Source organism: Streptomyces sp. (genome assembly GCF_035645055.1).
In the GTDB taxonomy this organism is placed as follows: Bacteria; Actinomycetota; Actinomycetes; order Streptomycetales; family Streptomycetaceae; genus Streptomyces.
This window is the reverse complement of record NZ_DASQNH010000035.1, coordinates 1-55,047: the sequence shown is the minus strand read 5'-3', so window position 1 is coordinate 55,047 and position 55,047 is coordinate 1. Positions and strand designations below refer to the sequence as shown.

Annotated in this window: 56 protein-coding genes and 3 pseudogenes (1 of these 59 only partly in view); 36 read left to right on the top strand and 23 right to left on the bottom strand. The window is 72.3% G+C overall.

The genetic code is table 11. From position 1 onward, the window contains the following. From VE614_RS11995 to VE614_RS11985, 3 genes are all read left to right on the top strand, one after another. On the top strand, positions 1–734 hold the final stretch of the coding sequence (locus tag VE614_RS11995) for a glutamate-cysteine ligase family protein (protein WP_324935598.1). The gene continues 745 nt to the left of window position 1, outside the view; only the last 734 of its 1,479 coding nucleotides appear in the window; the start codon falls outside the window, past its left edge; its stop codon occupies positions 732–734. Between the two features lie 336 nt (positions 735–1,070). Beyond that, on the top strand, positions 1,071–1,433 hold the full coding sequence (locus VE614_RS11990) for a hypothetical protein (protein WP_324935596.1): 363 nt from the start codon (positions 1,071–1,073) through the stop codon (positions 1,431–1,433). A gap of 121 nt (positions 1,434–1,554) precedes the next feature. After that, positions 1,555–2,124, top strand: coding sequence for a tellurite resistance TerB family protein (locus VE614_RS11985; RefSeq protein ID WP_324935594.1), 570 nt, complete (start codon positions 1,555–1,557; stop codon positions 2,122–2,124). Between the two features lie 33 nt (positions 2,125–2,157). Here VE614_RS11985 and VE614_RS11980 read toward each other — a convergent pair whose 3' ends face one another. Next, complete coding sequence (locus VE614_RS11980) at positions 2,158–3,183, bottom strand: GlxA family transcriptional regulator (RefSeq protein WP_324935592.1); 1,026 nt, start codon at positions 3,181–3,183, stop codon at positions 2,158–2,160. 126 nt (positions 3,184–3,309) lie between these two features. Here VE614_RS11980 and VE614_RS11975 point away from each other — a divergent pair, with 126 nt between their 5' ends. From VE614_RS11975 to VE614_RS11955, 5 genes are all read left to right on the top strand, one after another. Next, complete coding sequence (locus VE614_RS11975; RefSeq protein ID WP_324935590.1) at positions 3,310–4,233, top strand: NADP-dependent oxidoreductase; 924 nt, start codon at positions 3,310–3,312, stop codon at positions 4,231–4,233. Positions 4,234–4,717: 484 nt separating this feature from the next. After that, positions 4,718–5,230 (top strand): SRPBCC family protein, encoded by a 513-nt coding sequence (locus VE614_RS11970; RefSeq protein WP_324935588.1) that lies wholly within the window; start codon positions 4,718–4,720, stop codon positions 5,228–5,230. After that, positions 5,223–6,842 (top strand): NAD(P)/FAD-dependent oxidoreductase, encoded by a 1,620-nt coding sequence (locus tag VE614_RS11965; RefSeq protein ID WP_324935586.1) that lies wholly within the window; start codon positions 5,223–5,225, stop codon positions 6,840–6,842. The genes VE614_RS11970 and VE614_RS11965 overlap by 8 nt, the downstream gene beginning before the upstream one ends. A gap of 247 nt (positions 6,843–7,089) precedes the next feature. After that, positions 7,090–7,986, top strand: a complete 897-nt coding sequence (locus VE614_RS11960) for an SDR family oxidoreductase (RefSeq protein WP_324935584.1) — start codon at positions 7,090–7,092, stop codon at positions 7,984–7,986. A gap of 20 nt (positions 7,987–8,006) precedes the next feature. Continuing rightward, entirely contained in the window at positions 8,007–8,495 is a 489-nt protein-coding gene (locus VE614_RS11955; protein ID WP_324935582.1) for an MSMEG_6728 family protein, read from the top strand. 18 nt (positions 8,496–8,513) lie between these two features. Here the strand turns inward: VE614_RS11955 and VE614_RS11950 are convergent, their stop codons facing one another. Then, entirely contained in the window at positions 8,514–9,683 is a 1,170-nt protein-coding gene (locus tag VE614_RS11950; protein WP_324935580.1) for a spore photoproduct lyase family protein, read from the bottom strand. A 147-nt stretch (positions 9,684–9,830) separates the two neighbouring features. On the opposite strand from VE614_RS11950, the gene VE614_RS11945 reads away from it, so the two are divergent. Beyond that, the gene (locus VE614_RS11945) at positions 9,831–10,715 is read left to right on the top strand and encodes an oxygenase MpaB family protein (protein ID WP_324935578.1); all 885 of its coding nucleotides are present in this window, start codon (positions 9,831–9,833) and stop codon (positions 10,713–10,715) included. A gap of 19 nt (positions 10,716–10,734) precedes the next feature. Here VE614_RS11945 and VE614_RS11940 read toward each other — a convergent pair whose 3' ends face one another. Together VE614_RS11940 and VE614_RS11935 are read right to left on the bottom strand one after the other, a co-directional pair. Next, positions 10,735–11,295 (bottom strand): GNAT family protein, encoded by a 561-nt coding sequence (locus VE614_RS11940; protein ID WP_324935576.1) that lies wholly within the window; start codon positions 11,293–11,295, stop codon positions 10,735–10,737. Positions 11,296–11,372: 77 nt separating this feature from the next. Beyond that, on the bottom strand, positions 11,373–12,434 hold the full coding sequence (locus VE614_RS11935) for a saccharopine dehydrogenase family protein (RefSeq protein ID WP_324935574.1): 1,062 nt from the start codon (positions 12,432–12,434) through the stop codon (positions 11,373–11,375). Between the two features lie 117 nt (positions 12,435–12,551). Between VE614_RS11935 and VE614_RS11930 the strand changes: the two genes are divergently transcribed. From VE614_RS11930 to VE614_RS11910, 5 genes are all read left to right on the top strand, one after another. After that, positions 12,552–13,517, top strand: coding sequence for a helix-turn-helix domain-containing protein (locus VE614_RS11930; RefSeq protein WP_324935572.1), 966 nt, complete (start codon positions 12,552–12,554; stop codon positions 13,515–13,517). A gap of 495 nt (positions 13,518–14,012) precedes the next feature. Further along, complete coding sequence (locus tag VE614_RS11925) at positions 14,013–14,702, top strand: glycoside hydrolase family 11 protein (RefSeq protein ID WP_324935570.1); 690 nt, start codon at positions 14,013–14,015, stop codon at positions 14,700–14,702. Positions 14,703–14,791: 89 nt separating this feature from the next. Then, positions 14,792–15,475, top strand: a complete 684-nt coding sequence (locus VE614_RS11920) for a polysaccharide deacetylase family protein (RefSeq protein ID WP_324935568.1) — start codon at positions 14,792–14,794, stop codon at positions 15,473–15,475. A gap of 188 nt (positions 15,476–15,663) precedes the next feature. Further along, on the top strand, positions 15,664–16,125 hold the full coding sequence (locus VE614_RS11915; RefSeq protein ID WP_324935566.1) for an effector-associated constant component EACC1: 462 nt from the start codon (positions 15,664–15,666) through the stop codon (positions 16,123–16,125). A gap of 308 nt (positions 16,126–16,433) precedes the next feature. Then, positions 16,434–17,507, top strand: coding sequence for an alpha/beta hydrolase (locus VE614_RS11910; RefSeq protein WP_324935564.1), 1,074 nt, complete (start codon positions 16,434–16,436; stop codon positions 17,505–17,507). Here the strand turns inward: VE614_RS11910 and VE614_RS11905 are convergent. From VE614_RS11905 to VE614_RS11895, 3 genes are read right to left on the bottom strand one after another with little or no spacing between them, the layout of a single operon-like run. After that, a complete protein-coding gene (locus VE614_RS11905; protein ID WP_414719562.1) occupies positions 17,446–17,733 on the bottom strand; it encodes a hypothetical protein in 288 nt (95 codons plus the stop codon). The genes VE614_RS11910 and VE614_RS11905 overlap by 62 nt on opposite strands. A 51-nt stretch (positions 17,734–17,784) precedes the next feature. Beyond that, positions 17,785–18,276, bottom strand: a complete 492-nt coding sequence (locus tag VE614_RS11900; protein ID WP_324935560.1) for a hypothetical protein — start codon at positions 18,274–18,276, stop codon at positions 17,785–17,787. 7 nt (positions 18,277–18,283) lie between these two features. Then, positions 18,284–19,285, bottom strand: a complete 1,002-nt coding sequence (locus VE614_RS11895) for a GlxA family transcriptional regulator (RefSeq protein ID WP_324935558.1) — start codon at positions 19,283–19,285, stop codon at positions 18,284–18,286. Positions 19,286–19,406: 121 nt separating this feature from the next. Between VE614_RS11895 and VE614_RS11890 the strand changes: the two genes are divergently transcribed. Next, on the top strand, positions 19,407–20,060 hold the full coding sequence (locus tag VE614_RS11890; RefSeq protein ID WP_324935556.1) for an HD domain-containing protein: 654 nt from the start codon (positions 19,407–19,409) through the stop codon (positions 20,058–20,060). Between the two features lies 1 nt (position 20,061). Further along, positions 20,062–20,315, top strand: a pseudogene (locus VE614_RS11885) (DinB family protein); the annotation flags it as partial. 140 nt (positions 20,316–20,455) lie between these two features. Here the strand turns inward: VE614_RS11885 and VE614_RS11880 are convergent. The 4 genes from VE614_RS11880 to VE614_RS11865 all read right to left on the bottom strand — a co-directional run bounded on the left by VE614_RS11880 (position 20,456) and on the right by VE614_RS11865 (position 23,745). Continuing rightward, the gene (locus VE614_RS11880; RefSeq protein WP_324935554.1) at positions 20,456–21,220 is read right to left on the bottom strand and encodes a metallophosphoesterase family protein; all 765 of its coding nucleotides are present in this window, start codon (positions 21,218–21,220) and stop codon (positions 20,456–20,458) included. Then, a complete protein-coding gene (locus VE614_RS11875) occupies positions 21,217–21,462 on the bottom strand; it encodes a BON domain-containing protein (RefSeq protein WP_324935552.1) in 246 nt (81 codons plus the stop codon). The genes VE614_RS11880 and VE614_RS11875 overlap by 4 nt, the downstream gene beginning before the upstream one ends. Further along, the gene (locus tag VE614_RS11870; RefSeq protein ID WP_324935550.1) at positions 21,459–22,166 is read right to left on the bottom strand and encodes a hypothetical protein; all 708 of its coding nucleotides are present in this window, start codon (positions 22,164–22,166) and stop codon (positions 21,459–21,461) included. Before VE614_RS11870 ends, VE614_RS11875 begins: the two co-directional genes overlap by 4 nt. A 115-nt stretch (positions 22,167–22,281) precedes the next feature. Further along, positions 22,282–23,745, bottom strand: a complete 1,464-nt coding sequence (locus VE614_RS11865) for an ornithine decarboxylase (RefSeq protein ID WP_324935548.1) — start codon at positions 23,743–23,745, stop codon at positions 22,282–22,284. Between the two features lie 275 nt (positions 23,746–24,020). On the opposite strand from VE614_RS11865, the gene VE614_RS11860 reads away from it, so the two are divergent. From VE614_RS11860 to VE614_RS11850, 3 genes and pseudogenes are all read left to right on the top strand, one after another. Next, positions 24,021–25,205 carry an amidohydrolase gene (locus VE614_RS11860; protein ID WP_324935546.1) on the top strand — a complete coding sequence of 395 codons (1,185 nt, stop codon included), beginning with the start codon at positions 24,021–24,023 and terminating at the stop codon, positions 25,203–25,205. 156 nt (positions 25,206–25,361) lie between these two features. After that, entirely contained in the window at positions 25,362–26,012 is a 651-nt protein-coding gene (locus VE614_RS11855) for an MOSC domain-containing protein (RefSeq protein ID WP_324935544.1), read from the top strand. 58 nt (positions 26,013–26,070) lie between these two features. Next, positions 26,071–26,588 (top strand): annotated as a pseudogene (locus VE614_RS11850) (IS982 family transposase); the annotation flags it as partial. Between the two features lie 107 nt (positions 26,589–26,695). Here the strand turns inward: VE614_RS11850 and VE614_RS11845 are convergent. From VE614_RS11845 to VE614_RS11830, 4 genes are all read right to left on the bottom strand, one after another. Next, on the bottom strand, positions 26,696–28,216 hold the full coding sequence (locus VE614_RS11845) for a hypothetical protein (RefSeq protein WP_324935542.1): 1,521 nt from the start codon (positions 28,214–28,216) through the stop codon (positions 26,696–26,698). Positions 28,217–28,299: 83 nt separating this feature from the next. Continuing rightward, a complete protein-coding gene (locus VE614_RS11840) occupies positions 28,300–29,475 on the bottom strand; it encodes a serine hydrolase domain-containing protein (protein ID WP_324935540.1) in 1,176 nt (391 codons plus the stop codon). 121 nt (positions 29,476–29,596) lie between these two features. Next, positions 29,597–30,019, bottom strand: a complete 423-nt coding sequence (locus VE614_RS11835; RefSeq protein WP_324935538.1) for a DUF6003 family protein — start codon at positions 30,017–30,019, stop codon at positions 29,597–29,599. A 362-nt stretch (positions 30,020–30,381) separates the two neighbouring features. Beyond that, complete coding sequence (locus VE614_RS11830) at positions 30,382–30,942, bottom strand: snapalysin family zinc-dependent metalloprotease (RefSeq protein ID WP_414719561.1); 561 nt, start codon at positions 30,940–30,942, stop codon at positions 30,382–30,384. 189 nt (positions 30,943–31,131) lie between these two features. On the opposite strand from VE614_RS11830, the pseudogene VE614_RS11825 reads away from it, so the two are divergent. Beyond that, positions 31,132–31,272: pseudogene (locus VE614_RS11825) on the top strand (alpha/beta hydrolase); the annotation flags it as partial. A gap of 341 nt (positions 31,273–31,613) precedes the next feature. Here VE614_RS11825 and VE614_RS11820 read toward each other — a convergent pair. The 3 genes from VE614_RS11820 to VE614_RS11810 form a co-directional block, all read right to left on the bottom strand. Continuing rightward, the gene (locus tag VE614_RS11820) at positions 31,614–32,024 is read right to left on the bottom strand and encodes a hypothetical protein (RefSeq protein ID WP_324935536.1); all 411 of its coding nucleotides are present in this window, start codon (positions 32,022–32,024) and stop codon (positions 31,614–31,616) included. A gap of 97 nt (positions 32,025–32,121) precedes the next feature. Continuing rightward, on the bottom strand, positions 32,122–33,156 hold the full coding sequence (locus VE614_RS11815; RefSeq protein ID WP_324935534.1) for an MASE1 domain-containing protein: 1,035 nt from the start codon (positions 33,154–33,156) through the stop codon (positions 32,122–32,124). 60 nt (positions 33,157–33,216) lie between these two features. After that, a complete protein-coding gene (locus VE614_RS11810; RefSeq protein ID WP_324935532.1) occupies positions 33,217–34,050 on the bottom strand; it encodes a PP2C family protein-serine/threonine phosphatase in 834 nt (277 codons plus the stop codon). A 289-nt stretch (positions 34,051–34,339) separates the two neighbouring features. Between VE614_RS11810 and VE614_RS11805 the strand changes: the two genes are divergently transcribed. Continuing rightward, positions 34,340–36,238: a CASTOR/POLLUX-related putative ion channel gene (locus VE614_RS11805; protein WP_324935530.1), complete on the top strand. Its 1,899-nt coding sequence runs from the start codon at positions 34,340–34,342 to the stop codon at positions 36,236–36,238. Positions 36,239–36,386: 148 nt separating this feature from the next. After that, positions 36,387–37,349 (top strand): YihY/virulence factor BrkB family protein, encoded by a 963-nt coding sequence (locus VE614_RS11800; RefSeq protein ID WP_324935528.1) that lies wholly within the window; start codon positions 36,387–36,389, stop codon positions 37,347–37,349. An 85-nt stretch (positions 37,350–37,434) separates the two neighbouring features. Here VE614_RS11800 and proP read toward each other — a convergent pair whose 3' ends face one another. Further along, entirely contained in the window at positions 37,435–38,931 is a 1,497-nt protein-coding gene (gene proP / locus VE614_RS11795) for a glycine betaine/L-proline transporter ProP (RefSeq protein WP_324935526.1), read from the bottom strand. Positions 38,932–39,082: 151 nt separating this feature from the next. On the opposite strand from proP, the gene VE614_RS11790 reads away from it, so the two are divergent. From VE614_RS11790 to VE614_RS11770, 5 genes are all read left to right on the top strand, one after another. After that, positions 39,083–40,843, top strand: a complete 1,761-nt coding sequence (locus tag VE614_RS11790) for an NlpC/P60 family protein (protein WP_324935525.1) — start codon at positions 39,083–39,085, stop codon at positions 40,841–40,843. Between the two features lie 138 nt (positions 40,844–40,981). Continuing rightward, the gene (locus tag VE614_RS11785) at positions 40,982–41,785 is read left to right on the top strand and encodes an alpha/beta hydrolase (protein WP_324935523.1); all 804 of its coding nucleotides are present in this window, start codon (positions 40,982–40,984) and stop codon (positions 41,783–41,785) included. After that, entirely contained in the window at positions 41,785–43,059 is a 1,275-nt protein-coding gene (locus VE614_RS11780) for a PP2C family protein-serine/threonine phosphatase (RefSeq protein ID WP_324935521.1), read from the top strand. Before VE614_RS11785 ends, VE614_RS11780 begins: the two co-directional genes overlap by 1 nt. Further along, a complete protein-coding gene (locus VE614_RS11775) occupies positions 43,056–43,394 on the top strand; it encodes an STAS domain-containing protein (protein ID WP_324935519.1) in 339 nt (112 codons plus the stop codon). Before VE614_RS11780 ends, VE614_RS11775 begins: the two co-directional genes overlap by 4 nt. Before the next feature lie 228 nt (positions 43,395–43,622). Further along, positions 43,623–44,876, top strand: a complete 1,254-nt coding sequence (locus VE614_RS11770; protein WP_324935517.1) for a phosphodiester glycosidase family protein — start codon at positions 43,623–43,625, stop codon at positions 44,874–44,876. Positions 44,877–45,169: 293 nt separating this feature from the next. Here VE614_RS11770 and VE614_RS11760 read toward each other — a convergent pair whose 3' ends face one another. Then, a complete protein-coding gene (locus tag VE614_RS11760) occupies positions 45,170–46,183 on the bottom strand; it encodes a BtrH N-terminal domain-containing protein (protein WP_324935515.1) in 1,014 nt (337 codons plus the stop codon). Positions 46,184–46,505: 322 nt separating this feature from the next. Here VE614_RS11760 and VE614_RS11755 point away from each other — a divergent pair, with 322 nt between their 5' ends. After that, entirely contained in the window at positions 46,506–47,156 is a 651-nt protein-coding gene (locus VE614_RS11755) for a DUF4360 domain-containing protein (protein ID WP_324935513.1), read from the top strand. 102 nt (positions 47,157–47,258) lie between these two features. Beyond that, entirely contained in the window at positions 47,259–47,891 is a 633-nt protein-coding gene (locus VE614_RS11750) for a glyoxalase (protein WP_324935511.1), read from the top strand. A gap of 33 nt (positions 47,892–47,924) precedes the next feature. Here VE614_RS11750 and VE614_RS11745 read toward each other — a convergent pair whose 3' ends face one another. Beyond that, complete coding sequence (locus tag VE614_RS11745; RefSeq protein ID WP_324935509.1) at positions 47,925–48,680, bottom strand: SDR family NAD(P)-dependent oxidoreductase; 756 nt, start codon at positions 48,678–48,680, stop codon at positions 47,925–47,927. Positions 48,681–48,784: 104 nt separating this feature from the next. On the opposite strand from VE614_RS11745, the gene VE614_RS11740 reads away from it, so the two are divergent. Continuing rightward, entirely contained in the window at positions 48,785–49,225 is a 441-nt protein-coding gene (locus VE614_RS11740) for an OsmC family protein (RefSeq protein ID WP_324935507.1), read from the top strand. Here the strand turns inward: VE614_RS11740 and VE614_RS11735 are convergent. Beyond that, positions 49,212–50,492, bottom strand: coding sequence for an MFS transporter (locus VE614_RS11735; protein ID WP_324935505.1), 1,281 nt, complete (start codon positions 50,490–50,492; stop codon positions 49,212–49,214). The two genes, VE614_RS11740 and VE614_RS11735, sit on opposite strands and share 14 nt — an antisense overlap. Positions 50,493–50,608: 116 nt before the next feature. Between VE614_RS11735 and VE614_RS11730 the strand changes: the two genes are divergently transcribed. The 3 genes from VE614_RS11730 to VE614_RS11720 all read left to right on the top strand — a co-directional run bounded on the left by VE614_RS11730 (position 50,609) and on the right by VE614_RS11720 (position 51,935). Then, on the top strand, positions 50,609–51,070 hold the full coding sequence (locus VE614_RS11730) for a helix-turn-helix domain-containing protein (RefSeq protein WP_324935503.1): 462 nt from the start codon (positions 50,609–50,611) through the stop codon (positions 51,068–51,070). 173 nt (positions 51,071–51,243) lie between these two features. Next, positions 51,244–51,546, top strand: a complete 303-nt coding sequence (locus VE614_RS11725) for a metalloregulator ArsR/SmtB family transcription factor (RefSeq protein ID WP_324935501.1) — start codon at positions 51,244–51,246, stop codon at positions 51,544–51,546. Next, a complete protein-coding gene (locus VE614_RS11720) occupies positions 51,543–51,935 on the top strand; it encodes a VOC family protein (protein ID WP_324935499.1) in 393 nt (130 codons plus the stop codon). Before VE614_RS11725 ends, VE614_RS11720 begins: the two co-directional genes overlap by 4 nt. Positions 51,936–52,008: 73 nt before the next feature. Here VE614_RS11720 and VE614_RS11715 read toward each other — a convergent pair whose 3' ends face one another. Then, on the bottom strand, positions 52,009–52,431 hold the full coding sequence (locus VE614_RS11715; RefSeq protein WP_324935497.1) for an Hsp20/alpha crystallin family protein: 423 nt from the start codon (positions 52,429–52,431) through the stop codon (positions 52,009–52,011). A gap of 278 nt (positions 52,432–52,709) precedes the next feature. On the opposite strand from VE614_RS11715, the gene VE614_RS11710 reads away from it, so the two are divergent. The 3 genes from VE614_RS11710 to dnaK all read left to right on the top strand — a co-directional run. Next, positions 52,710–53,132: an Hsp20/alpha crystallin family protein gene (locus tag VE614_RS11710; RefSeq protein WP_324935495.1), complete on the top strand. Its 423-nt coding sequence runs from the start codon at positions 52,710–52,712 to the stop codon at positions 53,130–53,132. Positions 53,133–53,271: 139 nt separating this feature from the next. Next, positions 53,272–53,622 carry a J domain-containing protein gene (locus VE614_RS11705; protein ID WP_324935493.1) on the top strand — a complete coding sequence of 117 codons (351 nt, stop codon included), beginning with the start codon at positions 53,272–53,274 and terminating at the stop codon, positions 53,620–53,622. A gap of 21 nt (positions 53,623–53,643) precedes the next feature. Further along, positions 53,644–55,047 (top strand): molecular chaperone DnaK (dnaK, locus tag VE614_RS11700; protein WP_324935491.1); only part of this gene is annotated, 1,404 nt, incomplete at its 3' end.

The window sequence follows — 55,047 nt, the reverse complement described above, 5'->3', positions numbered from 1 at the left end:
AGATCAAGGTGCAGGGAGTGCGGCCCCGGGTGTGGTTCGGCGAGCGCTGGATCACCACCGTCTTCGACCTCTTCGAGGAGAACGTACGGTACTTCCCGGCGCTGCTCCCGCTGTGTGAGGACGAGGAACCGCAGGCGATGCTCGACCGCGGCGACATCCCCTCACTCGCCGAGCTGACCCTCCACAACGGCACGATCTACCGCTGGAACCGCCCGGTCTACGCCGTCGTCGACGGCGTGCCGCATCTACGGGTGGAGAACCGGGTGCTGCCCGCGGGCCCCACGGTGGCCGACATCCTGTCGAACGGCGCCTTCTACTACGGGCTCACCCGCGCCCTGGTCGACGAGGACCGGCCGGTGTGGTCGCGCATGTCCTTCTCGGTCGCGGAGCACAACCTGCACGCCGCGGCACGGCACGGGATCGACGCACAGCTGTACTGGCCGGGGATGGGCGAGGTCCCGGTGACGGAACTGGTGCTGCGACGCCTGCTGCCCCTGGCGCATCGCGGGCTGGAGCAGGCGGGCATGGACGCGGTCTGGCGGGAGCCGCTGCTGGGGGTCGTCGAACAGCGGTGTGTCAGCGGCCGCAACGGCGCGGTGTGGCAGGCGGAGATGTTCCACCACCTCCACGACCTGTCCCGTCTGAGCCGGCACGAGGCGCTGCGGCGGATGACCCAGCAGTACGTCGACTACATGCACCTGAACGCTCCCGCGCACACCTGGCCGGTCGAGTGACGGGAACCGGCCCGATGCCCGGCCGTGGTGCTTTCAAGACCTGACATGTCATTCCCCCTGCGCACGGCCGCCACCTGGGGTTACCCGCACATGTTCACTTGTCGAACCTGTAATGGTTGAGCGGTCACCTCCGTCGTCGAGCCGGGAGATTCGGTATCTGCGCTGGTGGTGGGCGGACCTGCATGGCGGGTGACGGCTGACCGGAAGCGTGATCACCATCTTGGGTGTGCGCGTCACGCCGTGCGATCGTGCGACCGCTGAACACGAAGCCGACCTCTGACGTCGCCTGTGTTCAAGAGTTGACCTACCTGATTCACGGCAGAAAGGCGATCAGCCATGCGGATGGGGACACGGATGCGAATGGGGGCACTCGTCGCGGTACGGGTGCGGACACGGGGACTTCGGCACTGGGCCGGCGCCGGCCTGGGTGCAGCGCTCGCCCTCTCACCCCTGACGACCGGCTCGGCGTCCGCCGCCTCGACGGCCGCGGAGCCCGCGCCCTCCTGCGTGAGCATGTACGAAAGCTGGCGCTACACCCAGGCGGCGAACGGCTGCGGGACGGCGCTCACCCTCAAGGTCGTCTACCAGGACGGAGCCGAGGGACTGTGCCACACCGTGTCCGACGGCAATGTCACCACGATCGGTGAGGGATATCTCGGCTCGCACGGGCACGCCCGGCACATCGCCCTGTGCGTCTGAGGGGGATGGCTGGAGGGCCGCCCCTCACGGGCGGGGAACCTCACGGCTCCCGGAAGCGTTCATCCGGCGTACGGCGTACCGACGACCGCGACGAACAGCGACAGAAGCCGAGGTAGCACCAGTGGCGATGTGGGACCGGATCAAGGACCAGGCCAAGAACCTGCAGCAGACGCAGGGCGCTCGCGGGACGAGCGGCGGGCAGGGGCCGCACGGCGGGCAGGGCCACGGGACGGGCTCCTCCTCCGGAGGCACGAAGGCCCAGCTGATCGGACTGTTCAAGACCCAGCTGGCCTCGGTGAAGACCGAGTTGAAGAGCGGTGCCTACCGGGACGCCAGCATGGCGATGTGCGCTCTGGTGGCCGTGGCCGACGGCCAGGTGGAACCGGCGGAGCGGCAGCGCGTCGAGGAGCTGATCGTCACCAACGAGGTGCTGCAGAACTTCCCGGCCGACCAGCTCCGCCAGCGGTTCAACCAGCACGTGGACCGGCTGCTCGGCAACTTCGAGGCGGGCAGGGCCGAGGCGCTCCAGGTCATCGCCAAGGCCGCGAAGAAGCCCGCGGAGGCCCGCGCGGTGATCCAGACCGGCATCGTGGTCGCCGGTGCGGACGGGCACTTCGACATGTCCGAGCAGTACGCGGTCCGCGAGGCCTGCGGCGCTCTTGGCCTCTCCCCGGCGGAGTTCGGTATCTGAGTGCCCGTGGCCGGGGAGGCCCCGGCGGTGTCGTCAGGCCTGGGCGCTGAAGGTGCGCCGGTAGGCGGCGGGGGAGATCCCGAGGGCCGTCCTCATGTGTGCGCGCAGGGAGTTGGCGGAGCCGAAGCCGGCCCGGTGCGCGACCAGGTCGACCGGCCAGTCCGTGGTCTCCAGCAACTGCTTGGCCAGCTCCAGGCGTTGCGCGGTGAGCCACTGCACCGGGGTCATCCCGACCTCGTCGCGGAAACGCCGGGTGAAGGAGCGCAGGCTCATCCGGGCGTGCTCGGCGAGTCGGGCGAGTGTCAGCGGCTCGCCGAGGTGTTCCAGCGCCCAGGCCCGGGTGGCGGTGGTGCTGGCGACGGTGGGTTCGGGCACGGGACGGTCGATGTACTGCGCCTGCCCGCCGTCCCGCCAGGGCGGTACCACACACATCCGGGCCGCCCGGTTGGCGGCGGCGGCGCCGTGGTCCCGCCGGATCATGTGCAGGCACAGATCGACGCCGGCGGCCACGCCCGCGGAGGTCAGCACGTCGCCGTCGTCGACGAACAGCACCTCCTCGTCGACCTTGACCAGGGGATAGGCGCTGCGGAACTCCGGGGCGAGGTTCCAGTGAGTGGTGGCCGGCCGACCGTCGAGCAGCCCGGCGGCGGCGAGCACATAGGAGCCGGAGCAGATGGACACCAGCCGGGTGCCGGGCCGGATACGGGCGATGGCCGCGGTGACCTCGCGCGGCAGCGGACCGCCGCGGCCCAGCTCGGGCATGGCATGCGTGGGCGGGATGATCACGGTGTCCGCGTCGGCCAGGGCCTCGGGGCCGGCCGCGGGCCGCAGGGTGAAACCGGCATCGCTGAGCACCGGCGCGCCGTCGGCGGTGCAGACGGTGACCTCGTACAGCGGGCGGCCGTCGGAGTCCTCGACACCGCCGAAGACGCGGGAGGGGATGCCCAGCTCGAAGGGCGGCACCCCGGGAAGGGCCAGCACCGCGATCCGGTGCCGGCGAGGCGGGTCCCCGGCTCGCTCCCGTGTCTCCTCCGGCGCCCGGCGCCGCACTGTGCTCATGGCCAGATCCTGTCACATGGTGACCGCACGGCCAACACCATGGCCGGCCGGGGTACCGCATCGTGGACCGTGTCGCCGGGAACCTCCCGGCGGCGAGCCGATCGAGACGGAAACGAGGCAGCCGGCATGCGTGCGGTGGTCGTGGAGCAGTGGGGCGGACCCGAGACCCTTGTCGAACGTGAGGTCGAACGGCCGGAGCCGGGACTGAACGAGATCCTGGTGCGGGTACACGCGGCCGGGGTCAACCCGGTCGACTGGAAGACGCGCGCCAGCGGCGCCCTCATCGAGTGGGGCGCGGTGCCGGTGGTCGGCTGGGACGTGTCCGGCACGGTCGAGTCCGTCGGGCCCGGCGTGGGAATCTTCCGTCCCGGTGACGAGGTCTTCGGGATGCCTCTCTTCCCGCGCCAGGCGGGCGGATACGCCGAGTACGTGGTGGCGCCCGCCCGGCACTTCGCGCCCAAGCCCGCGGGCCTGACGCACGTGGAGGCCGCGGCGCTCCCGCTGGCCGCCCTGACCGCCTGGCAGGCCCTGGTGGACGCGGCGGACGTGCGCCCGGGCGAGCGGGTGCTGGTGCACGCGGCGGCCGGCGGGGTCGGTCACTTCGCGGTGCAGATCGCCAAGGCTCGCGGCGCCCACGTCATCGGCACGGCCAGCGCCGCCAAGCACGACCTGGTGCGGGAGCTGGGCGCGGACGAGGTGATCGACTACCGCGCCGTGCGGTTCGAGGACGCCGTGTCCGACGTCGACGTGGTGCTGGACGGGCTCGGCGGGGAGACCGCCGAGCGCTCCCTGCGGGTACTGCGCTCCGGTGGCCGGCTGATCACCCTGCCCGGCCCGGACGACGTCCCCGCCGCCCGGGACGGGGTCCGGGCCGCGTGGGTGCTGGTCGAGCCGGACCACCTGGGCCTGCGCGAGATCGCCGCCCTGGTGGACCGGGGCGCCCTGAAGCCGGTGGTCGAGACGGTCCTGCCGCTGGAGGACGCCGCGAAGGCGCACAGGATCGGCGAGCTGGGCCGCACCACCGGCAAGATCGTCCTGACGGTCGCCTGACCTCCGCCGGCGGCGCTCCAGCCGGCCCGCACCGCCACCGGCCGTGCACATCGGAGTCGACGGTGTTCCGGTGACCGTGAACACGGACGACCCCGAGGTCGTCCGTTCCCTCATCGAGACACTCCGCGCCGCGGACCCGGATCCCGGCGCGGGACCGGACGACCACCACGGTGTCCACCGGCGGTTCGGCCGGGACGGGGGTGAAGAACTCCACGGTGCCGCCGACCACCGGGCGGCGTTCGCCGAGAGCGAGCAGGACGACCCGGCCGCCGGCCCGCGCCCGGCGTTCGCCGAGCAGGGAACGGTCGGCATCGCCGAGGATGACCCTCAGCCGCACCTCCGCCGGCTCCCGGCGGGCCGGAGCGTCCCGACTCCCGCGCGAGCACGGCGGAGGGGAGCCGAGCGACCGGCTCCCGTTTCACCTCGGCGGGGAGGGGCACTCCGCGATGTCGGACGCGCGTAACCGAGCCGGGGAGAGAACACCATGGCGGTGCGGCACTGTCTCATCAAGACCAGCCCGGGAACGGTATGGGCCGTTCTCGCCGACGGGACCCGCTACGCGGACTGGGTGGTGGGCACGGCGACCTCGCGGCCCATCAGAGGCCGATGGCCGCAGGTGGACGCGGCGATCGGCTACGAGGTGCGGATCGGGCCGGTCGGGCTGACCAACGAGACAGTGGTACGGCGCTGCGAGGAGGGGACCGTCCTGGAGCTGGAGGCGAAGGCCGGCTGGCTGGGCACCGCCAGAATCGCCATCGAGCTGCGGCCCTGGGGAGAGGACTGCCTCGTCATCGTGGACGAGCACCCGCTGCGCGGCGCGGGCGGCCTGCTGCACAACGTGGGCACGGAGACGCTGATCCAGCTGCGCCACCGCGCCATGCTGGCCCGTCTCGCCCGGCTCTGCGAGGCCGAGGGCCGCTCCGGGGCAGAGGAGACCGCACAAGGGCGGGAGGCGCGGACGGGGGTGGGCGCGCCGCCCGGAGACGATCATGCCTGACGCGGTGGTCGTCGGAGCCGGGCCGAACGGACTGGTCGCGGCGAATCTGCTGGCCGACGCGGGCTGGAGCGTGACGGTCCTGGAGGAGCAGGACGAGGCCGGTGGAGCCGTACGACACGACCGAGGTGTCGACCCCGAGTTCGTCAACGACCTGTTCAGCTCCTTCTACCCACTGGCCGCGGCCTCCCCGGTCCTGGCGGGCCTGCGCCTGCAGGACCACGGCCTGCGCTGGAGCCACGCGCCACACGTGCTGGCCCACCCGCTGAGCGACGGCCGCTGCGCCGTCCTGGACCGCGACCTCGGCGTCACGGCCGCCTCCCTGGACGCCTTCGCGCCCGGGGACGGTGCCGCCTGGCGCCGGCTGCACGACGTGTGGCAACGCGTCCGCGGGGAACTGCTGGACGCCCTGTTCACCCCTTTTCCCCCGGTGCGGGCCGGTGCCCGCCTCGCCGTGCGGCTGCGTGCCGCGGGCGGGCTGCGGCTCGCCCGGAGTCTGCTGCTGCCGGTGCGGCGCCTGGGCGAGGAGGAGTTCCGCGGGGCGGGCGGCCGGCTGCTGCTCGCGGGCAACGCCCTGCACGCCGACCTGGCACCCGAGGCGGCCGGCAGCGGCGGCTTCGGCTGGCTGCTGTCCATGCTCGGGCAGACGTACGGGTTCCCCGCCCCGGTGGGCGGCGCGGGTGCCCTCACCACCGCCCTGACCCGGCGGCTGCTCGCCCTGGGCGGCACCCTGCGCTGCGGGCACCGGGTCGAGGAGATCGTCGTCCGCGGCGGGCGGGCCGTCGGGGTGCGGACGGCCGGCGGGGAGGCGGTCCAAGCCCGGCGGGCGGTCCTCGCGGACGTGTCCGTGCCCGCCCTGTACGGCGCCCTGCTCCGCCCGGAGCACCTGCCCGGCCAGTTGCTGGAGGACCTGCGGCGCTTCCAGTGGGACTTCGCGACCTTCAAGGTGGACTGGGCACTCGACGGGCCGGTGCCCTGGCGGGCCGAGCAGGCGGCGCGGGCCGGCACCGTGCATCTCGCGGACGGCGTGGACGAGCTGACCAGGTTCGCCGCGCAGATCGCCATGCGGCAGGTCCCGGACCGCCCCTTCGCCCTGTTCGGCCAGATGACGACCGCCGATCCCGCACGGTCGCCGAAGGGCACCGAGTCGGCGTGGGCCTACACCCACGTGCCGCTCGACGCCGCCTCGGACGCGGGCGGCGAGGGACTGACCGGCGCCTGGGGCCCGGACGAGCAGGAGATCATGGCCGACCGGGTCGAACGGCAGGTGGAACGGTTCGCTCCAGGCTTCCGCTCCCTGATCCGCGCCCGCCGCGTCCTCGCCCCGCCGACGCTGGAGGCGCTCGACGCCAACCTGCACCACGGCGCCGTCAACGGCGGCACCACCTCCCTCCACCAGCAGCTGGTCTTCCGGCCGCTCCCCGGCACCGGGCGGCCCGAGACCCCCGTCGCCGGGCTGTACCTGGCGTCCGCGGGAGCCCATCCGGGCGGCGGCGTACACGGCGCTCCCGGCGCCAACGCCGCCCGCGCGGCCCTGCGCCGCCGCCTCCCGCCCGGCCGGGCACGCGCCCAGCGGATCCTGGCCCGCCGCGACCGCACGGGCCGCGGACGATGACCGGCCCGCGCCGCGCACCGACGGCCCGAGTGCGGGCCCCCACGCGGCCGTATCCGTGCCGCGGCGGCAGGTGTTCCGGAAAGCCCGGCCAGCCGGGACCGGACGCGTCGCCGGCGACGACCGGCCCGCGCCCGGCGTCGACGGTCCGATCCCGGGTCTGTACGCGGCGCCACTCGTGCCCCCGCGGCAGGTACTCCGGGAATCCCGGCCTCCCGCCGGGACACCACGACGAGGGGAGACGACCCCCATGACGTACGCCCCACTCGTGAACCGCACCGTCGTCGTCACCGGAGCCGCCCGTGGGCTGGGTGCGGCCCTGGCCCGGGACCTGGCCGGGCGCGGCGCCCGGCTCGCCCTGCTCGGGCACGAGCAGGACGCCCTGGAAGCGGTGGCCCGGTCGCTGCCGGTCCCGGCGGTGGTCCACGAGGTCGACATCACCGACGGCGCGGAACTGCGCCGCGCCGCCCGGCGGGTACGGGCCGGGCTGGGACCCGCCTCGGCCGTCGTCGCGAACGCGGGGATCGCGGAGGGCGGCCCCTTCGTCACCTCGGACCCGGACCGCTGGCGCCGCGTGGTCGACGTCAACCTCACCGGAAGCGCCCAGACGGCCCGGACGTTCCTGCCGGACCTGCGGGAGACCGCCGGGTACTACCTCCAGGTCGGCTCGCTGGCCTCCTTCGGCGCCGCCCCCATGATGAGTGCCTACTGCGCCTCCAAGGCGGGCGTGGAGGCCTTCGCCCACTCGCTGGGGGCCGAGGAGGCGCACCACGGGGTGGCCGTCGGCATCGCCTACGTGAACTGGACGGACACCGACATGATCCGCGACGCCGACCACTACCCGGTCCTGCGGGAGCTGCGCGGCCACATGCCACCGCCCGCGCGCCGCGTGTACCCGGCGGAACTGGTCGCCGCCCGGCTCGGCCACGCCGTCGAACGCCGCCGCACCGCCGTGTACGTGCCCGCCTGGCTGCGTCTGGCCCAGGTGACGCGAGCGGCGCTGCCGCCCGTGGTGCTGCGGGTGTCGCGGCGGCATCTGCCGATGCTGGAGGCCGGGCCCGCGTTCGGCGCCACCGGCCCGCTGGGGGCCGGCGGCCACGCCGATGAGGCCGCCGCGCATACGGACCCCGGGCGCCCGCCCGGCTGACGGAAGGGAGGCGTTGACGGATGCAGACGTTCCTGCCCGACCCCGACTTCCGGCAGACGGCTCTGCTCCTGGACCGGCGCCGGCTGGGCAAGCAGCGGGTCGAGGCGCTTCAGGTGCTGCGCGGCCTGACCGTCCCCGGCTATGGCTGGCGCCGGCATCCGGCCGTACGGATGTGGTCCGGGTACGAGGAGGCGCTCGTGCGGTACGGACTGGAGATCTGCCGTGCCTGGCGGGAGCAGGGCCACCAGGACAGCTGTGCCGCCTCCCTGGTCGCGGGGCTGGCCGCGTACCGGCCGGGCCTGGCGGTGCGCCACCAGGAGGAGCTGGCGGCCGCCGGCGAGCTGCCGCCCTGGCTCGGCGACGAGGCGTTCCACGAGAGCCACCGCTCGGCCCTCGTCCGCAAGGACCGGGACGTGTACGCCGCTCTGTTTCCCGGGGTTCCGGACGACCTGCCCTATGTGTGGCCGACGTCGGACCGTGAGCCGCGACAGGCGCCCGCCGGCCGGTAACGGCGGCCGGCGGCCAGGTCAGAAGGCGTAGCGGACGTTCAGCCAGGGGGCGTACCGGCCGATCAGGGCGCGGAGTTCCTCCACGGCCCGCGCCTTGACGTCGTTGCGGTAGCGGACGTTGAGCGCGCCGTTCTCGGAGCGCTTGGCCTGCTGGATGTCGGGTCGCCACAGGACGTCCTCGGCGCGAGGGTGCCAGCCGAGGTTGACCTCGTGCAGGTCCCGGTTGTGCGTCAGCATGATCACCTCGGCGGCGGCCTGCCGCTTCACCCGCTGCGGCAGCACGTCGTCGAGCTGCCGCAGCAGTTCCGTCCAGGCGTCCTGCCAGCCGGGGCGGACGACCACGGGAGAGAGGTTGAAGTGCACCTCGTACCCGGCGTCCAGGAAGTCCGCGGCGGCACGGATGCGCTCGGCGACGGGTGAGGTGCGCACGTCCAGCAGCCGGGAGTCGTCCGCCGGCATCACCGAGAAGCGGATCCGGGTGCGGCCCCGCGGGTCCAGGGCGAGCAGGTCCGGATTGACGAACTTGGTGGCGAACGACGCCTTGGCGGTGGGCCACTGCCGGAAGGCGCGCACGAGGTCGGCGGTGTTGTCGCAGATCAGGGCATCCACCGAGCAGTCGCCGTTTTCGCCGATGTCGTACACCCAGGACTCGGCGTCGCACTGGTTCGGCTCGGCCTTGGGCCCCTGGCGGGCCACGTGCCGGGCGAGGTGGGCGATGATCCGCTCGATGTTGGTGAAGACGGTGACGGGATTGGCGTATCCCTTGCGGCGGGGCACATAGCAGTAGGCGCAGGCCATGGCGCAGCCGTTGGACGGCCCGGGGGCGATCCAGTCGGCGGACCGGCCGTTGGGGCGGGTGGTGAGGGTCTTCTTCTCGCCCAGGACCAGGGTCTCTCCCTTGACGCGGACCCAGCGCTCGACGTTGCCCTCGTTGCCGTGCAGTCCGGGGATGCGCCAGTGCGAGTCCACGGTGATCACGCGGGCCTCGGGGAACCGGGCGATGATCTGCCGGCCGCGCGGGGAGGCGGCCGCCGCGGGCTCGGCGTGGATCTCCCGCACGGGCAGCAGACGGCGGGCCGCGGGGGAGTCCCGGAACGACGGGCCCTCGCCGGCCGAGGCGGGAACGAGCGCGTCGAGCCCGAACAAGGCTCCGGAGTCGTCGTCCGGGGCGGTGGACGCGTGGTGCATGAGTGGCTCCGGTGCGGTGGTACGAGAGGACTCGGGACGGACCCTCGCCTTCCACTCTAGGGCCAGGGCGAGGCTCCTCCATGCTGGACAATGTTCAGGGAAGCACCGGACGCCATCCGGTGGCGGCCCCCCCGAGGAGGCGGCACGATGAGACTCCGCCCGGACCTCGTCCCCCTGCGCGACCGGGTCGGCGAGGCGATCTTCTCCCGGGTCGCCGGGCCGGAGGGCGCCCGGAACCGGGCCCGCATCCACGGCACACCCGGCCCCCGCTGGTTCGGCCCCGACCGGCCCATCCGCCAGGTGCACGGCGACGCCTCGATGTTCATAGGGGGCCTGTCCGCCCTGCTGCTCCAGTCGCTGCACCCGCTGGCCATGGCCGCCGTGGCCGCGCACTCGGGTTTCCGCGGCGACCCCTGGGGGCGGCTCCAGCGGACCAGCACCTTCCTCGCCGTCACCACCTACGGCCCCGCCGACAGCGCCCAGGAGGCCTGCGACCGGGTCCGGGCCGTCCACGAGCGGGTGCGCGGCACCACCGCCGACGGCCTCGCCTACACCGCCTCGGATCCGCACCTGCTCTGCTGGGTGCACATCGCGGAGGTCGACAGCTTCCTCCGCGCCCACCAGCGCTACGGCGCCCGTCCGCTGAACGACGCCGACTGCGACGCGTACGTCGCCGACATGGCCCGCATCGCCGCCGCGCTCGGCGTACCCGACCCGCCGGCCGACCGCGCCCAGCTCGCCGAACGGCTGGCCGCCTACCGCGGCGAGCTGCGGGCGACACCCGAGGCACGCGGTACGGCACGGTATCTGCTGCTGCGCCCGCCCGTCCCGCTCATCGCCCGGATGCCCTACGGGGCCGTCGCCGCGTCCGCCGTCTCCCTCCTGCCGCCCTGGGCCGCCCGGGAGCTGTGGCTGCCCCGGCTGCCGGTCGCCGAGGACCTGTGGGTACGCCCGCTCGGCTCGGCGGTGACCGCCGGCATCCGCTGGGCGATGACCGCGCCCAGGGAGCGGGCGCACGGGGGCCGCGCCTGACCCGGCGTGGCTGGACCCGTCAGGACGTCTGCTTCGACGCTCGCCACTCCGGCGCGAGGACCGCCCAGATCTCGATGTCGTGCCGCTGCCCCCGGTACGGGAAGCTCTGCCGCAGGACACCCTCCCGCGTCATCCCGAGCCGCCGGGCCACGGCGATGCTGGCGTCGTTCGCCGAGGCGACCTGCCATTCGACCCGGTGGATGCCCCGCTCCTCGACCGCCCAGTCGATGATCGTGCGGGCGGCCCGGGTCACCAGCCCCCGGCCCACCGCGGACGGTTCCAGCCAGCAGCCCGCCTCGGCGGTGCCCCGCACGACGTCCATGGTGCGGAAGAGGACTCCGCCGACCAGCGTGCCGTCCGTCCAGATGCCGAAGATCCGCCCGGTGTCGGCCGCCGCCTTCTCCGCGTACGACTGGAGGAAGGAACGGGCCGACGGGAGGTCCTTGGCCGCGTCCGGCAGCGCGATGAACCGCCCGATGAACTCCCGTCCCCGGTCCACGTGCGCCAGGAACTCCTCGGCCCGCCACGGTTCGAGGGGGCGCAGTTCGGCACCGTCGTCGCCGAGGGGTATCGCGTACATGGTGACCCTCCAGGTGGTCGTGGCCAGAGTGGATCGGAAAGTGATCACCCTACGCCCGGAAGGGGGGAGGGGCTCCGTCATCGGCCCGCGGCCCCCGCCTGCTGACGGGTCGGCAGCAGGTCGAACGAGACGTGCGCGGACAGTGCCCGCAGGAAGTCCGGGGCGTCGAACACCGCACCGGCCGCGGCGACCCCGACGGTCCTGGTGCGTCCGCAGAGGATGCGGTCCACCGCTTCCACCACCAGCGGCGCGGTGACGGCGTAGATGTCCCGGCCGGTGGCGACGGCGCGTCGTTCGGCGCCGCCGGAGCGGACGAGGACGTCGACGAGGAAGGTCTGGTCGGACCGCCCGTGGTCGTCGGCCGCGGACGGCGACGGGGTGTCCGGGGCCGACACCTCCCTGGCCGCCTCGACCGTCATGTAGGAGCGCACGTCCGGAACGGACAGGTGCCGGGGAACGGTGATGACGTCGGCCATGGTGAACTCCCCGATGACGGTCCGCGCGCCCATCGGTTCCGGGAACGGCCACCGCAGGGTGGGAGGCGCGTCCTGGCGGTACTCCAGCTGCCCGTTCGTGTAGCGCAGGCGCCGGCCGCCCCGCCGCTGCCGGGACACCGCGCCCGAGGCACGCGTCCCCGCGGTGGGGTGCCAACTGCTCAGCGCGTACGCGATGTGCACCTCGTCGGCCTCCGTCCAGTCGCCCATCGCCGCGGTGACGAGCAGGTCGCCGAGGCCGCCGTAGAAGGCCATGGCGGGGACCACCACCGCCTGCGCGGCGCGGGCGCGGTCCGTGAAGTGGGTGAACGTGTCGACGATCGCCTCCAGTTCGGCCGCCACGTCGACGTACGGGATCCCGGCGCGCAGCGCCGCCTCGATCACGGGGCCGGCCGTCGCGGCGAAGGGTCCGGCGCAGTTGACCACGGCCGCGGCGCCCGCCAGCGCGCGGTCGAGCGAGGCCGGATCGTCGACGGACGCCGGGCGCGGGTCCGAACCGGGCTCGGACCGCGCCAGTTCCCTCAGCTTGCCGGCGTCGCGTCCGGAGAGAACCGGAACGAAACCCCGTTCCCGCAGCTGTCGCACGATGAAGCGCCCGGTGTGCCCGTACGCGCCGAACACCACGACCGTGTGCCCCGAACCCATGGTTCTCTCCTTGCTCGAACGATCGGCAGGATCCGCTGCCGTCTGTCGTAAACATCCTCACGAGGAACGGCATCCACCACGAGTGTCCGGAACGCCATGACCCGTACAATTCCGGACGTGAGAACTGTCGCGATGGCCGTCACCGACGGGATGCTGCACTTCGAACTGTCCCTGGCCCACGAGGTGTTCGGCGGTGCCCCGGTGGGAGGGGCCGATCCCTGGTACGGGTTCGCCGTCTGCGGGCCGGCCGCCGTGCGGGTCGGCCGGTTTCGGCTGGAGCCCGACCACGGCCTCGACCACCTCGTACGCGCCGACACCGTGATCGTCCCCGGCTGGGCCGATGTCGACGAGGCCCCGCCCGCAGGCCTGGTCGACGCGGTGCGCGCCGCCCACGCGGCGGGCGCCCGGGTGGCCTCCCTGTGCACGGGCGCGTTCGTGCTGGCCGCCGCCGGGCTGCTGGACGGGCTGCGCGCGACGACGCACTGGGCGCACACCGAGGCCCTGGCCGCCCGCCATCCCCGGGTGCGGGTGGACCCGGACGTCCTCTACGTGGACAACGGCAGCGTGCTCACCTCCGCAGGCAAAGCCGCCGCGATGGATCTGTGTCTGCATCTCGTCCGACTCGACCACGGTTCGGCGGTCGCCAACGCTCTCGCCCGCCGTCTGGTCGTGCCGCCGCACCGCGACGGCGGCCAGGCCCAGTTCGTCACCACCCCCGTGCCCGCACCCGGCAACCACCCGCTCTCCGCGCTGTTCCCCTGGGTGATGGAACGCCTCGACCAGCCCCTGACCGTGGAGGACCTGGCCCGTCAGGCCCGGATGAGCTCCCGCAACCTGGGCCGTCACTTCAGGGCCGTGACCGGCACCACCCCGCTGCGATGGCTCCTCACGCAGCGCGTCCGCCACGCCCAGGAGCTGCTGGAGACCACGGACGACAGCGTCGAGTCCATCGCGTCCGCCACCGGCATGGGCACCGCCACCACGCTGCGCCGTCACTTCAACCGCACGGTGGGTGTCCCTCCGGACACCTACCGCCGCACCTTCCGCTCACGGCCCCCCATGGCCACCGGCGACCTGCTGTGAGCTGCACCCGACGACGAGCGCCGCTCCGATGTCCGCGCGGTCCGCCACATCAGCACTGACGAAACCGGCTCGCCGGCGGATCCCGCACCGGCCGCCACCGGCCGCCGGGGTCAATCAGCCGTCGGGCGGGCTCTCCGAATGTTTCGCTGTGCTGCGCGAGTCTTGCGTCACCACAACTGACTCTCTTCCCGGATCAGCCTCGCCAATTCGCGTCGCCTGGCGAGTGAGCGAAACCTTTCGAGCGACCAACTGGTTGATCGCCACCGAACTTTCGGAGGACTTTCGGAAACAGAGTCATTGACCACCGTCCCGAGCCGGGCACATACTCTCCAGCGATCGAGCCTCCCGTTCAGCGGAGGCGGCTCCACCGCGCCGCGCGGCGCGGACATCCCTCATCTCGCCATGGCCGCCCGCCCACGCCCACGCCCAGGCGCGTCCAGCGCCGCGGGCGCGGCCCGCCGGTCGGCCTGTCACGAGCCCTCACCTGGAGGAAGCATGGAGAACGCCCCAGCCCCCTCGATGAGTCGCAGGGGCTTCATCGGCCGTGCCGGCGCCCTGACGCTGGCCGCGTCCGCGTCCGGCCTGCTCGTGCCCACCACCGCTCACGCGGACACGGTCATCACCACCAACCAGACCGGCACCCACAACGGCTTCTACTACTCGTTCTGGACCGACGGCGGCGGATCCGTCTCGATGACCCTCGCGGCGGGCGGCAGTTACCGCACCAACTGGACCAATTGCGGGAACTGGGTCGGCGGCAAAGGCTGGAGCAACGGCGGACGCAGGACCGTGCGCTACTCGGGCAGCTTCGCCCCGTCCGGCAACGGCTACCTGACGCTCTACGGCTGGACCTCGAACCCGCTCGTCGAGTACTACATCGTCGACAACTGGGGCACCTACCGGCCCACCGGGACGTACAAGGGCACCGTCACCAGCGACGGCGGCACCTACGACATCTATCAGACGACGCGGTACAACGCCCCCTCCGTGGAAGGCACCAAGACCTTCAACCAGTACTGGAGCGTCCGGCAGTCGAAGCGGACAGGCGGGACCATCACCACCGGCAACCACTTCGACGCGTGGGCCCGCGCGGGCATGCGGCTGGGCAGCTTCAGCTACTACATGATCCTCGCCACCGAGGGATACCAGAGCAGCGGGAACTCCAGCATCACCGTGAGCGGCTGAACGTCCGGCAGCACCCGGACCGGCAGCCATCCGGCCCTCGACGCACCCCCACCGCGGTCACACCCGCAGACGAGGAGGACCCACCCCGCATGCCCAGCACACGACGCTCCCCGGCCGTGAGAGTGGCCATCGCCGCGACGGCCGTGGCGAGCACCCTCACCCTCACCACCGAAGCCGCCCCCGCGCAGGCCGCCGTCTGCAACGGGTACGTCGGGCTCACCTTCGACGACGGCCCGTCCAGCGCGCACACACCGGCCCTGCTCACCGCCCTCCGGCAGAACGGGCTGCGGGCCACGATGTTCAACCAGGGCCAGTACGCCGCCGCCTACCCGTCCCAGGTCCGGGCCCAGGCCGACGCCGGGATGTGGATCGGCAACCACAGCTACACCCACCCGCACCTGACCCAGCTGAGCCAGTCCCAGATCGACTCCGAGATCGCCCGGACCCAGCAGGTCATCGCCAACGCGGGCGGCGGCACACCCAGGCTGTTCCGCCCGCCGTACGGTGAGACCAGCACGACCGTGCGGTCGGTCGCGGCCAAGTACGGCCTGACCCAGGTCATCTGGGACGTCGACTCCCAGGACTGGAACGGTGCGAGCACCGACGCCATCGTGCAGGCCGCCGCCCGGCTCACCAACGGCCAGATCATCCTCATGCACGAGTGGTCGGCGAACACCCGCGCGGCCGTTCCGCGCATCGCGCAGACGCTGGCGGCCAAGGGGCTGTGCTCCGGACGGATCTCCCCGGAGACCGGCCGCGCCGTGGCCCCCTGACCGGCAGCCGACGGCGGTCCCACCCGGCGTACTCCGCACTCCCGGACGCCCACGCTCCCGGGCGTCCGCACTTCCGCACGTCCTGGCGCGGCGGCCCCCGGCCGCCGCGCCGCACCACTGCCCGGCCTCCGTGAAACGGCCGATCCTCGCGGTCCATCACCCCGGGCGCTCCGCTACCTTGAGGTGTCATGCGCATCCTCGTCACAGTCCGCGGCGATGACGCGGGAGCGGGTGAAAGCGATCGCGACCTGCGCCGTTGGCTGATCGCCGAGCCGGAACTGCGCGGCCGGATCCGGGCCGCGGACGGTGCTCCGCCGCCGGGTGCCACGGGCGCGGTGACCGACGCGCTGGTCGCGATGCTGGAGCCGGGCAGAGTCGCCGCGGTGTTCGCCGGCGTCGTGGTGGCATGGGCGCAGAGCCGGCGGGGGAACCAGACCGTCACCATCACCCGGCCGGACGGGGCGGGGATCACCGTCAGCGCCGTCCAGGTGAAGACTCTGGACGCGGGGCGGACGGCCGAGTTGGCCCAGCGGCTGGCCGCCGCCGTCGATACCGCGCCCACCCACCGTGGCGACCGCGTACGGCCACGGAAGAGCACGCCGCCGGACGAGGGCGCCCAGCCCGGTGAAAGCCGCCCGCACGCTTCATGACCGAGACGCCGGGAGGGCTTCACGCACGGCGGCTGGGCGAGCGGCGCCAGGATCCCACGACGCAGGAGGCGATGGGCACGCGCACGGCTTGGGCCGCCGGTTGTTCACGGAGTCCGGCTCGCATCCGACCGCCTTCCGGCTGACCGACACCACGACGACCTGTACCGACGTCATCATCGCCGTGCACGAGCCTGCCGGACGCCGATGACGTCGGCCCGCGGCGCGGGACGGTCCGGCCGGACGGAGGCAACCGTGAGCCCTCTCGTGGGCACTCGCACCTGCACGGCCCTCCGGAAGGAACCCCACACATGACGAGTCGGACGACACGAGACATTGCCACGCAGGCTCCCGCCGCCCCTGCCGCGGACCTGCCGCCCGTTCCCTTCGATCCCGAACTGGCCGCCACCCTGGAGGCCTCGGGCGAGCAGCCCCCGCTCACTCCGCAGGCCATCCCCGCGGTCCGCGCCGCGGTGGGGGCCGGCGCGCTCGACGACGAGGCCCTGGGCTGCGGTGGCGAGGTCGTCTGGGAGGAACGCGCGGTCACCGGGCCGCCCGGCGCCCCGGATGTCACCGTGCTCATCTGCCGTCCCGCCGACGCCCCCGCAGGCTCGCGGCTGCCCCTGCTCTACTTCATGCACGGCGGCGGCATGATCGCGGGCAGCCGGCGGCACCTCATGTCCGATGTCCTGGACTGGACCCGGACCCTGCGGGCGGTGACGGTGTCGGTGGAGTACCGGCTCGCCCCCGAACACCCGCACCCGGCACCGCTGGAGGACTGCTACGCGGGCCTGGTGTGGTCGGCGCGGCACGCCGCGGAGCTGGGTGCGGACCCGGACCTGATCATCACGGTGGGAACCAGCGCCGGCGGCGGGCTCGCGGCGGGCCTGGCGCTGCTGGCACGCGACCGAGGCGGCCCCGGCCTGGCGGCCCAGATGCTGCTGTCCCCGATGCTCGACGACCGCGACGACACGGTCTCCGGCCGGCAGATGGCGGGGCTGGGCATGTGGGACCGGGCCTCCAACGCCACCGCCTGGAACGCCTTCCTCGACGGTGCCGCGGGAACCCCGGGCGTCCCCGAGCACGCCGCCCCGGCACGCGCCCTCGACCTCTCGGGCCTGCCTGCGGCGTACCTCGACGTCGGCTCCGCGGAGACCTTCCGCGACGAGACCGTCGCCTACGCCGGCCGCTTGTGGCAGTCCGGGATCCAGTGCGAGCTGCACGTGTGGCCCGGCGGCTTCCACGGCTCCGACGAGTTCGTTCCCGAGGCCCGCCTCTCCCGCCGGGCCAAGGAATCCCGCCGTCAGTGGCTGACCGCGCTGCTCACCGCCGCTCCTGCAGCCGGTCCACGGCGTCCTTCGCCTCCTTCAGCCCGGCACCGGTGACTCGCCGGTACGCCTTCATCGCCTCGATCGGCTTGCCGTCACGGGCGAGTGCCGCCACCTCGTCCATGCCGGGGTCCTCCACCGGGACGTCCAGATGGCCGAGCAGGAGATCCAGCTTGCGCTCGATGCGCGTGAGGCGTTTGTCGAGCCGGGAGAAGCGGGCCTCGTGGCCGATGACGGACACGAAGACGATCAGGGCGATGAGAACAAGAGCGACGGAATCCACAGTCATGATCATAAACGGGGCCCGGACGACTGCTGTCCTTCGTGGTCCCGCTCAGCTCGCCGCCTCCGCCTCCCGCAGCCGGCGGCCCGCGGCGACGCGGACCCGGCGGGTCCGTCCGTGTCGAGCCAGCAGCCGGAGGGCTTCCGGATCGGAGATGACCGATGTGGTCACGGCCGTGCGCTGGCACCAGTCGGACGCCTCGGTGAGTTCGCCGGCGGCCCAGGATCCGCCTCGGGCGATCGAGTGGAGCAGGTTCCACTCGAGCAGCCGGCGTGTGAGGAAGGCGCGCCCGGCGACCACTTCGGCCATGGTCCCGGTCCACTCGCCGAACGCGGGGCCGTCGAGCAGGGCGGCGGCCCGGCGGTCGAGATGACGGCTCACCGCGCTGTCGGCCATCGTGGCGTCCTCGTCCCCGAGCACGGCCGCCACCAGACCGGCCTCGTCCGCCTCGGCGACGGCCTCCAGCGCCTGCAGGTAGCGGGCGAAACGCCGGTGCTCAGCGGGTTCCTCGTCGTCCGAGGGCAAGGGCGTGTGCGTGCTCATCGCCCCATCATCGGCCATGCGGCGACGCCAGACCGCTCCCGGCCGGGCAGCGACTCCGGCCGGCCGGGTCGCCCCCGGGGCCGGGGGACCCGAACGCCGCGCGGTAGGCGGTGGGTGAAGTGCCCAGCACTCGCCGGAAGTGCAGTCTCAGGTTGGAGGGGCTGCCCAGACCGCACCGCTCGGCGACTTGGTCGACGGTGAGGCACGTACTCTCCAGCAGTTCCCGGGCCCGGTCGAGCCGGGCCGCGAGGAGCCACCGCAACGGCGTGGTCCCGGTCTCGGCCACGAAGCGGCGGGCGAACGTGCGGGGCGCCATGTGCGCGTGCGCGGCGAGCCGGCGGACGGTCAGCGGCTCGTGCAGGCGGTCGAGTGCCCACGTGCGGGTGGCCGCGAGCGTGGTCGCGTCCGCGGCGGTGGCCAGCGGGTACTTGATGAACTGGGCCTGACCGCCGTCACGATGGGGCGCCGCGACCAGTGTGCGTGCCACCTCGTTGGCGGTCGCCGCCCCCAGATCACGCCGGACCAGGTGAAGACAGAGGTCGATGCCGGCCGCGACACCGGCCGAGGTGAGCACCCGCCCCTCGTCGACGTACAGCACCTTCGGGTCCACCCGCACGCGCGGGTGACGCACGGCCAGGTCGTCGGCGTAGAGCCAGTGGGTGGTGGCGGTGCAGCCGTCCAGCACGCCTGCGGCGGCCAGCGCGAAGGCACCGGTGCAGACGGACACCAGCCGACGGCCGCGGCGGTGGGCGCCGGCCAGCGCGTCGAGGACGACGGTGGGCAGCGGGCGTTCGTGCGGCATGTAACCCGGTACGACGACGGTGTCCGCGCTGAGCAGCGCTTCGAGGCCCGAGGTCACCGTCACGTCGAATCCGGCGGCCGTCGGCACCGGGCCCGCCGACCGTCCGCACAGCGTCATCTCGTACGGACCGTCCGGCACGGCGGTGAAGACCTGGGCCGGAATGCCCAGGTCCAGAGGCAGGACACCGTCCAGCACCAGCACTGCCACCCGGTGTCTCGGGCCCCCGCGGACACCGGCACCGACGTCCGTCGACTCACAGGCAGTTTCCTCTCGCACAGCGGCAATCCTGCCACTGTCGCCGCCCGCGGTGCCCACCGAGGATGAAGCCATGACCACCCAGACCATCAGCGGCCTCCCTTCGTTCCCCGACACCCCGATCGCCCGCCGTGCGCTGGCGCTGGTGCGCGAGACGGAATCCACGGCGACCGCCAACCACAGCATCCGGGCCTGGCTGTTCGCCCGCCTGCGCGCCGACCACGAAGGCGCCGCCCCCGGCCGGGACTACGACCCCGGCCTGCTGTTCCTGGCCTGCGTCCTGCACGACATCGGACTGACCGAGGCGGGCGACCGCCACCAGCGGTTCGAGGTGGACGGGGCGGACACGGCCGCCGAGTTCCTCACCGCGCAGGGCCTGCCGGCACCGGACGTCGACGCCGTGTGGGAAGCCATCGCGCTGCACACCTCGCCGGGGATCGCCGAACGCCGCGGCCCGCTGTGCGCGTTGGTGCACAAGGGAACCGGCATGGACTTCGGACTGGGCACGGAATGCGTCGACGACGCGACCGGCGCCCGGATCCACGCCGCCTACCCGCGGCTGTCCATGGCCACCACTCTCACCGACGAGATCGTGGCCCAGGCCCGCCGCCGCCCGGAGAAGGCCCCCCACTTCACCATCGCGGCGGAGCTGCTGCGAGAAAGATCCACGCCGCCGCACACGACGAGGATGGAGATCAACGCCGACGCGGGCCGCTGGGGCAACTGACATGAGGACCGATGGCACGCGGACCGATCGACCGGGTTCCCTGCTCGACCGGTTCGACCAGGCCAGGGAGAGGGCCGAAGCGCGGCTGTCGGGTCTCGGTGACGAGGAGTACCCGGGGGAGCCGGTGCCCGGATGCTGGTCGGTCCGGCGCCGCGACGAGGCGGTGGCGCCCAGGGCGTTCGGGCCCGGCGAGTGGGTGCTCGACCTGGGCGCACCCGACGTCCGGCGAGCGAGTACGCCGAGGTGGCCGAGAGACCCAGCCGCACCCGGCACGAACGGCCCGCCCTCGACGCGACAGGCTCTCCTGTGAGACAGGCTGTCCCCTCCGGGTGCCCGCCGGCCCGCCGGCCCGCCGGCCCGTCGTCCACCGTGGCGTGGGGCGGGCCGTGCCGGGGTCAGCCGGCCGGCTCCGCTTCGGCGCCGGCCGGCACCCGCTCGGGCACCTGGAGGTGGTAGACGTGGAAGGCCCGTCCGATGACCGGCTGGGCGACGTTGCGCACCCGGACGCCACCGCTGGTCATGCCGTGCTCCGTGCCGGCGTGGGCGTGCCCGTGGACCGCGAGATCGGCTCCGGCGGTGTCGATCGCCTCGGCCAGCAGGTAGCTGCCGAGGAACGGGTAGATCTCCAGCGGCTCGCCCGCCAGCGTGTCCGGCACGGGGGAGAAGTGGGTGAGCGCGATCCGTGCGTCGCAGCCCTGCTCGCCGAGCCGCTCCAGCGCCGTACGCAAGCCATCGGCGCAGCGACGTGTGTAGCGAACGAACTCCTTCATCAGCGGCTCGCCGAACTCGCCGGCGTTGCGGCCCGCGAAGCCGCCGCAGAACCCCTTGGTGCCGGCCACTCCGACGCGGCCCCGCGCGCAGTCCAGCATCGTCTCCTGACCCTCCAGCACCTGGACACCGCCGTCCTGGAGGATCGCCGTGACCTCATCGGGCCGTTCGTCGTGGTGGTCGTGATTGCCCAGGACCGCCACCACCGGCACGCCCAGGTCCTTGACCTCCCGCGCCACCACCCGGGCCTCCTCGGGAGTGCCGTGCCGGGTCAGGTCGCCCGCCAGGAGCAGGACGTCGGCGCAGTCGGGCAGGGTCTCGAACGCGGGCCGCAGCACTCCCTGGCTGTCGGGCCCCATGTGGATGTCTCCGACGGCTGCGATGCGGATCATGCCAGCTCCTCCGCCTGGTCGGGGGACGACGCCTCGGCGACCACCAGGTCGCAGCGCACCGTGAGCCCGGTCAGTGTCTCGCCCACGATCCGCCCGATCTCGTCGCGGCAGTGCGCGGACGGCACGGTGCCGGTCACCAGCACCGAGTCCCCGTGCACCGCGACCTGCACGCCCAGCTCGGCCAGCGGCCCGCCCGCGAGGCGCTCGCGCAGGTGGGCGACGCGGTAGTCCAGGTTGTTCACGGCTGCTCCTTCCACGGAGCGATCACGTTCAGACGTTCGAGGAGGAAGAGGAAGGCGGCGGGCATCGGGTCCTCGCCGCACTCGCGCCGTACCTCCTCCCAGTCGACCTTCTCCCGCAGCGCCCGGGCCACGGGCAGGACCGCGCCGAAGTCGCAGTAGTGCTCCGTGAACGCGGAGACCAGGCTCGCCACCAGGTCCGTGGCGGAGAGCACCGGCATCAGCACCGACTGCACCGGCATCTCCTCGGCCCGGTCGAGCATCTCCGTGGTGACGGGCCGGTGCGCCAGCCGGAAGATGATGTCGACGGACTGCCCGAAGCACTCCGTCTTCAGCAGCCAGTCCTCCGGCGGCGTCCGCACCTCCAGCCCGCCCTGGCGCAGGGTGGCCGCGACCGTCTCCGCGTCCTCCGGGCGGACGCAGAAGTCGGCGTCGTGCTGGAGGTTCGTGCCCGCTCCGTGCGTGTACGCGGCGACGCTGCCGGCCAGCGCGAACCGGTGCCCGTTCCGCTTCAGCAGGGTCCCCACCTGCTTGGTCGCCTCCAGGATCGCCTGCGTCCGGTCCCGGGGCAGATCCGGCGTCAGGTCCGGGGGCGGCTCCTGCGTCCCGGGTACCTCGGGCACCAGGTCGCTCACCGCCGTGGCCGGCTGTGTCTCGCCGGCCGGCGCTCGCCCGGCGGATGCCAGGTCGTCACCGTGCTGCGTCATGACCACTCCCTTTCGCCGCGCGTGACAGCCGGAACCGAGTACGTGACAGGCGCACCCGGGTGCGCGACAGCGGGTACCAAGTACCCGGGACGCCCCTTGTGATGACACGACCGGTTCACGGGCGGGCCACCACCCGCAGCGTCCGCACCGAGGAATCCGCCGCGTCGGGGATGAGGACCCCGTGCTCCACACCGCTGCGCAGATAGTCCAGCACCTCCGCGGTGATGACCTCTCCCGGCGCGATGACGGGTACCCCCGGCGGGTACGGGCTGACCATTTCCGCGCTGATCCGTCCCGCGGCCCGCTCCACGGGCACATGCTCGACCGGCGCGAAGAAGGCGTCACGCGGCAGCATCGCCTGTTCCAGTTCGAGTACCGGCGGCTCCGGCAGGTGCACCCACGGCTGTCGCTCGATCGACTCGGCCTTCTCCACCAGCGCCCGCAGGGCGTCCAGCAGGATCTGCTCCGTGGTGTCGTCGTCGGCGTAGGTGATCGAGGCGCTGATCCGGCAGGTGTCGGATCCGCCGACGTCGACATGGCGGTGCGTGCGCAGCCACTCGGCCGCCTGCATCCCGCTGATGCCCAGCTCCCGCACATCGATGACGATCTTCAGCGGGTCGAGGTCGGCGGCGAGCCCTTCGTCCACCACCTCGCGGCCCATGACCCGCAGTCCCGGCAGCTCGTCGGCCGCCGCCCGGATGCGCCGCGCCCGGGTGAGCGCGGTGCCCAGCAGCTCGTGCCCGTGCTCCACCATCTGGCGCCGCCAGCCGTCCAGGGTGGCGTACACCAAGGCCGAGGCGCTCGTGGTGCCCAGCAGGTCCTCCCGCTGCTTGAGTACTTCCGAGGCGACCCGGTCGTACTGGAGGTGGAAGACCGAGCTCTGCTCGATCGTCCCGCCCATCTTGTGCACGCTGGTCACCACCAGGTCGGCCTCGGCGTCCATCCCCCAGGCCGGCAGGTCGGGGTGGAACGGCAGATGGGCGCCCCACGCCTCGTCCACGATCAGCGGTACGTCGAACTCGTGGCAGGCCCGGGCCACACCGCCCACGTCGGCGCAGGTGCCCCAGTCGGTCGGGGTGATCAGCAGCATGCCCTTGGCGTCCGGGTGCTCCCGCAGCCGGTCGCGCACGTCGTCGGGCTCGGGCGGATGGGCCAGGTGCCGTTCGGCGTCGAACTTCGGGGGCACCCAGATCGGCTCCACGCCGTTGACGACGACGGCCGCCACCACGGACTTGTGCGCGTTGCGCGACAGCAGCATCTTCTCACCGGGCCCGGCCACCGCCAGCATCGCCGTCTTCACCGACAGCGAGCTGCCGCACGTCGAGAAGAACGCCTCCGTGGCACCGACCGCGTCGGCCATCAGCTCCTGCGCCTGGCTGAGCACCCCCTGGGACTGACGGCGGTCGTCGAGCCCGTTCAGGGTGAGCACATCGGAGCGGAAGACGTCCATTCCGACGATGTCCACCACCCGCGGGTCCGCGCCCCGGCCCTGCTTGTGGCCCGGCGGACCGTACGCCACGTCTTCCCGGCGCCGGAACTCCTGAAGGGCCTCCAGTACAGGGGCGCGCGAGTGGTCCATCGTTCCTCCCGGATCATGGCTGGGCAGAACACCGGTCGCGGGGCGTCGCACGGACACCGGCCGCACCGGTCCGGCCGCGTCGGACAGCCGTACCGACCGTGTTGCACCGTCACGCCGAGCGAAACTCCGCAGGACCTCACACTCCGCGATCAGTGAGCCTCGCCGCGGTCCGGGCGGCCCCACATGGCCGTCCGGACCTCCCGGGTGTCGAGGCGGCGCCCGGTGGAACCCGGCCGGGGCACGCACGACCGCCGCCGCCGCCCGAGGGAGACCGCGTGGCCCACACGCTCGACGACGTCCACACCACCCTGACCACCGAGGTCGCCCGGCGGGCCGACGAACTGTGGGACGTCGCCCTGCGCCTGCACGCCGACCCCGAGTACGCCTTCGCCGAGCACCGGGCGGCAGCCCTGCTCACGGGCGTACTCGAACGGGACGGTTTCGCCGTCGAGCGCGGGGTGGCGGGACTGCCGACCGCGTTCACCGCGTGCTCGGGCGACGGCCGGCCGGCGGTGGCGCTGCTGCTGGAGTACGACGCCCTGCCCGGACTCGGGCATGCCTGCGGGCACAATCTGATCGCCGCCGCGGGCCTGGGCGCGGCTCTCGCGGTCCGTACGGTGCTCGGCGCGGCACCCGGCTCCGTGCTGGCGGTGGGCACCCCGGCCGAGGAGGGCGGCGGCGGGAAGGTCCTGGAGACGGAGGCCGGCGTGTTCGACGACGTGGACGCCGCGTTGATGTTCCATCCCGGTGTGCACGACTGGGCGCGGGCCCCGCTGACCGCCCAGGTGCAGTACCGGATCGGCTTCCACGGGCGCGCCGCCCACCCCACGGGCGACCCGACGGAGGGCATCGACGCGCTCGCCGCGCTGATCGAGCTGTTCAACGTGCTGCACGGCCTCGGCCGACGGCTCCCGCAGGCGTCCCACATCCAGGGGATCATCACCCAGGGCGGCACGGCCACCAACATCGTCCCGGAGTACGCCGAGGGCCGGTTCGGCCTGCGCGCCGCCACCACCGCCGAGCTGGACGATCTGGTGGGGCGGCTGCGCACCTGCGCCGAGGGCGTCGCCCGTGCCACCGGGACCCGCGCCGAGATCGAACAGGCCACCGTCCGCTACGAGCACTTCCGCGACAGCGACACCCTCTCCGAGCGGTTCGCCGGGCATCTCGCCCGCGCGGGCATCACCCTCACCCCGCCCGTCCCCGGTGTCCACCTCGGCTCCTCGGACATCGGGAACGTCAGCGCACGGGTGCCCGCCATCCACCCCTTCGTCGCCGTCATGGACGCCGGCGGATCCGACCACACCCCCGAATTCGCCCGCGCGGCGGCCTCGGACCGGGCCCGCGCGGTCCTGACCGCCGCCACCCGGGCGCTCGCCTGCACCGCGGCGGACATCCTGCTCGACGCTGATCTGCGCGCCGCGGCGTGGGCCCGGCATCGCGAGCCGGAGGCGCGTTAGCCCTCCCGGGTCGACCGGGAACGCGCTGCCGGGAAGGCCGACTTGAGGACCGGCCGCTGCTCAGCGGAACGAAGAAGACGGCCTAGATGATCGGTTCCAAGGGGTTGGCGGGGAAATGAGTCGCCCTGGCGTGCAGAGGATCGTACTGTCGCGCGCATGAAGCTGCTCTCCGTCAATGTCGGCAAGCCCCGACCCAACCCGTGGAAGGGCCTCAGCGCGACGGGCATCGACAAGCGGCCTGTTGACGGCCCGGTTGCCGTCATCGCGCCCGGGCCCAAGGGCACCGGCGAGGTCGGTCTCGTAGGCGACCGCGTCTACGACGTGAAGCACCACGGCGGTTCCGACCAGGCCGTCTACGCCTATGCCCGCGAGGATCTCGACGGGTGGGAGGCCGAGCTGGGCAGGCCGCTTGCCAACGGCGTCTTCGGGGAGAATCTCACGACCCTCGGCGTCGACGTCAACGGCGCCCTGATCGGTGAACGTTGGCGCATCGGGCCAGACGTGGTCCTGGAGGTGTCGTGCGCGCGGATCCCATGCGCGACGTTCCAGGGCTGGCTGCAGCGAGAGGGCTGGATCAAGCGGTTTACCCAGGCCGCGGTGCCGGGAGCGTATCTGCGCGTGATCGAGCCGGGAGACATCCGGGTTTCCGACCCCGTCGAAATCGCGTACCGGCCCGACCACGACGTGACCGTCGCGCTTGTCTTCCGCGCGATGACACTCGAACCGGACCTACTGCCGCGACTGCTGGTCGCTGACGCGCTGATCGAGGAGGGCAGGGAACTGGCCCGCAGACGCACGACCACATAGGTGATCGATTTCGGGACATCGTCTGCGCGCATGCGACGAGGGAGTCCAACGTCGGTGTGTGAAGACAGAGCCGGACTCCCTCGCGACCACCCTTTACGTCACGACCGACAATCTGCTGAAGGACTCACCGCAGCTCGCCCCCTGGCGGCCGGCCGTGGGCATCGCGCCGCAGCTCAGCGATGCCGAGCTGGTCACCTTGGCGATGATGCAGGCAATGCTCGGCTTCACCTCCGAGGCCCGTGGCTGCGACACGCCCGTGCTCACCTGCGGCACCTGTTCCCCTGCCTGCCCCAGCAGCCCGGCTACAACAAGCGGTTGCGCAAGGCCGCCGAGCTCATCCGGTGCGTCACCCGCACGCTGGCGGTCGACACCACGCTGTGGAGCGACGACGTGTGGGTCGCGGACTCGACACCGGTGGAGTGCGGCCGCTCCCGTGAGACCGTCGAACGCTCTGACCTGGCCGGACGGGCACAGTACGGCTACTGCGCCAGCCACCCGCGCTCCTTCTGGGGACTGCGGCTGCACCTGGTCTGCACCCTGCACGGCCTTCCCGTCGCCTTCGCTCTCACCGCCGCCATCTGGCACAACGATCACACCGGCCAGCCGGTCATGCGGGCACTCACCGCATACGACCACTGAACCCCTTGGACTCGAGCATCCAGAGCGTGTTCCTTCGATGGGCTCTAGTCGCCGGTCTCGGCGACCGCGACCACCACCTCCCCGCCGCCGAGGAAGTGCAGCCGGTCGAGGGTCCGGTGCCAGCTCCACGATTCGGCGCGGTAGAAGCAGAGGTCGGTCGGGACCGGGGAGTCGCGCAGGTCGGCGGCGTGGCTGCCCGGCGGGAAGGCGGCGGCCCGGGCCCGCAGGGGATCGGGATCCCCGGCCCACTCCTCGACGGGCACGGGCATGGTCCAGGGCTGTCCCGTGTTGGGGGTGAACCACGTCGAGACGCCGGTGATCAGGGAAGCGGGGTCGGCCCCGGAGGCCGCGGCCCGGCTCACCGCCTCCTCGGCGATCCGGGCCACGTTGAGCAGCAGAGCGGGCAACGATTCGGCGAGCAGCACCAGTTCCGGTTCGTCGCGCAGCGCGTCGGCGCCCCCCGGGACGGAGACCACGTATCCCCACTGGCCGGTGGCCGAGTCGATCCGCACGTGGGCGAGGGAGACGCTGCGCGGGCCGTGACCGACATGGGCCAGCGGCCAGTACGGGCCGTCGCCGTCAATGATCCGGTGGAGCGCGGGATCCACCTGCTGCCAGGGCTCACCGGGCATCAGCCGCAGGGCCGGCATGCCCGCCACGCGGACCTCGCCGATGGCCCGCAGCACCGTCCGCACGTCCGGTGGGACGGGGACAGGCCACCGGTCGAGTTCCGCGTCGGCGGTTCCCTCGGCGAGGGTCACGAGCTTCGGGAACCGCCGGGCCAGCGCGTGCAGCCGGGACACCGCCGAGGCCGCGGCGTCGCCGGGGATCCGGTGCCGCCGGACGGGCCTCCCCAGGAAGTCCCCGCTGACGTCGCTCTCCAGCAGCAGGACGCGTCCCCCGCCGACGAGCCGGTAGTCGACGTCGCTGCCGCTGGTGTCCGCCGTGCCGCCGTCGTAAGTGAAGTACGGCTCCCAGGAGATCGCGCACGGGTAGCCGGGCAGGTCCCTCAGATCGGCGACGTCGACGAGGCTGTGACCGGAGCCGACCATCGCGGCGAGTTCCGCGTCCGGGCCCTCGGCGACCTCGATGGACGGCACGGCGGCGACGGTGAAGGGCGGTGCCTCGACAACACCGGTGCGGTCGTGCGTGGTCTTCCCGGCGAGGCGGCGGGTGAGGACTTCCAGCCAGGGCACGAACCCCGGCGCCTCGACCGTGAACGCGTACGCGTCGACGTAGGCGGCGGACAGCACCGGCCCCCAGTCCGGTGCCGTCCCGTCGCCCGCCACGGCCAGGATGTCGCCGCCCGGGTTCAGGGCCCACGTCGCGCCCCCGGAGGTCGAACGAATGCGCGGCGGGCGCCCGGAGGGACCGAACACGTACCGCTGTCTGCCTGCCGTGACACCTCCCACGACGCGCAGCACGACGCGTACGGCCTCGGGCACCCGCACGGGCCAGCCGTCCAGTTCCGCGTCGGGGAAGCCGTCCAGCAGCGTGATCTCGCCGGGCCGCTGCTCGGCGAGATCACGCAACGCGTTCACCACCGCCTCGGCGGCCACGCTCACGCCATGGTCGCCATGTCCCTCGTACGTCACTTCCGCCCCCGCCGAACTGTCGATCTCACCTGTGCGGAAGGGAGCCTACGATGTCAGCCGGCGTGGCACAGCGCGTGGTCGACGAGGTCGTTCAGCGCCCCTTCCTGACGGGCCGTCTCCCGCGGATCCGCCGAGCGGCTGTGCGCGGAGACGGTGATGGTGCGCCGGCCGTCCGTGGTGGTCGCGGAACGGACGACGTATCCGAAGCCGCTTCCCCCGTGCCCCAGATAACCGCCCCCGCAGGACAAGGGGGTGACGAACAGGCCCAGCCCGTCCCGGGTGCCCGGCGGATGACCGCCGTCCCGGGGCACCGGGACCGTGGTCCGCATGGCGGCGAGTTCGGCGGGCTCGAGCAGCCGTCCACCGGCCAGGGCGCTGAAGAAGCGGTTGAGGTCGCGGGCGGTGCCGGTCATCGAGCCGTCCGCCCCGCTGTCGAAGGGCCGGTAGGGGAGCGTGGTGTCGATCATCGGCCCGCCCGCGCTGAACTGCTGGTAGTCGGCGGCGTGCGGTTGTGGCAGGAAGGGCCAGGTGCCGGGGGTGTCGGTGTCCCGAAGGCCGAGCGGGCGCAGGATGCGGTCGTGGACCTGCTCCTCCCAGGTGCTGCCGGTGACCTTCTCGATGATCATCCCGGCCAGTACGTAGTTCGTGTTGGAGTACGCCCAGCGGGTGCCCGGCGGGAATTCGGGCTCATGGCGCAGGGCCAGGCGCACCAGCTCCTCGGGCGGATAGGCGCGCCACCGGTTGGCGAAATAGGTCCGGGCGCTCGGGTCGGGGAAGACGTCGTAGACGTAGTCGGGCAGGCCGCTGGTGTGCTGGAGCAGCTGTCGGACGGTGATGGCCCGGCCGTCGTGTCCCGGCCCGGACACCACTCCGGGGAGCAGTTGCTCCACCGTCTGGTCGAGGGAGATTCGCTTCTCGCCCACCAGTTGCAGCACGACGGTGGCGACGAAGGTCTTGGTGGTGCTGCCCAGACGGAGGTATCCGTTCTTCGGCACCGGGCGGCGAGTGGCCAGGTCTCCCACCCCGGACCGGGCCGTGACCGTCCCGCGCGGGGTCTCCAGACGGACCGCGACCCCCGTGACTCCGGCATCCCGCAGGGCGTCGGCGTCACGCTGCACGGACCGGGCCAGGCCGGAGGGGACTGACGCGGCCGAGGCCGCGGCCGAGGGTAACGACGCGACAGCGAGCCCGAGCAGCGCGGCCGACCACCATGAACGACGAATGATCATGACGTCGAGGCTAGGAGCGGCGGCGGCCACCGGCCATCCGGAGAACGTCCCTTCCGGAACGGGTGCTGGCCGGATGGACCGCCGCCTGGCTCATCCCATAAGGGTGACGACTCCTCGGGCTTCAGCGGGTGGCCGCCCTGACGGCGGCCAGGTCCTCACCCGTCAGTTCCGCGACGCGGTGCGCCGGTACGCCGGCCGCGAGGGCGCGGGTGAGCAGTGCGTTGCGGCCGTCCGTGCAGGAGCGGTAGGCCAGCAGTTCCTCCTCCAGCCGCGCGAGGTCCGGCGGCGCGACGTGGTGGCGCAGGCGGCTCAGTTCCTCGTCGCCGAGGGGCACGGGCAGCCGCTCGGCGTCCTCGGGGACGGCCGCCGTCTCCTCGGGCGGCACCAGGCGCAGGTCGGGGGAGTCCGCGCTGACACCCTGAGCCTGGAGCCACGCCTGCACGGCGGGAGTCTCCATGCAGGCCAGGTCGCCGACCGCCGCGGGAGGCACACCGAGGGCGGGGGCCGTGCCGGGCAGCAGGACGAGGTACGCGTCGTCGGTCATCGTCTGCTCCTCACGTGAGAGGGCCTTGTCATCACGGCGTCCCGTATACCCGCGTTCGGCGATTGTCGTCGTCTCGGCTGCCCGGATGACGCGGTGGCCGGGAATTGATGCCACCTTCGGGTGAAGCGTCCTGACGGACCGGCTCCGGACGGCCCGCCCGGACCCTGGGGCCGCGGCCGTCGTGGAGTGACCGTCAGCCCCGGGACGGGGGACTGCCTCATCGAACTTCGGCGGTGCCGAGCGGCTCGGCCGGCCTCGCTTCCAGGCCGACGCCTGCCGATGTCCGGAGCGCGGCCACTTGGAGCTGTACGCCCGGCACGAGGTGTGATCCGCCTGGCACCGCCCACTCGCCGTGCCGGCCGTCAGCCCGTCAGCACGACATCGTGCGGGACACCGGCCCGCTGCGCGGGCGCGAGGCCGAAGTTGCCCTCGACCTCCGCCCTCTCGGCCGCGTTCGGGTACGGGTTGGTGCACGACACACCCGCGCTGGAACCCGACATCAGGCTGGTGCAGGGACCGGGCTTGCGGTCCGGCAGCCCCAGGATGTGGCCGAGTTCGTGCGCCGAGATCCGGACCGTGTCGTAGCCCTGATTGACCGCCTGGCGGCCCATGTAGACGATTCCGTTGCCGAGCGAGGTGGTCAGGGCCCGGGGCCAGCCGTTGTCGGCGACGATCCGGATGTTGGCGCGCTGCCCGGTCGCGGCCGGGCGCAGCTCGACGTTGTCCACGCTCTCGTTCCAGATGGCCGCGCCCCGGTCGACGGCGGCTTTGAACTCCGCTGACGCGCCGGCGTCGTACGTGACGACGCGGGCCGCGGGGGCGGGCGCGTCGGTGCCGGTGGGCGCGGCGTGTGCCGATCCGGCGGTGACCAGGGCTGCCGCGAAGACGGTGGCGAGCGTGGGGACGAAGGTGCGTGCGTGCAAGGTCGGCCTCCTGTGGGGGAAGGTGGGCGTGCTCATGCCGCATTCTGCTGGTGTCCCTGCCCGTGCCCGGTGAACGCCAATCCCTCAATCGGCACGCGGGCCACTCGGCACCGGGGCGTCCAGGGTCCGGTCCGGGGCCGCGAGCAGAACCCCGTGTTCCCGCGCGGCGCGGAGCACCCTCTGCACGGCCGCGCGGGCAACGCGCTGACGCCGGACAACCCGTACGACGTCCGCACCCTCGAAGGCAGTCACCTGAGGTGGCTGACAGATCCGGCCCCGGCGGCCCTGGTCCTCGGCGAACCCGCCGCGCTCACGGCCCCGTCCGCCTGACCACGCCCGTCGCGATAACGCGTTGTACGGCCCGCGGGGCCGCGAGAGCATCCTGAGGCGCTCGCCGCCTGGGTTTCGCCGAGGCCGAACGCAGGCCGGCGCCGGAAGGGCCCTCCGCTCCCGGTGAGTCGGGCACCCTTCTCATCTGGCGCGTGACGGCGGGCCAATGGCAGGCGAAGGCGTCCGAGCGGGCTTGGCGAGCGGGCTGAGCAGGCCCGACGAGCGGGCTGAGCAGAGCCCCGTGCCGGGCAGGAAGACCTTGTCCGCGCTGACACAGCCGTACCGCGGCGGCTGTGAGAACAGCGGGATGGGGGTGCCGGCTGCCCGGCCCTTCTCAGGGCTCAGCTGCTCGGGAACGGCTCGAGCGTGGCGCCGGCGGTCGACGTGCTCCTTCTGCGGCAGACCACGTCGGCGGTCAGGAGATGGGCACCGAGCGGTACCCCGCTCGTGAGGGAGGCGCCGGCCCGCCGGCCTTCCTCATGTCGCGTGCCGTGTGCGGCGACTGAGACGGCTGCCCGGCCGGCGGCCATCACGTCCGTGGCGAGCTGCGCGGTCCGGTCACCGGGGAGGTACGAGGCGCCGGCCACCGCGAGACGGTCGACAGGGCGACGCTCGACCGTCCAGGCCTGCTGGTCACGGGATCGCCTGCGGCCGGAGAAGTCCGGACGTCCGTTCAGCTGTCGCACCGTGGTGTACGTCTCCCGGTCCGGCCGGGAGGGGTGGAACCACGTGGCGGTGTCGTTGCCTGGCATGCCCATGGCTGGGTCATTACCCGGATGGTGTCCGTCCATGCCGCGCTCGCGCGTCAGGTGGACAGGCGGCGTGCCGTCGCGCCCGCTCACGCTCTCCTCAGGGGCCCTGGGGCCAGGCGGGGCGACCGTCTCCGTCCCCCGGTGGGCCGTTTCCGTCCGTCGGCGGGCGGCCGGGCGGGGCCTCGCCCGCGGTGAGGTGCTCCAGCACCTCGACCAGCTCCTGGCAGGCCCGCTCCACCGAGCGCCGGGTGTTGTGCTGCTCGATGATCACGGCCGACAGCAGCAGCGCGGTCAGGGCCATGGAGCCGTTGAAGACCTGGAGCTTGATCATCACCTCGGTCCGGGTCAGCTCCGCGAACGGGCCGCTGCCGTCGGTGGCCGCGACGGTGGCGAGCACGGAGGCGAACAGCGCGCACAGCACACTGCCCGCCAGCTGGAAGCGCAGGGCCGCCCAGATCAGCAAGGGGTAGATGAGGTAGAGCAGGCTCAGCTCGCTGTGCGTGGCCAGCGGGATGATGACGCAGGCCGCGACGACCAGGACCAGGGCCTCCTTCCAGCGGGCCGGGTCGGGCACGTGGTGGGGCTCGCTCAGCAGGAGCAGGGCCGGGGTGACCAGCAGCACCCCCATCGCGTCGCCCACCCACCACGCCAGCCAGACCGGCCAGAAGCCGTCCATGCCGAGCTTGCCCGTGAGGACCAGGAGGCCGACGCCCACCGTGGAACTGATCAGCATCGCGGCCAGCGCCCCGAGGAAGACCAGGGCGACGCCGTCCCGTAACCGGCTCAGACCCGTCCGGAAGCCCACCCTGCGCAGCATGAGGTAGGCGCAGACGGGGGCGACGGTGTTCCCGGTGATGTTGCCGAGCACCGGGAGCCGCAGCGGGGAGAGGGACAGGACGACGAAGAGGGCTCCGAGCGCGATACCCGGCCAGCAGCGCAGGCCGAAGACGAACAGGGCGGCCACCGCGACGCCGGTGGGCGGCCAGATGGGGGTGAACACGGCGTCCCCGACCACGAGCTGGCGAAGCAGTCCCAGCCGTCCCGCCGCGTAGTAGCAGGCGGCCACGGCCAGCACCTGGAATCCGTAGACGATCGCTCCGCGCCGATCAGGGATACGCACCACAGTTGCCATCACACACCGGGACCGGCTGTTCGGCGAGGCGGTAGCGGCTGTGGGCCGCCCTTCGGCTGATCACGGGGAGTGAGAGGCGGACTTGTCGCGGCCCACCACGAGAACGGCGGCGTCGTCCGTGTGCCCCACCCGTTCGGCGCCCTTGATCACCGCGGTGGCCAGCGAGGCCGCCTCCATGCCGGCCACGGCGGCGACGCCCGCGAGCCGCACCACCTGGTCGAGCCCCTCGTCCAGGCTCAGCGCGGGTCCCTCCACCACGCCGTCGGTGACCAGTACGAAGACGTCGCCCGCCGAGAGGCGGTGCTCGGTCACCGGGTACGCCATCTCCGGGAGCACGCCGAGGGGCGGTCCGCCCGCGTCCGCGGCGAGGCCGGAGCGGCCGTCCGCCGTGGCCCAGACGAGCGGTATGTGCCCGGCCCGTGCGCTCTCCAGCACCCCGGTCGACGGGTCGAGGCGGATGAACGTGCAGGTGGCGAAGAGGTCGGTGCCGAGGGCCAGCAGCAGGTTGTTGACGCGGGCGAGGAGTTCACCCGGCTCGCTGGTGACGGAGGCGAGGGCGCGCAGGCCGACCCGTACCTGCCCCATGAAGGCGGCCGCCTCGATGTTGTGTCCCTGTACGTCGCCGATGGACAGCCCGATGCAGCCGTCGGGCATCGTGAAGGCGTCGTACCAGTCTCCTCCCACGCTGAGACCGTGGTGGGCGGGCTGGTACTCGACGGCCAGCCGGAAACCACGGACCGTCGGCAGGCTGGTGGGGAGCATGCCCTGCTGGAGGGCGACGGCCAGCTCCAGCCGCGACCGCTGGAGTTCCGCGCGCTCCCGGGCCTGCGCCGTCAGCGCGCCGAGCCTGGCGAGCAGCTCGTCACCGTCGTCGGTCGGGTGTTTCCGGGGCATCGATCACTCCGGCCAGGTCAGTGGCCCTCTTCACGCGAAGAAGATGCGGTGAATGTCGGGATGGCTATGAAATGTCGTATCAAAATTCGAGATTCTACCGGGGGAAGACTGTCTCGGCGCGCTGACCACGGCGGCGAAGATCTCCCCGAAGGTGTGAAGCGGGTGCATTCCTCGCCCGTCCGGGCGATCGGGCCCGCACACTGCTGGTTCTGAGGGGCGGGCGGCCGTGCGTGCGGGGGGAGACGCCGCGCCGGCCGTGACCGGACGTACGGCGACAGGGGGGAGCAGGGTGGCGCCGCGGCGTACTCCGCTCGGAGACAGGCTCCGTTACTGGTTCGACAGCACGCTGGCTCGCGGCGCCCCGGCGCTCGTGGGGTGGCTGGCCCTGCTGTGTCTGGCGGTCGTGGTTCCGGCCAGTGCGGTCGTGGTGTGGACCGACCCGGACGCTCCGGCCTCGCTCGTCGGCAGACTGGCCCAGGTGTGGCGGATCACCGGCGAGACGCTGCGGCTGGGCGGTGCCACCGGGGCGCCGCTGAGGGTGGTGCTGTCCGTGCTGCTCGCGCTCGTCGCGCTGCTGTACGTCTCCACGCTCGTCGGTCTGATCACCACGGCCCTGACCGAGCGGCTCATCGCGTTGCGCCGGGGGCGTTCCACGGTCCTGGAGCGAGGGCACGCCGTGGTGCTGGGCTGGTCCGAGCAGGTGTTCACCGTGGTGGGGGAGCTGGTCGCCGCCAACGCCAACCGGCGGGGCGCGGCGGTCGCCCTGCTGGCGGACCGGGACAAGACCGTGATGGAGGAGTCGCTGAGCACCAAGACGGGGCCGGGCGGCCGCACCCGGCTGATCTGCCGCAGTGGTCCCCCCACCGATCCCGCCGTCCTCGCCCTGACCAACCCGGCCGAGGCCGGTGTCGTCCTGGTCCTTCCCCATGACGAGCCCGACGCGGACGCCCAGGTCGTCAAGACACTGCTGGCCTTCCGGGCCGCGCTGCCCGACCGCGACAACGGCCCGCCCGTCGTCGCCGCGCTGCGTGACGACCGCTACCGCCTGGCGGCGTCCCTGGCCGCCGGACCGAGCGGCATCGTCCTGGAGAGCGACACCGTCACCGCCGCCCTGATCGTGCAGTCCGCCCGCCGCCCCGGACTCTCCCTCGTCCACCGCGAACTGCTCGACTTCGCCGGGGACGAGTTCTACCTGGCCGCCGAACCGTCCCTCGTCGGACGCCCGTTCGGTGACGTGCTGCTGTCGTACACCACATCGAGCGTCGTCGGACTGATGCGAGGCCACATCCCCCTGCTCAGCCCGCCGCCGCACACACCGATCGGCCCGGACGACCTGCTCGTCGTCATCTCCCACGACGACGACACCGTACGGCTGGACGACTGCTCCCACCTCGTGGAGGAGACGGCGATGGCGAGCGAGCGTCCGCCCCCGGCGCGGCCGGAACGGGTGCTCCTGCTCGGCTGGAACCGGCGCGCTCCCCTCGTGGTCGACCAGCTCCGCCGCTGCGCCCGGCCCGGCTCGGCCGTCGACGTGGTCGCGGAGAACGGAGAGGTCACCCTCCAGGAGGTCGACTACGCCGACCGGGAAGCGGGTGCCGGTCTGACCCTGACCCTGCGGCGGGGCGACGTCACCCGCCCCGGCACCTTGCGCGGCCTGGAGATCGCCTCGTACGACAGCGTGATCGTGCTCGGCCGGGACCCCGCCCCCGGCCACCCGTCGGACGACCCCGACATGCGCACCCTCGTGACCCTGCTGCTCCTGCAGCAGATGGAGCAGGCCGCCGGACGGGAGCTTCCCGTGGTCACCGAGCTGATCGACGACCGCAACCGGGCACTGGCTCCCATCAGTCCCGGAGCCGACGTCATCATCAGCGGCAAGCTCATCGGCCTGCTGATGGCACAGATCTCGCAGAACCGGCATCTGGCGGCGGTCTTCGAAGAGCTGTTCTCCGCCGAGGGCCACGGAGTCCACCTGAGGCCGGCGTCCGACTATGTGCGGCCGGAACACGAGACGCCCTTCGCCACGGTCGTGGCCGCGGCGCGGCTCAAGGGCGAGTGCGCCATCGGATACCGCAGCCACGACGACGCCTCCGAGGGTCCCCACTACGGCGTCCGGATCAATCCGCCCAAGACCGAGCGCCGCCGCTGGAGCGCGCGGGACGAAGTCGTGGTCGTCGGCGGGGACTGACGCCAGGGCCGGCCGAGTCACCCGCCCGCCGCCCGCCGCACGCCTGCATCGGACGCGGCCGGGCAGACGGTATCCCGGATGCCGGACCGGCGGGCACCCCGGCGGGGCACCTTCGCCGCCGGCCGAGGCGCGAGGAGAGACACAGACGATGGGGACGGTCGTACACGTTCCGCAGACGCGGGACATGATCGGGGAGGAACTCTCCGGCGACGAGGCCTTCACCGCCTTGCGCCGCTACGGCGGTGTCCGGCTGCTGACCGACGCGTTCTCCCGGTTCCGGTACGCCGACGGCTTCACCAACGCACGCGCCCTCGGCTTCCAGATCGTGCTCGGCATGGTGCCCTTCACCATCGCCCTCGTCGGCCTGGCCACGGCCGCCCACACCGAGAGCGTCGGGCGCATCATCGAGCTGACCCTCGGCAGGATCGTGCCCGGCGCCAGTTCGGAGGTGGTCGAGGAGGCGCTGAACGGCACCCGGCGCAGCGCGGACTCCGACGTCTGGAGCACCGTGGCACTGTGGTTCGGTCTCGCCTTCTCGGTCCTCAACCTGGCCTCGGCCATGGGCCAGGTGGAACGGGGCGCCAACCGCATCTACGGCATCGAACGCGACCGGCCGTTCCCGGTGAAGTACGGCCGGGCGGTGCTGCTCGCCTTCGCCGCGGGCGTACCGATGGTGCTGGGTTTCCTGGTCCTGGTGGCGGGCGAGGCCGTGGGCGAGTCGACCGCCCAGGCCTTCGGCTGGTCCGGCACCACCGGGTGGTGGGAAGCCGTTCGCATCCCGGTGGGCCTGGTTCTCGCCTGGGTCGCCTCGGCCGTCATCTTCCGCTGGTCACCGCGCCGGGACCAGCCCGGCTACACCTGGCTGGCCTTCGGTTCGGCCGTCCACCTGGTGCTGTGGGTCGGCGCCACCTGGCTGCTGACCCTGTACGTCGCCGAGAGCGGCTCCTTCGGCGCTGTGTACGGGCCGCTCACGGCGTTCGTGGCGCTCCTGCTCTGGGCCAACCTCACCGGCGTCGCGCTGTTCCTCGGCATCGCCTTCGCCGCACAGCTGGAGGCGGCGAGGGCCGGGCTGACCACCGCCGTACGGCCGGACCCCGGACCGGGCGCCTGATCGCCGGGACGCCTCTGCCTTTCGGGCAGCGAAACGCCCCCCTGCCTCCTCCGGCAGGGGGGCGTCTCCGTGTCCGGCCGCGGGGTCAGAACCGGGGGCTGGGGGTCTGCGCCTGGACGAGTTCCGCGGCCTCCGCCTCCGTCTCGACACAGGGCGGGGAGCCGGCCAGCGGCTGGTTGGCGGTCTCCTTCATGCACAGGACGGCGATGACACCGATGACCGCGGCGCCCGTGGCGTAGTAGGCCGGCATCAGGTTGGTGTCGAAGGCGCTGATCAGAGCGGTGATCACCAGCGGAGTCGTGCCGCCGAAGACCGACGTGGAGAGGTTGTAGGCGACCGAGAGGGAGCCGTAGCGGACCTGCGTGGGGAAGATCGCCGGAAGCGCCGAGGACATCGTGCCGAGCATCGTCACCAGGGAGAGCCCCAGCAGGAGCAGGCCCGCGGTGATGAGGACGACACCGCCCTGCCGGATGAGCAGGAAGGACGGCACGGAGAGGAAGAGGAAGCCGAGCATCCCCGTCATCAGCAGCGGCTTGCGCCCGAACCGGTCCGACAGCCGGCCGACCTGGTTCATGACGCACATCTGGAGGACCATCACGACGAGCAGGATCAGCAGACCGTGGGTGGTCCCGTAGCCCAGCTCGTCCGACAGGTACGTCGGCATGTACGACAGCAGCATGTAGTCCGTGATGTTGTACGCGGCGACGAGCGCGACGCACAGCAGCAGGGGCCGCCAGTAGCGCGTGAAGATCCTGCCGAGGTCGCCGGTGGCGGAGGTCTCCACGGCATCGGCGGCCTCGCCCGCCCTGACCTGGCCGCCCTCCAGCTTCTGGAAGGCGGGCGTCTCGTCCAGCCTCAGCCGCAGGTAGAGGCCGATGAAGCCGAGCGGGGCCGCGACCAGGAAGGGGATGCGCCAGCCCCAGTCCAGCATCTGCTGCTCGGTGAGGACGCCGGTCAGCAGCACGACGAGGCCGGAGGCACCGACGTAGCCGGCGAGCGTGCCGAACTCCAGGAAGCTGCCGAAGAAGCCGCGCCGCTTGTCGGGCGCGTACTCCGCGATGAACGTCGAGGCGCCCCCGTACTCCCCGCCGGTGGAGAACCCCTGCACCATCCGGAAGAAGATCAGCAGGACCGGGGCCCAGATGCCGATGCTCGCGTGCGGCGGGATCAGGCCGATGGCGAACGTTCCCACCGCCATCATGATCATGGTGAGGGAGAGGACGCGCTTGCGGCCGACCCTGTCGCCGAGCGGCCCGAAGACCATTCCGCCGACCGGACGCATCAGGAAGGCGACCGCGAAGGTCGCGAAGGAGCTGAGGAGCTGCGCCGTGTCGTTGCCGGACGGGAAGAAGACCTTTCCGAGGGTCGCGGCGAGATAGCTGTAGATGCCGAAGTCGTACCACTCCATCGCGTTGCCGAGGGCAGCGGCCTTCGTGGCGCGTTTCACCGCCGCCTCGTCGGTGACGGTGATGTCGCTGCGGCGCAGCCTCGGATGACGTCGCTTCTCGATCGCGCGGAAGAGCACCCGGTGGCGCCTGACCGCGGCGGGCTCCAGCGACTCGTCGTTGCCGGTCGCCGCCATGACATGTTCCTTTCGCCGGTGAACTACCGGCAGGACTCCTGCGCACTTATGGCGCGCTCAAACGATCGTTCTCGCGCCGCGCCCGTTGCGTCACCGCTCGTGATCGCCAGGCGGGGCGAGTACTCGTCCGTGGTTGCGCGATCATGTGCGCATGGTCAACACCTCACGGCGGCAGCTGCTCGCCACCCTCGCGGCCTCCGCCGCCTCCCTCCCGCTCACCGCGCTGGCCGCGTCCGAGGCCCGGGCCGCCGCGTCGGTCGCCGCGGTGGATCCGCTCACCGGCCCGTCCGCCCTCGGTACGGCCGGGTCGGCGGTGACCCTCGCACCGCTCGACGCCTCCTACTTCTCCGCGCTCGCCCTGGGGGGCCCGCTCACCGCGACCGTGCTGCCCGGAACCCCGGCGCGCACCGAGATAACCTCCGGCGGCCGCCGTGTCGCCCTGCTGACCCACGGCGCCCGGACCGTCCTCCTGCCCGGCCCGCGGCGCACGTTCGCCGAGAACAAGCGTCCCTTCGCCGACGACTTCACGCGCACCCTGCCGGACCTGTCGCTGCCGGAGGAACAGCGCAAGTACTGGGGTTCGTCACCCGGTGGTGGCAGCTGGTCCACGCTCGGCCCGGCGGCCGACGACTACTCGGTCACTCCCGGTGCCGGTGTCATCACCCTCACCACCGACTACGCCAGCCGGCACGCCACCCTGCGCGACGCCGACATCACCGACGTGGACGTGCGCTGCGTCGGCCGGTTCGACAAGGTGCCGACCGGCCAGGCCTGTTCGTTCGCGCTGTCCTTCGGCTACCAGAACCCCCACGACCACTACCGGGCCCGGCTGTCGTTCCTGACCACGGGCGCGGTCGAACTGCGCGTCGAGAAGGAGGTCGCCGACACCGTCACCGTGCTCGCACCGGCGGTGACCGTCGCCACCTCGGTCGCGGCCGGCACGGACTTCACCCTCCGGGTGCGCCGGGAGGGCACCCGGATCCGGGTCAAGGCCTGGCGTACCGCCTCGGCCGAGCCGTCCGCGTGGACCGTCGACACCAGCGACCCCGACTCGGCCTTCGGCCGAGGACGGGTGGGTCTGCGCGCGCTGGCCAACGACGGCTGCACCAATCTGCCCGTGAAGCTGTCCGTGAGGCGCTTCGAGGTGTCCGCCGCCACTTGGGCCGCCCCGCCGACCGTCACGCACGGCGACTGGGTTCGTCTGCTGCCCGAACCCTTCGACGGCACCTGGTCGGACGCGCTGGAGCGGACCGTCCGCGCCTGGGCGGGCTCTCCGGCCCCCGACGTCCTGGCGTACGCCGCCATGTTCCTCGGCGGGGCACCCGCCGTCACGGCGGGCACGGGCCCCGCCCAGGGCAGGCAGGTCCTCGGCGAGGCCGGTTACGGCTACCTCGACCCGCAGGGATACCGGTACGAGGGCGCCGACTTCCACGAGTACATGAACACCGGCTGGACCTTCCCCGACGGCCAGTACACCGGGCCGTCCAGCAAGCAGACCGGCAACCTGGACTGCTCGGGCTACACACGTATGGTGTACGGCTACCACCTGGGCGTGCCGCTCGCCGCGGGCGCGGACACCTCCGGACTGCGGATCCCGCGCAAGTCCCGGGACATCGCGTACCACGCGCCGGGCGTGCTCGTGGACCGGACGGACGGCACCCGGCCGCCCGCCGCGGCCCAGCTCCAGCCCGGCGACCTCGTGCTCTTCAACGCCGACTCGGGGGACGACAGCACGACGGCCACCGTCGACCACGTCGGCATCTACCTGGGCCGTGACGCGGCGGGCAAACGGCGGTTCCTGTCCAGCCGCAAGACGGTGAACGGGCCGACGATGAGCGACCTCGGAGGCCCCTCGCTGCTGGACGGCACGGGGACGTACGCGACGACGCTGCACACCGTGCGGCGTATCTGAGACCGGCCCCGCGAGGAACGGGGATTCCCGCCCGCCGCGCAGCGGAGGAGAAAAGTCCTTTTATGAGGCGGCGGGCGGGGCATGCGGTGATACGGACCCGCGCTGGAGCGATGGGCGCGAGATGGGGAGACTGTAGTCATGGATGCCGTCCGGCGGAACAACGTCACCCTCACCGGAAACCCGCAGGGGCCCGCGGTGCTGCTGGCCCACGGGTTCGGCTGCGACCAGAACATGTGGCGGCTGACGTTGCCCGCTCTGGTCGAGGACTACCGCGTGGTGCTCTTCGACTACGTGGGGTCCGGCCGCTCCGACCCGTCCGCGTTCTCCCCGGACCGGTACGCGTCCCTGGAGGGCTACGCCCGCGACGTCGTCGAGATCTGCGAGGCGCTCGACGTGCGCGACGCGGTGTTCGTGGGGCACTCCGTCAGCTCGATGATCGGCGTACTGGCCGCCGACATGGCTCCGGAACGGATCGGCGCGCTCGTGATGGTCGCCCCGTCGCCGCGGTACATCGACGACACCGGGTACCGGGGCGGGTTCAGCGCGCAGGACATCGACGAACTGCTGGACGCGCTGGAGTCGAACTATCTGGGGTGGTCGGCGGCGATGGCGCCGGTGATCATGGGGAACGCCGGCCGGCCCGAACTCGGCGAGGAGCTGAAGAACAGCTTCTGCGCCACCGACCCGGACATGGCCCGGGTCTTCGCCCGCACCACGTTCCTGTCGGACTCGCGGGACGACCTGAAGCGGGTGCGGGTCCCGACGCTCGTGCTGGAGTGCAGCGACGACGCCATCGCACCCCGGGAGGTCGGTGCCTTCGTGCACCGTGCGATACCCGGTTCGACGCTCGTCACGCTCGACGCGACCGGCCACTGCCCGCACATGTCCGCACCCGAGGCCACCAACGAGGCGATCACAAGGTTCTTGGCGGACCTGCGGTGATGTGCCGCGAAGGGCACCAGCCCGACCCGCGCGACGCCGCTCAGGCCGCCTTCGCCGCGCTGCTGGAGGACAGCGCGGAGGAGCTGTACGAGAGCGCACCGTGCGGTTACCTGTCCACACTGATGGACGGCACCATCGCGAAGATCAACACCACCCTGCTGGGCTGGCTCGGCCGGGAGCGTGCGGAGGTCGTGGGCCGGATGCGGTTCAGCGACCTGCTGACCGTGGGCGGCAGGCTGTATCACGAGACGCACTTCGCGCCACTGCTGCGGATGCAGGGCGAGATCAGCGGAATCGCCCTGGAGATCAGGACGGCCGACGGCGGCCGGGTGCCCGTGCTGGTCTCCTCGGCGGTCAAACGCGCCAGTACCGGCGAGCCGCTGCTGATCCGCACCACCGTCTTCGACGCGCGCGACCGCCGCGCCTACGAGGAGGAACTCCTGCGCGGCCGGAAGGTGGCCGAGGAAGCCCGCAGACAGGCGGAGGCCGACCGGGCCCGGCTGCAGGACGCCCTCGCCGTGCTCCAGCAGGCGCTGCTGCCCGACGCCCTGCCGCCGGTACCCGGGATCGAGACGGCCGCCTATTACCACACCGCCTCGCCCGACCGGCTCGGCGGCGACTTCTACGACGTCTTCCCCATCGACGGCAAGCGCTTCGGATTCTTCCTCGGCGACGTGTGCGGCAAGGGCCCCCGGGCCGCCGCGGTCACCTCACTGACCCGCTACACCCTGCGCGCCGCCGCCCTGCACGATCCCGACCCCGTATCCGCCCTCTCCACGCTGAACAAGGTGCTGCACGAGCGTTACGCGGGGGAAGGCGACCCGCGCTTCTGCACGGTCATCGTCGGTGTCCTCACACCCGACCCCGCGGGCGGGCAGGCCACCATCCATCTCGCCTCGGGCGGCCACCCCCCGGCCCTCGTCCTGCGCGCCGACGGCACGGCCGACTTCCTTCCCACCCCGGGAGGCCTCCTCGTCGGCGTCGTCCCCGCCGCGCCCTTCGCCACCGCCACGACCGTCCTCACCGCCGGAGACAGCCTCCTCCTCTACACCGACGGCCTCACCGAAGCCCGCACCGGGGAGGGACGCGCCCGCCTGTACGGGGACGAGGCCCTGCTCTCCTTCGTGACCGACCACGCGGGCGAACGCCCGCACGACGTGATCCGCGCCCTCACCGACCTGCTGCGCGGTTTCGGTGACGGCCTCGACGACGACACCGCCCTCCTGGCCCTCGGCGTCCCCGCACCCGGCCCGGAGGCGAAGAACGGAACATGAGCCCGCTGCAGATCACCACCCGAGACGCCGTCACCGGCCCCGTCCTGGAAATAGCCGGTGAACTCGACTACACCAACACCGCCGAACTACAGGACCGGCTCACCGCGCTCCCCCTGCGGCCGGGCCAGCGCCTCGTGCTCGACCTCGGCGGCATGCGGTTCTGCGACTCCAGCGGCATCAGCGCCCTGATCGCCGTCCGCAACCACGCGCACGCCGCCCAGGCCGACTTCGCGCTCGCCGCCGTACCCGACCACACCCTGCGCGTCCTGCGGATCGTCGGCCTGGACCAGATCCTCACCATCCACCCCGACAGCGACACCGCCACCCGGCCCTGACCGGGCCGTCGCGTCCACCGGCGAGCAGGCGGGCACGGAGCCTCGCAGGCGCCCGGTGACGGCATCCGCTCGACCAGCTGCCGGATACGCCGACTTGAGGCGGCACGCTCCCAAAGGTTCACCCGCAGGCGGCCGTTAGGTCAGCCCCAGGGGCTGGGCACGTTCCTCACTGACCGTCATGCTCCGTACATGACACGTAACGCGAAGAGATCCGCTGCCGCTCGTGCCGTGACGGTCGCCGCTGCCGCCCTGACGCTTCTGCTGACCTCCACCTCCCACGCCGATGCCGCCGAGCCGGTCGGTCCCCGACTGCCGCTGGGCGACGCCGACCTGGTCGAGACGCGCAGCAGCCGGACGCTGGCGGACGGCGTCACCCTCACCCGCATCGTCCGCGGCACCGACCCCGCGCCCCCCGGCGAGATCAACACCACGACCCGCGGCCCCTGGGTGGTCAACGTGCTGACGATCGACCCGCACCGGGCGGACGGGCACCTCGCGGTCACCTACGGCCCCGACCTCGCCGGCACGGAGCGGACCACCGACCTGGTCCGCTCGGCCGGCGCGCTGGTCGGCGTCAACGCCTCCTTCTTCACCTTCACCGCCAACCGGCAGTACCCCGGCGACCCGGTGGGCCTCGGCCTGTACGACGGGCGCCTGCTCAGCGAGCCCACCAACGACCCCACCGAGGCGGACTTCGTCCTGGACGCCCGCACCCACCGCACCCTCATGGGCAAGCTCACCTGGTTCGGCAAGGTGAAGAACCGCGAGACCGGGGCCGAACTGCCCCTGGAGTACCTCAACCACCCGCCGGTGGTCCCCGCCGACTGCACCGTCCCGGCCCCCGGCACCACGTGCGCCTCATCCGGTGATGTCGTCCGTTTCACCCACGACTTCGCGCCCGCCACCCCCAGCGGCGTCGGTGCCGAGGTGGTCCTCGACCGGAAGGGCTGCGTGGTCCGCACGGCGACCACCCGCGGCACCGCGCTGGCCCCGGGGGAGACATCCCTCCAGGCGACGGGCCGGGAGAGCGCGGACCTGCTGCGCGTCGCGGGCAGCGGCTGCGTCCGGACCGTCTCCCGCCTCTTCGACGAGCGCGGCCGGCACATCCCCGTCCGCGACGGGCTGTACGGCGTGAACGGGCGCTACCGCCTCACCCAGGACGGCGAGATCGTCGTACCCGACGGCGTCGGCAGCTTCTTCGACCGCAATCCGCGCACCATCGCCGGCACCACGCGCGACGGCCGGATCGTCTTCGCCACCATCGACGGCCGGATGACGACCGGCGTCGGCACCACCATGAAGGAGACCGCCGCCGTGGCCCACGCCCTGGGCCTGCGGGACGCGGTCAACCTCGACGGCGGCGGCTCCACCACCATGTCCCTGCAGGGCACCCTGGTGAACAAGCCGAGCGGCGCCTCCGAACGTCCCGTCGGCGACGCCATCGTCTACCTGGAAGGGTCCTACCGGCCGAGTCGCGTCTGAGGACCGGACTCGCCCGTGAGGCCGCGCTCCACGACGCCGCCCGGCTCGTGGACGCGGCCTTCCGTTCCGGGCGCCCTCAGCTGACGTGCCGTCGGTAGACCTGCCGGGAGCCGCCCTCCGGGCCGGACACGGCGGCCTCGGCGGGCGCGAGGCCGAGGCGCTCGTGGAACACGCGCGCACCGCCGTCCGCGGCGCCCGGGTGGTCGGCCCCGACAGCAGACTGCCGACGAGGCCCGGTTCGGGCGAGACGGCGACCAGGGCCATGGGCCCGCCATGACGGTCCACGGGGACTGTCACGGCTCGACCGCGCTGGGGGACCGGCTTCCCAGCCGGCTCAGTGCCCGCATGGCCTCGCGCTCGACGCGTGAAAGGTCGCTCAGGATGCCGCCCGCCCGCGTGAGGCACTGCGCGTCGCCCGACTCACCGGCCTCGGTGATGAGCGCCGCGACCTCCGTCCACAGGGTGGCCGCCTCGGCGTACAGCCGGTGGCCGGTGCGCAGGTGGCCGCTGTCGATGAGCTGGGTGCACTCGGCGAGGAAGTCGCGGTAGAGAGTGCGGAACAGGGCCCCGCCCGTACCGGCCTTCTCCATCAGGAGGGCGGCCTGCGGGAGATCCCGCTGTGGCTCGTCGGTCCGCCGGAGCCAGGTGCGGACCAGCCGGCCGGCCTTCTCGATGCCCCGGTGGCCGAGGTTGGCGATGGGCGGGTCGAGGAAGGCGTCGGCGCAGAGGACGACGGCGGAAACGATCGGGTCCCGGAGGGAGGGCAGATCCCGTGGAACGGTGAGGGTGAAGGACCGGTGTCTGGCGGTCATCGGGCCTCGCGCGGCTCTCGCCGCGGCGAGGCCGGCGAGGCTCGTGGACACCGCTCCGCCCTGCTGACCGGTGTCCACCAGGTAGGCGTCGCGGTCGTCATATCCGTACATGGCGACGACATGGCCGCCGAAGTGCACCTTCGAGGTGAAGTAGTCGAGGTGGTAGCTGTCGAGTTGCAGTCCGACAGGCCGGCCGGCGTCGATGAGGGAGGCCACGTTCTCCCAAGCCTTGCGCGGGGAGGTGGTCTCCTGGACCTTCAGTTCCAGCCCGAGTGTCCTGGCCAGGTTCCTGGTGAGCTCGAACGGCTTGACGCGTCCCCCGAGGAAAGGGAAGCCCATCTTCTTGCTGTCCCAGTAGACGAAGGACAGACCGGAGCCCAGGCCGAAGAGCATCGGCTCGGACAGATCGAGCCCTTGATGCCGCAGCAGCACCCCCAGGGTCGTCGTCTCGCAGTGCTGCATGGCGCGCACATCGACGTCTACCACCGTTGCCATGTCTCGCCCTCCTGGAGGTGGATGGTAAGCCGGGTCGTCAGTTTGTCCTGCGGTGCCTCCGCCGGTCCGACGAGGTCCTCGGACACCAGGCCGTGCACTCGCTGTTCCTGCTGCGTGGGCGACTTCCCGGGAGTTCCGGGCGATCGGGTGTGAACGGGCCGGGGTGAATGGCTGGAGTCTTCTCTGGCCGGGTTCGCGGCGGCTTCCTACGATGCCATCGCGCCAGGCTCTTCACAGCGATCTCATTGATCCTTCCCGGAGTTGCGCTGCGGGAGGCCTGGCCGCTTGCACCCCCCACCGATCCCAACGAAGGGGAGAGACCATGGCAGGTGGGCTGCTCCTGAGCGGCACGGTCGCCGCACTCGTCACCGCCGCGCTGCCCGCGCACGACCCGTCCACCGGGTTCGTCGACCCGCCCCCGGACAAGATCGTCATCAACGTCGCCACGGTCAACGGCTCCGGCTGCCCCGCGGGCACCGCCGCCGTCGCCGTCTCCGAGGACAACACCGCTTTCACGGTGACCTACAGCGACTACCTCGCCCAGGCCGGCGGCAACTCCGACCCGACGGCGTTCCGCAAGAACTGTCAGCTCAACCTGATCGTCCACGTACCGCAGGGCTTCACGTACGCCATCGCGAGCGCGGACTACCGCGGTTTCGCCTCGCTCCAGCCCGGGGCCACCGCCGTCCAGCGGGCCTCGTACTACTTCCAGGGCTCCTCGCAGACGGCGTTCAAGAACCATCCCCTGACGGGCGCCTACAGCGACAACTGGCAGGTCACCGACGTCACCGACTGGGCGCAGCTCGTGTGGGCGCCGTGCGGCGTGCAGCGCAACTTCAACATCAACACGGAGATCCGCGTCAACGCGGGCACCACCTCGCCGGACAAGGTCAGCTTCATGACGATGGACTCGACCGACGGCGACATCAGCACCGTGTACCACATGGCGTGGAAGGAGTGCCCCGGACGGTGAGGCCCGGTCTCGCCGGCGCATGACCGGTGGAGCCGGACGGCGGCCGGAAGCGGTCAGTTTTCGAGAAGCGTGGGGGGTCCGGCCGCGCCTACGGTCGAAGACATGAACTCCATCGACTTCGTCACCCTGGAGGTGGCCGACACCGCGGCCGCCGCCCGCTTCTACTCCACCGCCTTCGGGCTGGACCCGTCGCAGGTACGCCTGCGCGCCTCGGAGGCGCCGACGACCGGCTTCCGCGGTTTCACGCTGTCGCTCGTGGTGTCCCAGCCGGGCAATGTGGACGCGCTCTTCGGCGCCGCCCGCGAGGCGGGCGCCACCGTCCTCAAGCCCGCGTCGAAGTCGCTGTGGGGCTACGGCGGCGTCGTCCAGGCGCCGGACGGCACGATCTGGCAGATCGCGACCTCGGCGAAGAAGGACACCGGCCCGGTCACCCGGGCCATCGACGAGATCGTGCTCCTGCTGGGCGTCGAGAACGTGAAGGCCAGCAAGCAGTTCTACGACGAGCAGGGCCTCACCGTGGGCAAGAGCTTCGGCGGCAAGTACGTCGAGTTCGCCACCGGGCCGGGCACCGTCAAGCTGTCCCTGTACAAGCGCCGTGCCCTCGCCAAGGTCGCCGGGGTTCCCGCCGACGGCGGCGGATCGCACCGGATCGTGCTCTCCGGCGCCACCAGCCCGTTCAGCGACCCGGACGGGTTCGTCTGGGAGACCACCGCCGCGGTGCCCCAGGCCGGCTGAACGGCGTCACCGCCGCCCACGGCCCGCACGCGCTCAGCCGAGGGTGTGACCGCCATTGATCTTGATACGTTCGCCGGTGACGAACGCGGCCTCGGGCGAGACGAGGAAGGCCACGGCCGCCGCGACGTCCTCCGGCCGGCCCATGCGTCCCAGAGGTACGTCGGCGGCGTACGCGGCCAGGGACTCGGGGCTCGTTCCGGCGTGTCGCTCGACCGGGATCCAGCCCGGCGCGACGGTGTTCACCGTGATCCCGTACGGGCCGAGCGCGCGGGCCCAGCACTCGGTCAGGCCGTGCTGGGCGGCCTTGGCGGCCACGTACGCCGACATCTCGGGCAGGGCGCGCTCGAGTACGTCGGAGCCGATCTGGACGATCCGGCCGCCACCGCGCTCGCGCATGGCCGGCACTACCGCCTGCATCAGCAGTGTGGGGCTCTTGACGAAGAACGTGAGCTGGGCGAGGTGGTCGTCCCAGGACACCGCCGCCGGGTCGAGTTCGGGCTGCGGGCCCGTGGCGTTGACGACGAGGGTCGTGACGGGGCCGAGGCGGGCGGTGACGTCCGCGACGAGATCCGTGACGGCGGTCTCGTCCGTGACATCGGCGGCGAAGGCCTCCGCGGTCCCGCCCGCCGCGCGGATGTCCGCCACCACCTGGTGAGCCGCTGCGGCTCCCGACCGGTGGCCGACGGCGACGGGGTGTCCGACGGCGGCGAGACGTCGGGCGATCACGGCCCCGAGGCCGCGGGAGGCTCCGGTGACCAGGGCCGTGCCAGGGGTGGCTGGAGGTGTCATGCCGCCAACATATGGGGCGGGCGCCGGGGGCACCATGGGCTGCCCCCACGGCGTCGCCGTCCGCGCTCGCCGCGCCGGCGGGCGCGCGGTACTAGGGTCGACGCATGAGCGAAGACTCCAAGCGTTCCGTTGTCGTCGAGCGAACCGCCACCGGCCACTTCGTCGCCACGAACGCCCGCGGCGGCACGATCCGCTTCGGTACCGCCTCCGATGGCGGCACGAGCACCGAGTTCACCCCGGTCGAACTGCTGCTCGCCGCGCTCGGGGGCTGCACGGCTGCGGACGTCGATGTCGCCACCAGCCGCCATGCCGAGCCCGCCGGGTTCTCCGTCTCCGTGACCGGCGACAAGGTCAGCGACGAACTGGGCAACCGCTTGACCGACCTCACGGTCACATTCGACGTCGTCTTCCCGGAGGGCGCGGGCGCGGAGCGTGCCCGCGCGATTCTTCCCCGCGCGGTCAAGACCTCCCACGATCGTCTCTGCACGGTCAGCCGCACCGTGGAGAGCGGTACACCCGTCACCGTGACCATCAAGGACGACTGAGGGCGTCACCCCCTGAGCGCCGGCGGGTCGTTGCCCACAGGAGCAGAGCGGCGAGGCTGAACGCCGCGCCGAGGGCGGTCACGGCCGGCCAGCCCGCGGTCGCGTAGGCGAGGGAGGCGCCGAGGGCGCCCAGGCCGCTGCCCGCCGAGTAGAAGACCATGTAGCCGCCGATGATCCTGCTGCCCGCGTCGGGGCGGACGGCGTGAACCAGGGTCTGATTGGTGACGTGGACGGCCTGCACGGCGAAGTCCAGCAGGACGGCGCCGATCGCCAGTGCCCACAACGACTGCCGGGTCAGGGCGATCGGGAGCCAGGACAGCGCCAGCAGGGCGAGGCCGACTCCGGTCGTGCGCCGGGCGAGCCCTCGGTCGTTCCAGCGGCCGGCCACTCCGGCGGCGAGGGCCCCGGCCGCCCCGGCGATCCCGAACGCGCCGATCGCGGTGTGCGACAGCGACCACGGGGGACCGCTCAGGGGCTGTGCCAGGCCGCTCCACAGCGTGCTGAAGGCCGCGAACACCAGCAGGGCGAGCGCGCCCCGGATCCGCAGCAGCGGATGGCGGACGAACAGGGTGACGGTCGAGGCCACCAGTCGTCCGTACGACGCCTCGCGGATCCCGGCGGACGGTGCGCCCCGGGGCAGGACGCGACGCAGCAGCAGGGCGAGGACGGCGGTGACGCCCGCGGCCGCGAGGTAGACCGCCCGCCACCCGGCGAGGTCGGCGAGGATCCCGGCGGCGGCACGGGCCAGCAGGATTCCGGTGACGATGCCGCCGGTGACCGTGCCGACGGCGCGGCCGCGCCGGGCGGGCGGGGACAGTGCGGCCGCCGCCGCGACCATCGTCTGGGCGACGACGGCGAGCAGCCCGGCCACGGCGAGCGCGCCGAACAGCGCCGCCGCGCCCGGCGCCAGCCCGGCGGACAGCAGAGCGAGTGCCAGCAGCCCCAGCTGACCCGTGATCAGCCGCCTGCGGTCGAGCAGGTCGCCGAGTGGCACGAGCATCAGCAGGCCCGCCGCGTAACCCAGTTGAGTCACGGCGACGATCGCGCCGAGCAGCCCTGAGCCCAGCGCGAACCGCTCACCGAGGGTCACCAGCAGGGGCTGGGCGAAGTACACGGTGGCGACCGAGCTGCCGGAGGCGAGGGCGAGCAGGGGCACGAGCCGGGCGGGCGGCGCCGGGTCAGATGCCCCCGCCTGCCCCGAAGTGGCGGCATCCGCCCCGCGGCCGCCGGTCCCGCCGCCGACCGCACCGGAGCACTTGATCGCCATCCGACACACCCTTCGTTTGGTTGCATCTTGCTACCTACGTGACCGTAGCCGGGCGGGGTAGCATGTTGCAACCAGCCCTGAGGTGTTGCCGGGAAGCTGGAGAAGAGGAGCCGAGGATGGTCGCCCGCACCCGTTTCGACGCCGACCCCTGTCCCGTCGCCCGGTCGCTGAACGTCATCGGCGACTGGTGGTCGCTGCTGATCGTGCGGGACGCGTTCGACGGCAGTCGCCGTTTCGGCGAGTTCCATCGCAGCCTCGGCATCGCCAAGAACATCCTGGCGGCCCGGCTGCGCGCGCTGGAGGACGCCGGGGTGCTGCGTGGGATGCCCGCGCCGGACGGCCAGAACCGCCGCGAGTACGTCCTCACGGACAAGGGCCGCGCCTTGTTCCCGGTGATCGTCGCACTGCGCCAGTGGGGTGAGGAGCAGTGCTTCACCCCTGGCGAGGACCACTCCCGCCTGCTGGACCGCCGGACCGGCCGCCCGCTGCGCCCGGTGCAGGTCCAGGCGGCGGACGGGCGGCTCGTGGGGCCCGAGGACACGCTCGTGGAGAAGGTGCCGCAGGCGCGGAACGCCTAGGAGTTGTCCGGGCGACCGGGGTCCTGTGCTTGGCGGCGACGGGGGAGCGCGGCATCGGCGCCTCCGTGCTGACGGCGCCGCGGCTGACTGGCGGTCTTCTCCGGGGCGGTGTGCCGGACTCCCCGGCGCGTCCGTACTTGATAGGCAAGTGAGTACTTGCCTATTGTGGGGCCGTGGCCGACGATCTCTTCAAAGCCCTGGCCGATCCCACTCGACGCGCCATCCTCGACGAGCTCGCGGAGAAGTCCGGGCAGACACTGTTCGAGATCTGCTCGCGGCTGAGCATGAGGCACCGGCTCGGCATCTCACGCCAGGGGGTCTCCCAGCACCTGGCCGTGCTGGAGGCCGCCGGGCTCGTGGAGACCAGGCGGGAGGGCCGCTACAAGTTCCACGACCTGAACACCGCACCGCTGCGGCAGATCACCGAGCGCTGGCTCACACCCGGCACTCCCGGACCGGAAGAGCGCACACCATGAAGATCCATCTGACCAGCGTCTTCGTCGACGACCAGGCCAAGGCCGAGCGTTTCTACACCGAGATCCTCGGCTTCGTGAAGAAGTACGACGTCCCGATGGGGGAAAAGGACCGGTGGCTGACGGTCGTCTCGCCCGAGGAGCCCGACGGCACCGAGCTGCTCCTCGAACCGGCCGGCCATCCCGCCGTCGGGGCGTACCGCGACGCGCTCGTGCAGGACGGCATCCCGCTCGCCCAGTTCGCCGTCGACGATGTGAAGGCGGAATACGAGCGCCTGCGCGGCCTCGGTGTCCGCTTCACCCAGGAGCCCCTGGAGATGGGTCCCGTCACCACCGCGGTCTTCGACGACACTTGCGGGAACCTGATCCAGATCGCGACCAAGCCCCAGTAGGCGGAGCGGGGCCCGGGCTGTCGCTGCCCGGGCCCCGCCAAAGTGACCTGCGAAGGGGAGGCGGTGGGGGCCGTCAGCCCCCGAGTTCCCTGCGGTCGCTGCCGCCGCTGATGGCGATCTTACGGGGCTTCGCCTGCTCGGCGACCGGGATCCGCAGCTTCACCACGCCCGCCTCGTAGGAGGCTTCGATCCGCTCGGTGTCGAGGGTGTCGCCGAGGAACAGCTGGCGGCTGAACGTCCCCGCGGGCCGCTCGGTGATCACCGTGTCGGTGTCGTCGCCGTACGTCGGCTTGCGTTCGGCCCTCACCGTCAGGACGTTGCGCTCGACATCGAGGTCGACGGACTCCGGGTCCACACCCGGCAGATCCAGCTCCACGAAGAACGTGTCACCCTCGCGCCAGGCGTCCATCGGCATGCCTGCGGGGTGCGCGGCCGTGCCCCAGACCCGATCGACGAGCCGGTCGAGCTCGCGGAAGGGATCCGTACGCATCAGCATGTTCATCCCTCCTTCGCGTCGTATCCGCTCTGCGCTTCACTTCTGATATACCACGCCACCGGAATATTGCCATCCCCTGGCTCAACTTTTTTCCGGCGATTCGGTGATCGTGCGACCGTAGCCAGACCGGGTCGACTCCGCAGACGGGCAGGGGCTGGGTGAGGGTGCGAGGCTTGAGCCTATCGGCATCAACTTCATCCAGTCGCGAGTTGTCAATCAATCTTCGTGTCGGCTATACCGGTGTACCAGTTCTCGTTCGAGCGAAGGGAGAAGTGGGAATGCTTGCGCGCACCGGCGCTCCGGGTGATCTCGATCGGCTCGTGCATCAGCTCGCGCGTGCCGCCGGCCCGGACGGCACCGTCATCCCGGCGGATGTCTGGCGCGACGATGAAGCGATCTATCTCGAATTCGACCTGCCCGGCATGGACCGCTCCAGCATCGAACTGACCGTGGAGCGCGACACGCTGACGTTGAGCGCCGAGCGCCCCTCCCCGATCCCGACGCAGGCCCGGCCCCTGCTCACCGAGCGCCCCGCCGGCCGGTTCACCCGTCGCCTCACCCTGTCCGACGCGCTGGACACCGAGGCTGCCGAGGCGGCCTACGACAACGGCGTGCTCGCCCTCCGCATCCCGCTGGCCGCACACGCAAAGCCCCGCAAGATCGCCATCTCCGGCGGTGGCCCGAAACAGCTCACGGCCTGAGGAACCGTCCGGCCTGTCACGGTGAAGGGACGTGAACCGGAGCCGAGCCTTGACAAGGCTCGGCTCAAGTTTTATTTGAGAATCATAGGCAAGTCGGTTCCCCCACCACTGCGGGCGGTGGGGCGAGGAGGTGGCCGGGATGCGGGCGCCGGGCCGGGGAGTGGACCTGTACGCGGTGCTGGGGGTACAGCCCTCGGCGACGGCCGAGGCGATCACCTCCGCCTTCCGCGCCCGGGTGCGGGAGCTGCGCCCGGACACCCGGGTCGACGCGGCCACCGCCGAGCGGTTCGGCGAGGTGAGGGCGGCGTACGAGACCCTGCGCGACCCGCTCCGGCGAGCCGCCTACGACCAGACGTACGACCCGACGCACGAGCGGACGCGATCCACTCCCTCGGCGCGGCCCGCGCGGAGGTACCTCGTGGTGCTCGCCCCCGCCCGCCCCGAGCCGCCGCTCCGCGCGGGTCCCGTCCGGTGGGAGCCGGGACGGTGAGGACGAGGAGGGAGAGCGCAGATGGCACGGCCGGTCGGTATCGACCTCGGTACGACGAACTCGGTGGTCTCGGTCCTGGAGGGCGGCGAGCCCACCGTCATCACCAACACGGAGGGCGCGCGGACGACCCCCTCGGTCGTGGCCTTCGCCAAGAACGGCGAGGTGCTCGTCGGCGAGGTGGCCAAGCGCCAGGCGGTGACCAACGTCGAGCGCACCGCCCGTTCGGTCAAGCGGCACATGGGCGACCACGCCTGGCGGTTCCCGGACCACGGCGACATCGACGGAAGGCGGTACACCGCGCAGGAGATCTCCGCGCGCGTGCTGCAGAAGCTGAAGCGGGACGCGGAGGCGTACCTGGGCGAGGACGTCACCGATGCCGTGATCACCGTCCCCGCCCACTTCGACGACACCCAGCGGCAGGCCACCAAGGAGGCCGGTGAGATCGCGGGCCTGAATGTCCTGCGGATCATCAACGAGCCGACGGCGGCGGCGCTGGCCTATGGGCTCGACAAGGAGAACGACCAGACGGTCCTCGTCTTCGACCTGGGCGGCGGCACCTTCGACGTGTCGCTCCTGGAGATGGGCGAGGGCGTCATCGAGGTGAAGGCCACCAACGGTGACACCCGGCTGGGCGGCGACGACTGGGACCAGCGGATCGTGGACCACCTGGTCAAGCGGTTCAAGAACAATTACGGCGTCGATCTGTCGAGGGACAAGATGGCCGTGCAGCGGCTGCGGGAGGCGGCCGAGAAGGCGAAGATCGAGCTGTCCAGCTCGACCGAGACCACCATCAACCTGCCCTACGTCACCGCCTCCGCCGAGGGCCCGCTGCACCTGGAGGAGAAACTGACGCGCGCCGAGTTCCAGCAGCTCACCGCCGATCTGCTGGAGCGCTGCGAGGGCCCGTTCCACAGCGCCGTCAAGGACGCCGGGATCAAGGTCTCCGACATCGACCACGTGGTCCTGGTGGGCGGCTCGACCCGGATGCCGGCCGTCACGGAGCTGGTGAAGGAGCTGACGGGCAAGGAGCCGCACAAGGGCGTGAACCCGGACGAGGTCGTCGCCATCGGCGCCTCGCTCCAGGCCGGTGTGATCAAGGGCGAGGTCAAGGACGTCCTGCTGCTGGACGTCACCCCGCTGTCCCTCGGCATCGAGACCAAGGGCGGCATCATGACCAAGCTGATCGAGCGCAACACCACGATCCCGACCAAGCGCTCGGAGATCTTCACCACCGCCGAGGACAACCAGCCGTCGGTGCAGATCCAGGTCTACCAGGGCGAGCGCGAGATCGCGGCGTACAACAAGAAGCTGGGCATGTTCGAGCTGACCGGCCTGCCGCCGGCGCCGCGCGGCGTGCCGCAGATCGAGGTCACCTTCGACATCGACGCCAACGGCATCATGCACGTCTCCGCCAAGGACCTCGGC

Excerpts from the sequence above, each read along its gene's own strand:
- VE614_RS11950 (WP_324935580.1), bottom strand. The coding sequence starts at position 9,683 with ATGCACCACGCGTCCACCGCCCCGGACGACGACTCCGGAGCCTTGTTC.
- VE614_RS11965 (WP_324935586.1), top strand. The coding sequence starts at position 5,223 with ATGCCTGACGCGGTGGTCGTCGGAGCCGGGCCGAACGGACTGGTCGCG.
- VE614_RS11865 (WP_324935548.1), bottom strand. The coding sequence starts at position 23,745 with ATGGACCACTCGCGCGCCCCTGTACTGGAGGCCCTTCAGGAGTTCCGG.
- VE614_RS11705 (WP_324935493.1), top strand. The coding sequence starts at position 53,272 with ATGCGGGCGCCGGGCCGGGGAGTGGACCTGTACGCGGTGCTGGGGGTA.
- VE614_RS11750 (WP_324935511.1), top strand. The coding sequence starts at position 47,259 with ATGAACTCCATCGACTTCGTCACCCTGGAGGTGGCCGACACCGCGGCC.
- VE614_RS11785 (WP_324935523.1), top strand. The coding sequence starts at position 40,982 with ATGGATGCCGTCCGGCGGAACAACGTCACCCTCACCGGAAACCCGCAG.
- VE614_RS11980 (WP_324935592.1), bottom strand. The coding sequence starts at position 3,183 with ATGAGCACAGTGCGGCGCCGGGCGCCGGAGGAGACACGGGAGCGAGCC.
- VE614_RS11745 (WP_324935509.1), bottom strand. The coding sequence starts at position 48,680 with ATGACACCTCCAGCCACCCCTGGCACGGCCCTGGTCACCGGAGCCTCC.
- VE614_RS11855 (WP_324935544.1), top strand. The coding sequence starts at position 25,362 with ATGAAGCTGCTCTCCGTCAATGTCGGCAAGCCCCGACCCAACCCGTGG.
- VE614_RS11755 (WP_324935513.1), top strand. The coding sequence starts at position 46,506 with ATGGCAGGTGGGCTGCTCCTGAGCGGCACGGTCGCCGCACTCGTCACC.
- VE614_RS11955 (WP_324935582.1), top strand. The coding sequence starts at position 8,007 with ATGCAGACGTTCCTGCCCGACCCCGACTTCCGGCAGACGGCTCTGCTC.
- VE614_RS11800 (WP_324935528.1), top strand. The coding sequence starts at position 36,387 with ATGGGGACGGTCGTACACGTTCCGCAGACGCGGGACATGATCGGGGAG.
- VE614_RS11740 (WP_324935507.1), top strand. The coding sequence starts at position 48,785 with ATGAGCGAAGACTCCAAGCGTTCCGTTGTCGTCGAGCGAACCGCCACC.
- VE614_RS11790 (WP_324935525.1), top strand. The coding sequence starts at position 39,083 with ATGGTCAACACCTCACGGCGGCAGCTGCTCGCCACCCTCGCGGCCTCC.
- VE614_RS11780 (WP_324935521.1), top strand. The coding sequence starts at position 41,785 with ATGTGCCGCGAAGGGCACCAGCCCGACCCGCGCGACGCCGCTCAGGCC.
- VE614_RS11880 (WP_324935554.1), bottom strand. The coding sequence starts at position 21,220 with ATGATCCGCATCGCAGCCGTCGGAGACATCCACATGGGGCCCGACAGC.
- VE614_RS11890 (WP_324935556.1), top strand. The coding sequence starts at position 19,407 with ATGACCACCCAGACCATCAGCGGCCTCCCTTCGTTCCCCGACACCCCG.
- VE614_RS11975 (WP_324935590.1), top strand. The coding sequence starts at position 3,310 with ATGCGTGCGGTGGTCGTGGAGCAGTGGGGCGGACCCGAGACCCTTGTC.
- VE614_RS11900 (WP_324935560.1), bottom strand. The coding sequence starts at position 18,276 with ATGAGCACGCACACGCCCTTGCCCTCGGACGACGAGGAACCCGCTGAG.
- VE614_RS11760 (WP_324935515.1), bottom strand. The coding sequence starts at position 46,183 with ATGGCAACGGTGGTAGACGTCGATGTGCGCGCCATGCAGCACTGCGAG.
- VE614_RS11735 (WP_324935505.1), bottom strand. The coding sequence starts at position 50,492 with ATGGCGATCAAGTGCTCCGGTGCGGTCGGCGGCGGGACCGGCGGCCGC.
- proP (WP_324935526.1), bottom strand. The coding sequence starts at position 38,931 with ATGGCGGCGACCGGCAACGACGAGTCGCTGGAGCCCGCCGCGGTCAGG.
- VE614_RS11870 (WP_324935550.1), bottom strand. The coding sequence starts at position 22,166 with ATGACGCAGCACGGTGACGACCTGGCATCCGCCGGGCGAGCGCCGGCC.
- VE614_RS11710 (WP_324935495.1), top strand. The coding sequence starts at position 52,710 with ATGCTTGCGCGCACCGGCGCTCCGGGTGATCTCGATCGGCTCGTGCAT.
- VE614_RS11970 (WP_324935588.1), top strand. The coding sequence starts at position 4,718 with ATGGCGGTGCGGCACTGTCTCATCAAGACCAGCCCGGGAACGGTATGG.
- VE614_RS11945 (WP_324935578.1), top strand. The coding sequence starts at position 9,831 with ATGAGACTCCGCCCGGACCTCGTCCCCCTGCGCGACCGGGTCGGCGAG.
- VE614_RS11840 (WP_324935540.1), bottom strand. The coding sequence starts at position 29,475 with ATGATCATTCGTCGTTCATGGTGGTCGGCCGCGCTGCTCGGGCTCGCT.
- VE614_RS11925 (WP_324935570.1), top strand. The coding sequence starts at position 14,013 with ATGGAGAACGCCCCAGCCCCCTCGATGAGTCGCAGGGGCTTCATCGGC.
- VE614_RS11730 (WP_324935503.1), top strand. The coding sequence starts at position 50,609 with ATGGTCGCCCGCACCCGTTTCGACGCCGACCCCTGTCCCGTCGCCCGG.
- VE614_RS11990 (WP_324935596.1), top strand. The coding sequence starts at position 1,071 with ATGCGGATGGGGACACGGATGCGAATGGGGGCACTCGTCGCGGTACGG.
- VE614_RS11940 (WP_324935576.1), bottom strand. The coding sequence starts at position 11,295 with ATGTACGCGATACCCCTCGGCGACGACGGTGCCGAACTGCGCCCCCTC.
- VE614_RS11960 (WP_324935584.1), top strand. The coding sequence starts at position 7,090 with ATGACGTACGCCCCACTCGTGAACCGCACCGTCGTCGTCACCGGAGCC.
- VE614_RS11720 (WP_324935499.1), top strand. The coding sequence starts at position 51,543 with ATGAAGATCCATCTGACCAGCGTCTTCGTCGACGACCAGGCCAAGGCC.
- VE614_RS11910 (WP_324935564.1), top strand. The coding sequence starts at position 16,434 with ATGACGAGTCGGACGACACGAGACATTGCCACGCAGGCTCCCGCCGCC.
- VE614_RS11835 (WP_324935538.1), bottom strand. The coding sequence starts at position 30,019 with ATGACCGACGACGCGTACCTCGTCCTGCTGCCCGGCACGGCCCCCGCC.
- VE614_RS11820 (WP_324935536.1), bottom strand. The coding sequence starts at position 32,024 with ATGCCAGGCAACGACACCGCCACGTGGTTCCACCCCTCCCGGCCGGAC.
- VE614_RS11775 (WP_324935519.1), top strand. The coding sequence starts at position 43,056 with ATGAGCCCGCTGCAGATCACCACCCGAGACGCCGTCACCGGCCCCGTC.
- VE614_RS11715 (WP_324935497.1), bottom strand. The coding sequence starts at position 52,431 with ATGCTGATGCGTACGGATCCCTTCCGCGAGCTCGACCGGCTCGTCGAT.
- VE614_RS11935 (WP_324935574.1), bottom strand. The coding sequence starts at position 12,434 with ATGGGTTCGGGGCACACGGTCGTGGTGTTCGGCGCGTACGGGCACACC.
- VE614_RS11810 (WP_324935532.1), bottom strand. The coding sequence starts at position 34,050 with ATGCCCCGGAAACACCCGACCGACGACGGTGACGAGCTGCTCGCCAGG.
- VE614_RS11915 (WP_324935566.1), top strand. The coding sequence starts at position 15,664 with ATGCGCATCCTCGTCACAGTCCGCGGCGATGACGCGGGAGCGGGTGAA.
- VE614_RS11815 (WP_324935534.1), bottom strand. The coding sequence starts at position 33,156 with ATGGCAACTGTGGTGCGTATCCCTGATCGGCGCGGAGCGATCGTCTAC.
- VE614_RS11920 (WP_324935568.1), top strand. The coding sequence starts at position 14,792 with ATGCCCAGCACACGACGCTCCCCGGCCGTGAGAGTGGCCATCGCCGCG.